The organism is Burkholderia sp. AU44665, from assembly GCF_030504405.1.
GTDB classification, from domain to species: Bacteria; Pseudomonadota; Gammaproteobacteria; order Burkholderiales; family Burkholderiaceae; genus Burkholderia; species Burkholderia semiarida.
On the sequence record NZ_JAUJRI010000007.1, the window covers coordinates 1 to 57671 of the forward strand.

At 66.5% G+C, this 57671-nt stretch carries 43 protein-coding genes and 1 tRNA gene (1 of these 44 running past the window's edge); 17 read left to right on the forward strand and 27 right to left on the reverse strand.

Annotation, left to right across the window (positions count from 1 at the left end):
* Positions 1 to 181: 181 nt before the first annotated feature.
* A complete protein-coding gene (locus QZM15_RS16420; RefSeq protein ID WP_302106784.1) occupies positions 182 to 2044 on the reverse strand; it encodes a methyl-accepting chemotaxis protein in 1863 nt (620 codons plus the stop codon).
* A 272-nt stretch (positions 2045 to 2316) separates the two neighbouring features.
* Positions 2317 to 2979, reverse strand: coding sequence for a glutathione S-transferase family protein (locus tag QZM15_RS16425; protein WP_059644738.1), 663 nt, complete (start codon positions 2977 to 2979; stop codon positions 2317 to 2319).
* A gap of 288 nt (positions 2980 to 3267) precedes the next feature.
* Between QZM15_RS16425 and QZM15_RS16430 the strand changes: the two genes are divergently transcribed.
* Positions 3268 to 4623, forward strand: coding sequence for a polyhydroxyalkanoate depolymerase (locus tag QZM15_RS16430; RefSeq protein WP_124860799.1), 1356 nt, complete (start codon positions 3268 to 3270; stop codon positions 4621 to 4623).
* Positions 4624 to 4729: 106 nt separating this feature from the next.
* Here QZM15_RS16430 and QZM15_RS16435 read toward each other — a convergent pair whose 3' ends face one another.
* The 7 genes from QZM15_RS16435 to QZM15_RS16465 form a co-directional block, all read right to left on the reverse strand.
* Positions 4730 to 5197, reverse strand: coding sequence for a DUF3761 domain-containing protein (locus QZM15_RS16435; protein ID WP_060311496.1), 468 nt, complete (start codon positions 5195 to 5197; stop codon positions 4730 to 4732).
* Positions 5198 to 5259: 62 nt separating this feature from the next.
* Positions 5260 to 5397 carry an HHHH-motif protein gene (locus QZM15_RS16440; protein WP_164728222.1) on the reverse strand — a complete coding sequence of 46 codons (138 nt, stop codon included), beginning with the start codon at positions 5395 to 5397 and terminating at the stop codon, positions 5260 to 5262.
* A 290-nt stretch (positions 5398 to 5687) separates the two neighbouring features.
* Positions 5688 to 6122, reverse strand: coding sequence for a cupin domain-containing protein (locus QZM15_RS16445; protein WP_027813051.1), 435 nt, complete (start codon positions 6120 to 6122; stop codon positions 5688 to 5690).
* 81 nt (positions 6123 to 6203) lie between these two features.
* Positions 6204 to 6971, reverse strand: coding sequence for an ABC transporter ATP-binding protein (locus QZM15_RS16450; RefSeq protein WP_302106785.1), 768 nt, complete (start codon positions 6969 to 6971; stop codon positions 6204 to 6206).
* A gap of 33 nt (positions 6972 to 7004) precedes the next feature.
* Positions 7005 to 7718, reverse strand: coding sequence for an ABC transporter permease (locus QZM15_RS16455; RefSeq protein WP_059575275.1), 714 nt, complete (start codon positions 7716 to 7718; stop codon positions 7005 to 7007).
* Positions 7715 to 8404, reverse strand: a complete 690-nt coding sequence (locus QZM15_RS16460; RefSeq protein WP_059575273.1) for an ABC transporter permease — start codon at positions 8402 to 8404, stop codon at positions 7715 to 7717. The genes QZM15_RS16455 and QZM15_RS16460 overlap by 4 nt, the downstream gene beginning before the upstream one ends.
* Positions 8405 to 8493: 89 nt before the next feature.
* Complete coding sequence (locus tag QZM15_RS16465) at positions 8494 to 8640, reverse strand: hypothetical protein (protein WP_302106786.1); 147 nt, start codon at positions 8638 to 8640, stop codon at positions 8494 to 8496.
* A gap of 659 nt (positions 8641 to 9299) precedes the next feature.
* Here QZM15_RS16465 and QZM15_RS16470 point away from each other — a divergent pair.
* From QZM15_RS16470 to hutC, 3 genes are all read left to right on the forward strand, one after another.
* Entirely contained in the window at positions 9300 to 9614 is a 315-nt protein-coding gene (locus QZM15_RS16470; RefSeq protein ID WP_124657275.1) for a hypothetical protein, read from the forward strand.
* Positions 9615 to 9746: 132 nt separating this feature from the next.
* Positions 9747 to 10874 carry a porin gene (locus QZM15_RS16475; RefSeq protein ID WP_302106787.1) on the forward strand — a complete coding sequence of 376 codons (1128 nt, stop codon included), beginning with the start codon at positions 9747 to 9749 and terminating at the stop codon, positions 10872 to 10874.
* 180 nt (positions 10875 to 11054) lie between these two features.
* Positions 11055 to 11750, forward strand: a complete 696-nt coding sequence (hutC, locus tag QZM15_RS16480) for a histidine utilization repressor (protein WP_059575266.1) — start codon at positions 11055 to 11057, stop codon at positions 11748 to 11750.
* 15 nt (positions 11751 to 11765) lie between these two features.
* Here the strand turns inward: hutC and QZM15_RS16485 are convergent, their stop codons facing one another.
* Complete coding sequence (locus QZM15_RS16485) at positions 11766 to 13007, reverse strand: glycosyltransferase (protein WP_302106788.1); 1242 nt, start codon at positions 13005 to 13007, stop codon at positions 11766 to 11768.
* Positions 13008 to 13109: 102 nt separating this feature from the next.
* Here QZM15_RS16485 and QZM15_RS16490 point away from each other — a divergent pair, with 102 nt between their 5' ends.
* Together QZM15_RS16490 and QZM15_RS16495 are read left to right on the forward strand one after the other, a co-directional pair.
* Positions 13110 to 13730 (forward strand): TetR/AcrR family transcriptional regulator, encoded by a 621-nt coding sequence (locus QZM15_RS16490; protein ID WP_059644715.1) that lies wholly within the window; start codon positions 13110 to 13112, stop codon positions 13728 to 13730.
* 207 nt (positions 13731 to 13937) lie between these two features.
* Positions 13938 to 14291: a hypothetical protein gene (locus QZM15_RS16495; RefSeq protein WP_060311510.1), complete on the forward strand. Its 354-nt coding sequence runs from the start codon at positions 13938 to 13940 to the stop codon at positions 14289 to 14291.
* 40 nt (positions 14292 to 14331) lie between these two features.
* On the opposite strand, the gene QZM15_RS16500 is transcribed toward QZM15_RS16495, so the two are convergent.
* From QZM15_RS16500 to QZM15_RS16515, 4 genes are all read right to left on the reverse strand, one after another.
* On the reverse strand, positions 14332 to 15174 hold the full coding sequence (locus tag QZM15_RS16500; RefSeq protein WP_302106789.1) for an alpha/beta fold hydrolase: 843 nt from the start codon (positions 15172 to 15174) through the stop codon (positions 14332 to 14334).
* 115 nt (positions 15175 to 15289) lie between these two features.
* The gene (locus QZM15_RS16505; protein ID WP_059237452.1) at positions 15290 to 16207 is read right to left on the reverse strand and encodes a LysR family transcriptional regulator; all 918 of its coding nucleotides are present in this window, start codon (positions 16205 to 16207) and stop codon (positions 15290 to 15292) included.
* A gap of 264 nt (positions 16208 to 16471) precedes the next feature.
* The gene (locus QZM15_RS16510; protein WP_059575255.1) at positions 16472 to 16717 is read right to left on the reverse strand and encodes a DUF3717 domain-containing protein; all 246 of its coding nucleotides are present in this window, start codon (positions 16715 to 16717) and stop codon (positions 16472 to 16474) included.
* A gap of 262 nt (positions 16718 to 16979) precedes the next feature.
* Entirely contained in the window at positions 16980 to 18515 is a 1536-nt protein-coding gene (locus tag QZM15_RS16515) for an amino acid permease (protein ID WP_060967849.1), read from the reverse strand.
* Positions 18516 to 19100: 585 nt separating this feature from the next.
* Between QZM15_RS16515 and QZM15_RS16520 the strand changes: the two genes are divergently transcribed.
* The 3 genes from QZM15_RS16520 (at position 19101) to argG (ending at position 23553) form a co-directional block, all read left to right on the forward strand.
* The gene (locus QZM15_RS16520) at positions 19101 to 20633 is read left to right on the forward strand and encodes a diguanylate cyclase (RefSeq protein ID WP_302106790.1); all 1533 of its coding nucleotides are present in this window, start codon (positions 19101 to 19103) and stop codon (positions 20631 to 20633) included.
* A gap of 182 nt (positions 20634 to 20815) precedes the next feature.
* Entirely contained in the window at positions 20816 to 21886 is a 1071-nt protein-coding gene (locus QZM15_RS16525; RefSeq protein ID WP_302106791.1) for an FUSC family protein, read from the forward strand.
* A gap of 329 nt (positions 21887 to 22215) precedes the next feature.
* Positions 22216 to 23553 (forward strand): argininosuccinate synthase, encoded by a 1338-nt coding sequence (gene argG, locus QZM15_RS16530; protein WP_050018060.1) that lies wholly within the window; start codon positions 22216 to 22218, stop codon positions 23551 to 23553.
* Between the two features lie 127 nt (positions 23554 to 23680).
* Here the strand turns inward: argG and QZM15_RS16535 are convergent, their stop codons facing one another.
* The 7 genes from QZM15_RS16535 to QZM15_RS16565 form a co-directional block, all read right to left on the reverse strand.
* Positions 23681 to 24493 (reverse strand): hypothetical protein, encoded by an 813-nt coding sequence (locus tag QZM15_RS16535; protein ID WP_302106792.1) that lies wholly within the window; start codon positions 24491 to 24493, stop codon positions 23681 to 23683.
* Positions 24494 to 24583: 90 nt separating this feature from the next.
* Positions 24584 to 25516 carry a hypothetical protein gene (locus tag QZM15_RS16540; protein ID WP_302106793.1) on the reverse strand — a complete coding sequence of 311 codons (933 nt, stop codon included), beginning with the start codon at positions 25514 to 25516 and terminating at the stop codon, positions 24584 to 24586.
* 502 nt (positions 25517 to 26018) lie between these two features.
* Positions 26019 to 27139, reverse strand: a protein-coding gene (locus tag QZM15_RS16545) for an IS3 family transposase (RefSeq protein WP_302106794.1) whose coding sequence is annotated in 2 segments (ribosomal slippage) — positions 26019 to 26881 and positions 26881 to 27139 — 1122 coding nt in all. Because the reading frame shifts where the segments join, the coding sequence is not laid out codon by codon here.
* A 511-nt stretch (positions 27140 to 27650) separates the two neighbouring features.
* Positions 27651 to 39497 carry a filamentous hemagglutinin N-terminal domain-containing protein gene (locus QZM15_RS16550; RefSeq protein WP_302106795.1) on the reverse strand — a complete coding sequence of 3949 codons (11847 nt, stop codon included), beginning with the start codon at positions 39495 to 39497 and terminating at the stop codon, positions 27651 to 27653.
* Positions 39498 to 39660: 163 nt separating this feature from the next.
* Positions 39661 to 40581, reverse strand: a complete 921-nt coding sequence (locus tag QZM15_RS16555; RefSeq protein WP_302106796.1) for a peptidyl-prolyl cis-trans isomerase — start codon at positions 40579 to 40581, stop codon at positions 39661 to 39663.
* A gap of 11 nt (positions 40582 to 40592) precedes the next feature.
* Positions 40593 to 42419, reverse strand: a complete 1827-nt coding sequence (locus QZM15_RS16560; RefSeq protein ID WP_302106797.1) for a ShlB/FhaC/HecB family hemolysin secretion/activation protein — start codon at positions 42417 to 42419, stop codon at positions 40593 to 40595.
* Complete coding sequence (locus QZM15_RS16565) at positions 42419 to 44557, reverse strand: filamentous hemagglutinin N-terminal domain-containing protein (RefSeq protein ID WP_302106798.1); 2139 nt, start codon at positions 44555 to 44557, stop codon at positions 42419 to 42421. The genes QZM15_RS16560 and QZM15_RS16565 overlap by 1 nt, the downstream gene beginning before the upstream one ends.
* Before the next feature lie 244 nt (positions 44558 to 44801).
* Here QZM15_RS16565 and QZM15_RS16570 point away from each other — a divergent pair, with 244 nt between their 5' ends.
* Positions 44802 to 45305: a shikimate kinase gene (locus QZM15_RS16570; protein ID WP_226288496.1), complete on the forward strand. Its 504-nt coding sequence runs from the start codon at positions 44802 to 44804 to the stop codon at positions 45303 to 45305.
* Here the strand turns inward: QZM15_RS16570 and QZM15_RS16575 are convergent.
* Complete coding sequence (locus tag QZM15_RS16575) at positions 45299 to 46609, reverse strand: MFS transporter (protein WP_302106799.1); 1311 nt, start codon at positions 46607 to 46609, stop codon at positions 45299 to 45301. The genes QZM15_RS16570 and QZM15_RS16575 overlap by 7 nt on opposite strands.
* A 176-nt stretch (positions 46610 to 46785) precedes the next feature.
* Positions 46786 to 47868 (reverse strand): tartrate dehydrogenase, encoded by a 1083-nt coding sequence (locus QZM15_RS16580; protein ID WP_124860833.1) that lies wholly within the window; start codon positions 47866 to 47868, stop codon positions 46786 to 46788.
* A gap of 108 nt (positions 47869 to 47976) precedes the next feature.
* Here QZM15_RS16580 and QZM15_RS16585 point away from each other — a divergent pair, with 108 nt between their 5' ends.
* The 3 genes from QZM15_RS16585 to QZM15_RS16595 all read left to right on the forward strand — a co-directional run bounded on the left by QZM15_RS16585 (position 47977) and on the right by QZM15_RS16595 (position 50938).
* Positions 47977 to 48897, forward strand: a complete 921-nt coding sequence (locus QZM15_RS16585; protein ID WP_104012975.1) for a LysR substrate-binding domain-containing protein — start codon at positions 47977 to 47979, stop codon at positions 48895 to 48897.
* A 257-nt stretch (positions 48898 to 49154) separates the two neighbouring features.
* Complete coding sequence (locus tag QZM15_RS16590) at positions 49155 to 49670, forward strand: helix-turn-helix domain-containing protein (RefSeq protein WP_124860835.1); 516 nt, start codon at positions 49155 to 49157, stop codon at positions 49668 to 49670.
* Complete coding sequence (locus tag QZM15_RS16595; RefSeq protein ID WP_226288494.1) at positions 49667 to 50938, forward strand: type II toxin-antitoxin system HipA family toxin; 1272 nt, start codon at positions 49667 to 49669, stop codon at positions 50936 to 50938. The genes QZM15_RS16590 and QZM15_RS16595 overlap by 4 nt, the downstream gene beginning before the upstream one ends.
* A gap of 24 nt (positions 50939 to 50962) precedes the next feature.
* Here QZM15_RS16595 and QZM15_RS16600 read toward each other — a convergent pair whose 3' ends face one another.
* The 3 genes from QZM15_RS16600 to QZM15_RS16610 all read right to left on the reverse strand — a co-directional run bounded on the left by QZM15_RS16600 (position 50963) and on the right by QZM15_RS16610 (position 53404).
* Positions 50963 to 51964 (reverse strand): LysR family transcriptional regulator, encoded by a 1002-nt coding sequence (locus QZM15_RS16600; RefSeq protein ID WP_302106800.1) that lies wholly within the window; start codon positions 51962 to 51964, stop codon positions 50963 to 50965.
* Between the two features lie 103 nt (positions 51965 to 52067).
* Positions 52068 to 52487 (reverse strand): ATP--cob(I)alamin adenosyltransferase, encoded by a 420-nt coding sequence (locus tag QZM15_RS16605; RefSeq protein ID WP_302106801.1) that lies wholly within the window; start codon positions 52485 to 52487, stop codon positions 52068 to 52070.
* Positions 52488 to 52603: 116 nt separating this feature from the next.
* Positions 52604 to 53404 carry a helix-turn-helix domain-containing protein gene (locus QZM15_RS16610; protein ID WP_302106802.1) on the reverse strand — a complete coding sequence of 267 codons (801 nt, stop codon included), beginning with the start codon at positions 53402 to 53404 and terminating at the stop codon, positions 52604 to 52606.
* 163 nt (positions 53405 to 53567) lie between these two features.
* On the opposite strand from QZM15_RS16610, the gene QZM15_RS16615 reads away from it, so the two are divergent.
* Both QZM15_RS16615 and QZM15_RS16620 read left to right on the forward strand, forming a co-directional pair.
* A complete protein-coding gene (locus QZM15_RS16615) occupies positions 53568 to 54194 on the forward strand; it encodes a LysE family translocator (protein ID WP_059580281.1) in 627 nt (208 codons plus the stop codon).
* Positions 54195 to 54207: 13 nt separating this feature from the next.
* The gene (locus tag QZM15_RS16620; protein ID WP_302106803.1) at positions 54208 to 54960 is read left to right on the forward strand and encodes a bifunctional 2-polyprenyl-6-hydroxyphenol methylase/3-demethylubiquinol 3-O-methyltransferase UbiG; all 753 of its coding nucleotides are present in this window, start codon (positions 54208 to 54210) and stop codon (positions 54958 to 54960) included.
* A 43-nt stretch (positions 54961 to 55003) separates the two neighbouring features.
* Here the strand turns inward: QZM15_RS16620 and rtcR are convergent, their stop codons facing one another.
* Positions 55004 to 56620, reverse strand: coding sequence for an RNA repair transcriptional activator RtcR (gene rtcR, locus QZM15_RS16625; RefSeq protein WP_302106804.1), 1617 nt, complete (start codon positions 56618 to 56620; stop codon positions 55004 to 55006).
* Between the two features lie 338 nt (positions 56621 to 56958).
* On the opposite strand from rtcR, the gene QZM15_RS16630 reads away from it, so the two are divergent.
* Positions 56959 to 57031: transfer RNA gene (locus QZM15_RS16630), tRNA-Phe, on the forward strand.
* A 259-nt stretch (positions 57032 to 57290) separates the two neighbouring features.
* On the forward strand, positions 57291 to 57671 hold the 5' end (the start) of the coding sequence (locus QZM15_RS16635; RefSeq protein ID WP_059644665.1) for a slipin family protein. The gene runs 759 nt beyond the window's last position; the window shows 381 of its 1140 coding nt (coding positions 1-381); the start codon lies at positions 57291 to 57293; its stop codon lies beyond the right edge, outside the window.

Here is a 57671-nt window from a genome sequence, read left to right on the forward strand (position 1 = left end):
TTTGAACACTACAATGAGCGCCACCCGCACAAAGCCCTGAAATACCGCTCGCCTCGCGAGTTCAGGCGTAATGCGGTGTCATCAACCTAACGGTGTCCGCGTGTCCTGAGTTACAGGGGCAACTCCAATCCCACGGCAGCCGTCCCTCAGAAATGCTCCATTCGACACCCCAAACCAGCCCTTACTCACCCACCTTAAAAGCCGAAACCAGCTTGGTCAATTCCGCCGCTTGCTGCTTCAAACTCTCCGCTGCCGCCGCGCTTTCCTCGACCAAAGCCGCATTCTGCTGCGTCATCTGATCGAGCGACTGCACCGCATCCCCGATCTGATCGATCCCGGCACTCTGCTCCAGGCTAGCCTCTGCAATCTCGCTCATCATCGCGCTAACGCCCTGAACCTGCGAGACAACATCGCTCATCACCTTCCCCGCCTCACTCACTAGCCGCGACCCGGCACCCACCGTCCCCGCGCTATGCTCGATCAGCGATTTGATCTCCTTCGCCGCCTGCGCACTACGCTGCGCCAGATTCCGCACCTCCGAAGCGACAACAGCAAACCCACGCCCCTGCTCCCCCGCCCGCGCCGCCTCCACCGCTGCATTCAACGCCAGAATATTCGTCTGAAACGAAATACTGTCGATCATCACGATGATCTCGGAAATTCGTTGCGAAGCGTTACTGATCTGCTCCATCGTCGTCACGACCTCGCCCACCACCTGCCCGCCACGCGCCGCCGTATCCGCCGCGCCGTTGATCATCTTCGCGGCCGTCGTCGCCGTCTCTGTGTTGTTGCGCACCACGGCCGTGATCTCTTCCATCGACGAAGCCGTCCGCTCCAGGTTGCTCGACTGCGCTTCGGTGCGCTCGCTGAGATCCGCATTCCCCGAAGCAATCTGCGCCGACCCGGTCGCAATCGACGCCGAAGCTGCACGAATCCGATGAACCAGCGTCGACAGCGACGACACGAACCGATTGAACGCATCCGACAACTGCCCGATCTCGTCCTCACTCTCCACCGCCATGCGGCGCGTCAAATCGCCCTGACCGCTGGCAATCTCCGACAGCAGCGTCGCCGCGCGGCGAATCGGCGCGGCGATCGCACGCCCCACCAGCCAGATCACGAGCAGCGCAACCCCAAGGCCCACCACTGCCGCGACCAGCGCCGCGCTGCGGATCGCACGCGTCACCGGCCCGAGCAGTTCGGCCTGCGGCACCTGGACGACCACATACGCATTCAGCTCCGGAATGAACGACGTCGCGATGAAGCGCGCGCCGCCATCGCCCTCGTAGCTCAGGTACGCATACGGCTTGCCTGCAAGCAACGTCGCCGACGCATCACCCGGCAGCCCCGGCTCATCCTTCAGAAAATGCTTGCCGTCGATCAGCGACGTAACGCGATGCATCATGATCGCGCCGTCGGGACGCACGAGATACGCAAACCCGGTCTCGCCGATCCGGTAAGCCGAGATACCCTTCGCGAGCGCATCGACGGACAGGCTCATGCTTGCCGCGCCAACCGGCACGCCGTCGAGTTCCACGCGGCTGTTGATGAACATCATGTATCCGCCGACGGTCACTTCGCGATCCATGTTCACGTCGAACGCCTTGCCGGACGACAGGAAGCTGGTGAGCCACTGATCCTTGTCGGTCACCTTCCGCTGCAGGCCGGCTTCGTTGTAGTAGTTGCCGCTCTTCACCGACACCCACTGCACGGACGCGGCTTTCTGCTCGTCCTTCACGTTCTTCGCGAACTGGATCCAGTTACGCGTGCCGGCATCGGGTTCGCCGTCGGCTTCCCATTGCAGCAGGAACGCATCGCGCGCGAGAATGCGCGACGCGGCGATCGGGCCGGCCATCTGGCGCTGCACGTCGGCGCGAATGCCGTTGACAGCGGTCGGCAGTTCTTCGCGGACGACGCGATCGCGCACCGCGTTGCCGATCAGACGAACGCTGAGCCCGCTCGAAATCGCGACGAACACGAGCAGGCAACTCGTCATGCTGAGAATCAGCTTGTTCTGAATGGAAAGCTTGCGCCAGAAATGCATGGGGAACCCTCGATAACCGCTCGGTCTGAGCCAGATTGGGTTATCGGCATGCGGGCGCAGAACCGCATCGCTGATTTCAGATAGCGATCATTCGAGATTCGTTATGTTGTTGTCGGGCTGGCATATGCGGCCGCCTATATAGGCAGAAACGGCGCAACCTGAACGCCAATCAATTCGCGACGGAAATCGTCACGCGCCGGTTTCGCGCTCTTGATGCCGCATCGTCCCCCGCGACGAGCATTGAAATGCCTGCCACGATCGCCCGCGTCAGGTCAGAACTCCATATCGAGTTCGTCGATGTCTTCGTGCTCGGCCTTCGCCGCGTCGATCCACTCGGCGACGAACGGGTGCGCGAGCACCTGCATGCAGTACTCGGCGACGTCCGGTTCGAGCTTCACGTCATAGGTCAAAAAGCGCGTGACGACCGGCGCATACATCGCGTCGGCGATGCCGATCTCGGCCCCGAACAACCACGGGCCGCCGTACTCGGCCAGGCACTCGCGCCAGATCGTCACGATCCGCTCGATGTCGTGCTGCGCGCGCGACCAGATCCGGAAGCCGGGGAAATGCCCCCGCAGGTTCATCGGCAGCGCGGATCGCAATGCGCTGAAGCCGGAATGCATCTCGCCGCAGATCGACCGGCAATGCGCGCGAGCATGGCGTTCGTCGGGAAGCAGCCGCGCCTGCGGCCTGATCTCGTTCAGGTATTCGGCGATCGCGAGCGTGTCCCACACCGCGTTGCCGTCGTGCGTCAGGCACGGCACGAGGATCGACGGCGACAGCAGCAGCAGCTCCGCGCGCGAAGCGGCATCGATCGGCACGCTGATCGTCTCGAACGCGAGCCCGCTCAGCTTCGCGAGCAACCAGCCGCGCATCGACCACGACGAGTAATTGCGGCTGCTGATGGTCAGCGTCGTCCGTGCGTTGGATTCCATGTCGCTCACCCTGCTGAATGTCGTTCGTGCCCCTGCACCGTAAACGGACGCGCCGCATGACCGCGCGCACCACGCCCGTGCAATCCGCTCGCCGAAGTGGCGCACCGTCACACGGCATCGCGACAGGTGTCGCGCGCCCGACCAGCAAGGCAATGCATCGCCTTCGCCCGCTCATCACCTACCGCGCGCGTCGCCGCGCTCCCGAACCGCTGCAACGCGCGTGCCAGCCGCATGCTGGCATACGGCTTGCCTCGTTCCCTGCAATGCGGCGTCACGAGCGGCGGTCTGATGAATCTGCTTGCCTATCCGTTTTATCAATGGTCTGCGGAATGCCTGCGCCCGGCGCGTGCATGGGCAGCCGCCACGCGCGCGACGATGTCGCTGTGGCCGCCGGCGACGTCGACACCGACGGGCCGCATGGTCGACGCGCTGTGCGAACTGCTCGAATGCTGCGCGTTCTCGCATCGGCGGCCGCCGTTCGGGATCGCGTCGGTCGTCGTCGACGGCGAAACGGTGCCGATCGTCGAGGAAGCGGCCGCGGCCACGCCGTTCGCGACGCTGCTGCATTTCCGCAAGGCGCGGCCGGTCGCGCGCCAGCCGCGCGTGCTGATCGTCGCGCCGATGTCCGGGCACTTCGCGACGCTGCTGCGCGGCACGGTGCGCACGATGCTGGCCGATCACGACGTGTACATCACCGACTGGCACAACCCGCGCGACATCCCGCTGGCGGCCGGGCGTTTCGGTTTCGACGAATACGTCACACACGTGATCGACTTCATCCGTCACATCGGCCCGGACGCCCACGTGCTCGCCATCTGCCAGCCGACCGTCGCGTCGCTCGCGGCGGTCTCGCTGATGGCGGCCGGCGGCGATCCGGCGCAGCCCGCGAGCCTCACGCTGATGGCCGGCCCGATCGACTGCCGCGTGAATCCGACGAAGGTCAACGCACTCGCGACGAGCCAGCCGATCGAATGGTTCGAGCGCAACCTGATCAGCGTGGTGCCGGCGGGTTTCGTCGGCGCCCAGCGGTGCGTGTATCCGGGCTTCGTGCAGGTCGGCGCGTTCATGTCGATGAACCCGGACCGGCATGCGTCGTCGTTCGCCGATCTGTACTACGAACGCGCGAAAGGCGACCCGGCGAAAGCCGACACGTTGCGGCATTTCTACGACGAATATTTCGCGACGGCCGACCTCACCGCGGAGTTCTATCTGGAAACGGTCGAGAAGGTGTTCCAGCAGTACGCGCTCGCACGCGGCGAGCTGACCGTCGACGGCACGCTCGTCGAACCGGCGGCGATTCATCGCACCGCGCTGTTGACGGTCGAAGGCGAGAAAGACGATATCTGCGCAGTGGGCCAGACGGTGGCCGCGCAGGAACTGTGTTCGGGGTTACCGTCGTACCTGAAGACGCACCATGTACAGACGGGTGTGGGGCACTACGGCGTGTTCAACGGCAGCCGGTGGGAAACGCAGATTTATCCGATCGTGCGGGCGACGATTCACGACAACGAGCCGTACGATCGCACCGCGGATGCGGAAGGCGACACAAGCGGCACCTATTACGTCACGCTGCGCGCGCTGCTCGATGCGCGCACGGCCCGGATCGATACGGCGATTGAAGCGCAATCGGATCACGCGCACTGAACGCGGGTAGTGACACAGTGAATCGCCCCACCGGAAAGGCGGGGCGATGTTTGCATCAGCATCCGGACGACGCGCGAGCGGACCACTCGCGCGCCGGGCCGGCTCGTTACGAGCAAGCCTTGCCGTGCGACGCGTGGTAGCCCTTCGCCTTCGCGTCGGCTTCCGACATGTAGCTGCCGTGCTTGGTCTTGCCGTAGTACTTGTCGGTCGAGCAGTGATAGACCTTCGAGGTATCGTTCGCCCACACCTTGCCCGCGCCGCCGCCCGGCGCTGCGGCCGCGGTCGTCGCGGCGGCGCTCTTCGCGGGTGCGGTGCCCGATGCCGGCGCGGCGGAAGCCGCCGTTGCCGGCGCGGCGGCCGGTGCGCTCGCCGCGGCAGCGGCCGATGCGCCGTACCACGTCTTCACGCCCTTGTGGCCTGCACATGCGCCCTTCTTCGACGCGCCCGAGTAGAACGAGCCGTCCTTGCACAGCCCGGTCGTGCCGGCCGGAGCGCTGGCCGGAACCTGCGCGAACGCACCGATCGACACACCCATGCCGGCGACCAGCGCGGCAATCAACATCGTTTTTTTCATGGTCCTCTCCTGATTTGCCTGAATGATGAAAGCGTCCGGGACCTCCCCGGGAACAGCCACGGTTACCGCACCCAGCGGCACACGCGGTGGTGGTGATGGTCGACGTGGCACACGCGGTGCGAATGCGCCTCGGCCAGTGCCGGCACGAGCACGGCGCAAGCCAGTGCGGTTGCCGTCAGGATCTTCGCGATGCGGTTCATGGTGAAACTCTCCCGGATAGGTCAGCCGGTGATCCGGCTGGTACCTCCTTAACGCCGGTCGTCGACCGGCCGTGCACCGCACCTGCATGCAATTGACGATCTTTGACATCGCGTCGCCAATCGACGGCCGAAGCTGACGAATGTCTTTCCCTTCTTTCCGACTCTTCAGCTTCGGGGCCGTTTGGAATTCGAATCAATAGGCCGAAGCGGAAGGTAAGTCGCGGATGCCGGCGGAGCAATAAAGAACCGCCCGAAGGCGGTTCGTCGAAAACGCACACCCAACCGGCACGCTACGCACCGGCCTCGCCCCACGGCGTCGGCTCCGGCACCGCGCACGGCCCGTCGACGTCGATCGATTTGAAGTCGGCGGGCCCGACGATCTCCAGGTACTCCATGTCCGGCGAGTAGTCGAACAGGTAGTGAACGATCCCCGGCGCCTGATGCACGCAGTCTCCGGCCGCCACCAGCGTTTCCTGTTCGCCGTACATGAAGCGCGCCCAGCCCTTCAGCATGATCACGATATGGAATTCGGCTTCGTGACGGTGCCAGCCGGTGCCCGCCTCCGGTGCATGATTGGCCCTGACGAGTTGCGCGACGACCTTGCCGTTCGTCGCGGCGGCGATACCGAGATCGCGGTACAGGAAGAAGTCGCGCAGGCCCTCGCCTTGAAAGGCGGTGTCCTGCGGCTTCACGTGGGAAAAAGCAGTGGTGGTCGGCGTGCTCATCGCGGTGCTCCTTCATCGAAAGGATCACGCGAGACAAGCATTTAGCGTTCCAGTTTGCGGCGGCGCGAAACGCGCGCGGGCTTACTTCAACCGTCCCGACAGAAACTGCCTGAGCCGCTCGCTCTTCGGATTCACGAGAATCTGCTGCGGATCGCCCTCTTCCTCGATCTTCCCCTGATGCAGGAAGATCACGTGGTTCGACACGTTGCGCGCGAAGCCCATCTCGTGCGTGACGACGACCATCGTGCGGCCTTCCTCGGCGAGCTGCTGCATCACCTTCAGCACCTCGCCCACCAGCTCCGGGTCGAGCGCGGATGTCGGCTCGTCGAACAGCATCACTTCCGGCTCCATCGCGAGGGCGCGCGCAATCGCGACGCGCTGCTGCTGGCCGCCCGACAGGTGCGACGGATACATGCCCTCGACGCGCGGCGCGAGCCCGACCTTCTCCAGATACGTGCGCGCCCGCGCGGTCGCCTCGTCCTTGCCGACGCCGAGCACGGCCATCGGCGCCTCGATCACGTTCTCCAGCACCGTCATGTGCGCCCACAGGTTGAAGTGCTGGAACACCATCGACAGCTTCGTGCGCATCCGCTGCAGTTGCTTCTGGTCGGCCACGCGCAGCGAGCCGTTGCGCTCGCGCGTGGTCTGGATCGGCTCGCTGCCGATCGTGATCTGTCCCGAGCACGGCTGTTCGAGGAAGTTGATGCAGCGCAGGAACGTGCTCTTGCCGGAGCCGCTCGAGCCGATGATGCTGATCACGTCGCCGGCCTTCGCCTTCATCGACACGCCCTTCAACACCTCGTTGTCGCCGAATTTCTTGTGCAGGTTCTCAACGGTAAGCTTGTACATGCTGGGTCCTTCGTTGCGGATCTTGCGAATGCGTTAATGGCTGCGCGGCGCGAGGTACGCGAGCCAGCGCGTCTCGAGCTTGCGAAACGCCCAGATGAGCGCGAACACGACGACGGCGTACAGCACGGCCGCGATGCCGTACGCCTGGAACGACATGTACGTCGCCGAATTGACGTCGCGCGTGACCTTCAGGATGTCGGGCACGGTCGCGGTGAACGCGAGCGTCGTCGCGTGCAGCATCAGGATCACTTCGTTGCTGTAGCTCGGCAGCGAGCGGCGCAGCGCGGACGGCAGGATGATGCGCGTATAGAGCTTGAAGCGCGACATCCCGTACGCCATCCCGGCCTCGATCTCGCCGGCCGACGTCGCCTTGATCGCGCCCGCGAAGATCTCCGTCGCATACGCGCATTCGTTCAGCACGAACGCGAGCAGCGTGCAGTTCATCGCGTTGCGAAAGAATGTGTCGAGGAGCACGTGGTCGTGCACGACCTGCAGGCTGTAGATGCCCGTGTAGCACATCAGCAGTTGCACGTAGAGCGGCGTGCCGCGGAACACGTACGTGTAGAGCCACACGGGGCCCGAGATCCAGCGGTTCGACGACGCGCGCGCGATCGCGAGCGGCACGGCAAGCGCGAAACCGAGCGCGATCGACACGACCAGCAGCCACAGCGTGATCGCGAGGCCGCTGAAGCGGTAGCCGTCGGTATAGAGAAAGTTTTGCCAGTACTGGCTGACGAGTTCGATCACAGTGCAAGCCTCCGGACGCCGACGGAATAACGCTTCTCGAGGTGATGCAACACGACGTTGGACACCGTCGTGATCGCGAGGTAGATCGCGCCCGCGGCCAGCGTGAAGAAAAAGAAATCGAGCGTGCTCTTGCCGGCGTCCTGCGACGCCTTCACGACATCGGCGAGGCCGATGATCGACACGAGCGCGGTGGCCTTCACGAGCACCTGCCAGTTGTTGCCGATGCCGGGCAACGCGAAGCGCATCATCTGCGGAAACAGGATGCGGCGAAACACGCGCCAGCCGCTCATGCCGTACGCGAAGCCGGCTTCGAGCTGGCCGCGCGGCACCGCGAGGAACGCGCCGCGGAACGTTTCGGTGAAGTACGCGCCGTAGATGAAGCCGAGCGTGATGACGCCGGCGACGAACGGATCGATGTCGATCTGGCGCCAGCCGAGCGCGTCGGTGACGTTGTTCAGCAGGATCTGCATCCCGTAGAACAGCAGCAGCATCAGGACGAGATCGGGCACCGCGCGGATCAGCGTCGTATAGAAGGTGCCGATCGACTTGAGCATGCGGTGGGTCGACAGTTTCGCGCTCGCACCGATGAGGCCCAGCACGAGCGACGCGGCGAGCGACAGCACCGCGAGCTTCACGGTCTCGACCGTGCCGGCCCACAGCAGCGGGCCAAATCCTTGGAAGATCATATGAAGAATCCGGAACGATGTGGCTGATCGTCAATAGCCATTAACCGCGCATCAAACGAGTTCTGCGCACTGACTGATGCACCTGCTCATCAGCCCGGGCGCAGCGCGCGGCGCGCGGGCCGATCAACCGCCGTAGACGTCGAATGCGAAGTACCGAAGCGGATCGTCGACCCATCGTTGGCATGGGCACCGATCGCGATGCAAGCGGGGGCAATACTGAGCGCGAGTTTCTTCATGGCGTTCCTGTCAGAGGCGAACTGGGCGGGCCCTGTCGGGCAGCCCGCGCCGGCGCCGCCGGCACCGCGCCCCCGCCGCGAACCCTGCCAACCCGGCGATCGCCCCTTCCGGCGACGCTCAAAGTTGTACATACAACTTTGCCTTTTCCGAGGAATGCCCGGCAATCCGGGTTTATCTCTAGTCGTCGGCGGATTCTTTCACCGATGAAATTTTTCCTTTGTTTTTCAACCAATTGCGCATCACATCAAGCTAAACACGGGACTTCTCCCAACGATCGACCCAGACTAGAGACGCGCCCTCACTTGTCTATACTTATCAAGCCATCGCCAGGTTTCCCGTTCGCCGAGCCGACCGTTCCCGGCCCGACCAGCGGGCGGGCGAATGGCGATTCCGCTGGTGGATGCCCGGGCCGAATCGGCCGCGATTGGCATGTGCGGCGCAAGTTCGCCGTGTACCCGCGCACGCCGCGCAAGCGAATGCCTTTACGAGAAGACCGAACTCGTCGGGGCGGAACCAGGCGGTATCGCGTTTTTACGGGTTCTTTTCGGGGTGGGCGCGAGTCTATACACCGCATCGTCACCGCGCTTCCTAGAATGGGCGCCATGTCCGATATGCGATCTCTGCAGTGCGGAGCACGATGCGAGCCGGGGATGAACACATGAAATCGACCAGAACCGAATGCGCTGCTTCACGCGGTCTGCCGCTCGCCCGTTCGCGGCGTCGTTGTGCCGCGGACCCGCTCGTGCTGCTGTCGATCCGCGTCGAATCGGACGACCTTGCGCTCGTGCGGCGCCAGTTGCATCAGGCCGTCGGCGCCGCGCTCAACTGCTACACGGCCTCGCTCGACAGCCGCACCGGGCGCGCGTGCATCGAGCTCGAAGTCGCGCGCTCGCAGGCGTCGCCCGCGATCCTGTCGATCCTGCGCGTGCTGCCGGCCGCCGAGTTCGGCACGATCCGCCTGTTGCAGCACTAGCCGGCATTCGCCGCCGCGCGTGACACGTGTCACGCGCTCCCGCTTTCATCGATTCGCACACGTGTGCCCGCGCGGGCACGCGTGACGGATCGCCGTTCCCGTCGAAACGGGCCTTTCCAGGAAATACATGCAATGAAAAAAGCAGTTGTCGGAACCCTCTCGCTTGCACTCTTCAGCGCCGCCGCGCACGCGCAAAGCAGCGTCACGCTCTACGGGATGCTGGATGCCGGTATCGCCTATACGAACAACCAGTCTGGCAAAAGCACGTGGCAGCAAGGCAGCGGGCTGCTGTCCAATACGATCTTCGGGCTGAGCGGCAACGAGGATCTCGGCGGCGGCCTGCACGCGCTGTTCCGCCTCGAAAGCGGCTTCAATCTGAACAACGGCACGCAGTCCTATCGAAATACGACGTTCGGCCGCCGCGCGTACGTCGGGCTGCAGAGCGACCGGTACGGCGCGCTGACGCTCGGCCGTCAATACGACGCCGTGGTCGACTATCTCGGCCCGCTCGCGATGGCGAACAACGGCGACGGCAACAACCTCGCGTCGCATCCGTTCGACAACGACAACATCGACGATTCGTTCTACATCGACAACGCGGTGAAATACACGAGCCCGACGCTCGCCGGCTGGCAGTTCGGCGGCCTGTACGGGTTCAGCAACGCGGCCGGCGGCTTCGCGAGCAACCGCGCATACAGCGCGGGCGTGTCGTATGCGAACGGGCCGGTCAGCCTCGGCGCCGCGTACCTGCAGCTCAATCGGGGCGGCCTGACGGCCGGCGGCGCACTGTCGACGAACGACGCGCCGAACTTCCCGGCCGTCCGGCAGCGCGTGATGGGCGCCGGCGGCAGCTATGCGTTCGATCGGCTGACGATCGGCGCGTTGTGGACGCACTCGATGTTCGACGAGACGGCCGCGTCGTCGCTGCCCGGCGCGCTGAACGCGCTGCGCTTCGACAACTACGAGGTCAACGCGCGCTACGCGTTGACGCCGGCGGTCTCGTTCGCGCTCGCCTATACGTTCACCGACGGCCGCTACGACGACGCAACCGGCAGCCACCGGCCGAAGTGGCACCAGGCGACGCTGATGGCCGACTACGCGCTGAGCAAGCGCACCGACGTGTACGCGGAAACCGTGTACCAGCACGCGTTCGGCGTGCCGTCGGGCGCGACGCTCGGGTTCGCGAACGTCACGGGGCTCGCGGCTTCGTCGACGCGCACGCAGGTGGTCGCAACGGTCGGCATCCGGCATCGGTTCTGATCGCGCGCGAGCCGCCGCGGGCCCGCGCTCTGTGCAATCCCGCATGGACGCGCGCGGGCCGAACAGGGATCATTCGGGGAATCCGGGCCGGCGCGCCCGCGAAACCGGTACACTCGGCGCCGGGCGCGCGCCGGATCGGCATTCGGCGGCGGCCCGCCGCCGACTCTGAATCGTGATCCCATGACCACACCGATCTATCAGGAAATCAAGGACTTCATCCTCGCGCGCATTCATGCCGGCGAATGGGCGGAAGGCGACCAGGTGCCGTCGGAGAACGAGCTCGCGCGCGAATTCAACGTCGCGCGGATGACCGTCAACCGCGCGCTGCGCGAACTGACCGCCGAACAGGTGCTCACGCGCACGCGCGGCTCGGGCACTTACGTGGCGTCGCCGAAATACGAGTCGACGCTCGTCGCGATCCGCAGCATCTCCGACGAAGTCGCCGCGCGCGGCCACGGCTATCGCGCGCAGGTGCTGCAGGTCGGCGCGGCCGTCGCCGACGCGAAGCTCGCCGACGAACTGCGGCTCGACGCCGGCAGCCCGATCTTCCATTCGCGCGTGCTGCATTTCGAGAACGACACGCCCGTACAACTCGAGGAACGCTGGGTCAATCCGGCCTGCGCGCCCGAATACGCGCTGCAGGACTTCACGACGACGACGCCGAACCAGTACCTGACGCGCGTCGCGCCGCTGCAGCGTGTCGAATACCGGATCGAGGCCGCGATGCCCGACGCCGAAACGCGCCACCACCTGACGATGGACGATCGCGAGCCGTGCCTGCTGCTGCACCGGCGCACGTGGTCGCAAGGGATGGTCGCGTCGGTCGCCAATCTGTGGCACCCGGGCAGCCGTTACCGGTTCACCGGGCATTTCTGATGCCGATGCGCGCGCTCACCTCGCGCGCGGTTGCGCGCATCGTTCGATCGCGCTGACGGCCAGCTTCAAGCCATCCTCCCGCGCGAGGCGCGCACCGAGCTCCGTCGCACGCGCCTTCGTGTCGCCGCGCTCGGCAAACGCGATCGCCCGCGCCAGCGCGGCAGCGTCCATGCGCCTGCCGGCGATCGGCGCATCGGCGACACCGAGCCGCTGCAGCCGGTTCGCCCAGAAGAACTGATCGCCCGCGAACGGCACGACCACCGACGGAATGCCGGCCCGCGCCGCCGAATGCGTGGTGCCCGACCCGCCGTGATGCACCGCCATCGCGACGCGCGGGAACAGCCAGTCGTGCGGCGTGTCGTCGATCACGCGGATGTGCGCGGGCAGCAGCGACGCATCGATGCCGCTCCAGCCCGGATAAAACAGCGCGCGCCGGCCGGCCAGCGCATGCGTCAGCGCGGCGGCCAGCGCCGCACGATCGAAGCCGGCCATGCTGCCGAACCCGATGTACACGGGCGGCTCGCCCGCGTCGAGAAACGCCGACAGGTCGGGCGGCGGCGCCCATGCATGCGCATCGATTCGCCACTGGCCGCATGCGTGCACGTTGGCCGGCCAGTCGGCCGGGCCGGACAACAGCGCCGGCGACACGCCATACAGCATCGGATGATCGGTCCACACGCGCTTGCGCGGCGGCAATCCGCATACGCCGGCGCGCGCGGCATTCGTCGACTTCCTGAACGCCTGCCACAGCAACGCGTTCACGAGCCGATGGCTCGCGCGATTCAGCCCGCGCGGCAACTTCCCCGGCGGCAGGAACGGAGACGCGAATTCGGCGGTCGGCGTGATCGGGATCATGCCCGTGCCGATCGCAGGTATGCCGCGATATTCGGCGACCGACAACCCGACGAACGATGCAAGCCCCGACACGAGAAGCGCGTCGCGCCCGGCCGACGCGTCCGCGACTTCGCGCATCCACGCGGCCGTGTTCGCATTCGCGATCGCGGCAAGCGCCTTCGACGTATCGTGGAAGCCGCCGCGCCCGCGCACCGCATCGGCCAACACGCCTTCCGGCGCAATCGCGCGACGGATGTCGCCGGACAGCGGCGCCGACGGCACGCCGAGTGCGTCGGCCGACCCGAGCGTCGCGGCATCGGCCAGCAGGCGGACGTCGTGGCCGGCGTCCATCAGCGCGCGGCCGAGCGCCGCGAGCGGACGCGTGTCGCCTTCGGTGCCGTAGGTGGCGATGACGAGTTTCATGCGGGGCGCCTCGTACACGGCGGAAAAGCCGAAAAGGTTGGATTCAAAAAACGTGCACGTCGTATACTAATGCAATCCGTACACTTTCAGTCAACCCCTGCCATGACGATTCCGACCGACGATCCGGGCCGCCGCGCGCGCAAACGCATTCAGATGCTCGCGCATCTTGCCGCCACCGCCGCGCGCCTGTTCGACGCGCACGGCTACGAAGCCGTCACGATGGAGCAGATCGCCGCCGAGGCCGATGTCGCGAAGCGCACGCTGTACAACCACTTTCCGACGAAGGAAGCCGTGCTCGCGCACTGGCTCGAAGGCGAACTCGCGCGCGATCTCGCGCATCTGCAGCACGACGTCGCGCGGCGCAAGACCTTTGCGTCGCGCATCGGCTGCGTGCTCGACGCGTCGGCCGCCTGGTGCGAGCAACATCCGGCGTACCTGCTCGCGTACCTCCGGCATCGCTTCCTCGGCATCGGCGCGGCCGAACCCGAGCGTGCGGGAGAGAACGGCGGCGATATCGCGCCGGTGTGGCTGCAACTGATCGCAGCCGGCCAGCAGGCCGGCGAACTGAACCGCACGCTGCGGGCCGACCAGCTCGCAACGTGGTTCCATCACCTGTATCTCGCGGCGATGCTGCGCTGGCTGACCGTGCCGGGACTGTCGCTGAAACGGGAGTTTCAGGCGGTCGCGAAGCTGTTCATCGAAGGCGCGGAAGCGAAACGGTGACGCAGCGCGACCGGCGGCGGGACGCGGCCAACGCGTCGCGCGGCGCATACACACTGTTACAACGAACACACGCATTGCATGCCAAATTCCGCGCGCGGCAGTATGCTGATGACGTACGGCTGCGCACTGCGCATCGGGCAACCCCCTGGTTCGCACGCAATCGCGCCGCCGTCGCGACCGCAATCATGCGTTGCAAGGAGGGTTGTGATGGCTACCACGCATCAGCACTTCCACCTCGAACTACGGCACGCCACCGCGCCGACCTACTTCATCAGTTACCTGTTCCCCGCGTTGCTGTTCGTGTACGAACTGCTGCGCGTCGGCCAGTGGATCCGCGATCACGGGATGCAATTCGTCGCGTTCAAGCAGATGGGCTACGAGTATCTGCTGATGCTGCTGTTCGTCGGGCTGCAGATCGTCGTCGAGGCGATCTTCCTGCTCGGCGCCGCGATGCGCAAGGATCATCGCGATTTCGAGCACCGGTTGCCGAACGTGGTTCTCGGCATCGGCCTGTCGATCGCGTTGCTGGCGATCGATCTCGCGATCCAGCTTTCGTTCTGACGGCCGGCGGGCGGACGCCCGCCGACGATGGCGAGCGCGCTCAGGCGCTCGCGTCGCGCAGCAACGTCGCGACGGCGGTCAGCACGTCGTCCGTTCGCTCGCGGTGCGGCATGTGCCCGCAGCGGGGGAGCAACAGAAACGACGACGGCCCCGCGACGCGCGCGGCGATCCGCTTCGGATGCACGTCGGACCCGTATTCGTCGTCCTCGCCGTGAATCGCGAGCGTCGCGCACTGCACGCGCGGCAAGTCGCCGTCGAGATTCCAGTCGCGGAACGCCGGCGACAGCCACGTGTCGACCCACGCGCGCAGCACCCATTCGGCCTTGTCGCCGTGATAGCGCGCGAGCCGGTCGAGCTGCCCCGGCTCGTCGAACTGCCGCCCCGCGTCGCGAATGCCGGCCAGCGTGCAATCCTCGACGAACGCCTGCGCGGCGACCGTCACGAGGGCGCGGCAACGCGCCGGATACGCGGCCGCACAGCCGACCGCCATCCCGCCGCCGACGCTGTGCCCGAACGCGACGAACGCATCGACGCCGAGCTGTTCCAGTACCGCGACGAACGCATGATCGGCCTCGTCGCGCACGAATGTCGTGCCGAGCTGGCCCGGATGACGATCCGAACGGCCGAAACCGAGGCGATCGTATGCGATCACGTCGCGTTGCGTGGCGCGTGCAAGCTGCGCGGGAAAGTCGCGCCACAGGTCGACGCAGCCGAGCGAATCGTGCAGCAGCACGATCGGCGCGGCCGGCTTAGGCGCGGCCGGCTCAGGCGCGGCCGGCCCAGGCGCGGCCGCGTGGTGCGCCGGCTCCGCACGCCAGCGTTTCGCAAAGAGACGCCCTTGCGGCGTCTCGACTGTCATCTCCTCGGTCACGATATCGGTCATGTGTCGGTCGTCCGCATGAAAGCGGCCGCCGGTCGGCGGCCGCATCGAATCGGCACATGGTGGCCTGCCGGCGCGCGCGGCGTCAAGCAAGCCCAAGCCTCTTTTGCCTACGCACTCATTCGGGCTGCGGCGGCAGATACTCCATCTGGGCTTCGTCGTACAGCCGGTAGATCAGCGCCTGCATCGCGCGGATGTCCTCCGATTCGTCGAGCATGCGCATGCTCATGATGATCGGCGATACGAGGTTCGGATCGTCGAGCGGCTTGTAGCTGATGTCGTCGCGCTTCAGCCCGTACACGCTATGCGGCACGACGGACACGCCCTCGCCCATCGCGACGAGGCCGAGCGCGATCTGCAATTCGCGCGTCTCGTAGATCCGGCGCGGTTGCAGCGCGCGATCGTGGAAGGCCGCGAGCACCTGGTCCGCGTAGCTCGGACGCGGCGCCTTCGGAAAGATGATCAGCGTGTCGTTCACGAGATCGTGCAGCGACAGCACGGGCTTCGCGCTGTCGAGCACGTGACCGACCGGCAGCGCGACGATCATCCGCTCCTCGCGCAGCACGACGCGCCGCACGCTCGGGTCCTCGTGGCGGATGCGGCCGAACCCGACGTCGATACGCCCTTCCTTCAGCGCCTTGATCTGATCCATCGTCGACATCTCGTGCAGGCTCAGCTCGACGGCCGGATATTCGCTGCGAAAGCGCCGGATGATCTTCGGCAGCATCCCGTACAGCGTCGAGCCGACGAAACCGACCGACATGCTGCGCTCGATCTTGCCGACCCGCTTCGTCATCGATTCGAGCTCGGTCGTCTGCGCGAGCAACTGCACCGCGTGCGAATAGAAGAAGCGCCCCGCGTCGGTCAGCTTCAGCGGCCGCGCGTTGCGCTCGAACAGCGGCACGCCGAGCGCTTCCTCGAGCTGCTGGATCTGCCGGCTCAGCGGCGGCTGCGCGATATGCAGCCGTTCCGCCGCCCGTGTGAAGTTCCGCTCTTCGGCCACCGCGACGAAGTAGCGGAGGTGTCTCAACTCCATGTTCGAATCCTCCCGGGACAGGCGCCGGACGCTCCTTCGGCACCGCACGGACAGCGCCCGCACCGGTCACCGTCGCCGGCCATCCGTACCGGCTTCCTCGATCGCCTGCTTCCCGATCCCGTCACGATACCTCAGCCGGCGCCGATCCTGGCGCAAGCAGCGTCGTGCCCGCGGCGACGTCCGGGGCCGCCCCAAGCAAAACGGGAAGCCCGCAAGCTTCCCGTCGCTTCATCGCCGCGGCGGCCGCGGCGGCGCGACCGCGCATCACACCTCGGTCGCGTACAGCGCGTCGCGCTGCTCGTGGCTCAACGAGTCGAGCGGCACGTCCGGCAACTGGTAGCAGATCATCTTGCCGTACAGCTCGGCGAGGCAGTTGCTGCCCGCGTCGAGCGCGTAGCCGTCTTCGCCGTTCGGCGCCGGCGGGTAGACTTCGCGCCACGCGTTGATCGCGGCTTCGATTCGCACGATGGAAACGGGTCCGGCCTTCCGCTCGGCGGGTGATGCGCTCATGGATTCCTCTAAGTTGCGCGCTCCGCGGGCCGTGCCGGCCCGGATGGAACGATGAAAACGCCGGGCCGCTCGCCGGCCGCCGCACGCGGCGCGCGCCGGATGCCGATCCGCGCCGCGCCTGTCGCGCCGGCCGGGCCGTGGCCCGGTAGGGTCGGGCAATATAACCGGCTTTGACCCCGTGCAGGCAAAAGCCGGGCAAAAAAAACGGGGAGCGCGCGGCTTCCCGTTTCGTCCCGTCGCGCGGCCGCCTGCCGTGCCGGCGTCAGCCCGCGGTTTCGCGGTTCGCCACCGGCGGCCGCTGCGCGCCGCGATTGGCGGCGACCCACGGCGCGATCTCCATGTCCTCGTAGCGCACGAACCGGCTCTTCTTCAGGAACCGGAAGCCGAGCCACACGACGAGGAACAGCGGAATGCCGACATAGGTGGCGGCCACACCGGCCCAGTCGATCCGGTTCGCGAGGAACGCCTGATAGTCCTGGCCGAGCGCGATCACGAGGCACAGCACGAACGCGAACAGCGGGCCGAACGGGAACCACTTCGACTGGTACGGCAGTTGATCGAGCGCGTAACCCTGCTTCACGTAACCCTTGCGGAACCGGTAGTGGCTGATGGCGATGCCGAGCCACGCGATGAAGCCCGTCATCCCCGACGTGTTCAGCAGCCACAGGTACACGGTCTTGTCGCCGTACAGCGACGTGAAGAAGCACAGCGCGCCGACGGCGGTGGTCGCGTACAGCGCGTTGCGCGGCACGCCGCCCGGCGACAGCTTCGCGAACACCTTCGGCGCGCGGCCCTCGGTGGCGAGGTTGTACAGCATCCGCGTGGATGCATACATGCCCGAATTGCCGGCCGACAGCACGGCCGTCAGGATCACCGCGTTCATCACGCCGGCCGCGAAGGCCAGGCCCGCGTGGCGGAACACGAGCGTGAACGGGCTCACGCCGATGTCGGTCACGTCCGTCTTCAGCAGGTTCGGGTCGGTATACGGAATCAGCACGCCGATCACGAAGATCGCGAACACGTAGAACAGCAGGATGCGCCAGAACACCTGGCGCACCGCACGCGGAATCGTCGTGCGCGGGTGCTCCGATTCGCCGGCCGCGACGCCGATCAGCTCGGTGCCCTGGAACGAGAACCCCGCGATCATCGCGACGCCCATCAGCGCCGGCAGGCCGCCCGCGAACGGTGCGTCGCCGATCGTCAGGTTGCCCCAGCCATTGGCCGGAGCGCCCTTCAGAATGCCGAAGATCATCAACAGGCCGACGCCGATGAACGCGACCACGGTGACGACCTTGATCAGCGCGAACCAGTATTCGGCTTCGCCGAAACCGCGCACGGTGAGCGCGTTGAGCAGGAACATCACGGCGAGGAACGCCGCGCTCCACCACACGCCCGGCACGTCCGGAAACCAGTAGTGCATCACGAGCTGCGCGGCGACGAGCTCCACCGCGATCGTCACCGCCCAGTTGTACCAGTAGTTCCAGCCGAGCGCGAAGCCGAAGCCTTCGTCGACGTATTTCGCGCCGTAGGTCGCGAACGAGCCCGACACCGGCATGAACGCGGCCATCTCGCCGAGGCTCGTCATCAGGAAGTAGACCATCAGGCCGATCAGCATGTACGCGACCATCGCGCCGCCGGGGCCGGCCTGCGAGATCGACGCGCCGGACGCGACGAACAGGCCCGTGCCGATCGAGCCGCCGATGGCGATCATCGTCAGGTGGCGCGCCTTCAGCGCGCGATGAAGCTTGGGTGGGTTCGCGGGCGAACCGGGTGGGTCGGAATTCGGAATTGCGGACATAAACGAGACGAACGTTGAGCGAGCCGGCATCCGTAGCCGGCGCATGCGGAATCGGAGCGCGGCGCGCGTCCTGCGATGCATTCGATGCGGCCCCGATACGCGTTGCGCGGCGGGCGCCTGCGGCGAAGCGCGGATTCTACCTGATTCGACAGGGGGACAGCCGAGGTCGGCGCGCCCGCTGCCGCGCCGGAGATTTCGCGGAATCAACGCGTTGGCCGCGTCGGCCGCCGCGATTTCCTCAAACGTTGCAAAAACCACGATTGCGACCGGGTCATTCGATTTTCATTTGTCGCGGTCGGCAGGTAATCCTGTCCCGATCCGCCAAATACCGCTGCAATAGGCAAAATCGACTGATGATTATGCGATTAATCAGACAAAAAGACCGACACTGTTAATTGATTCAAATCAAGTTGCCCGTACGCGATGCGGTAATGATGCGTAACCGTCGCGCGTCACGCTGTCTACATGCATGTTTTGCATGTACGCGCGAAATTCGGGAATTCGCGGGATAATGACGTTTAATTCGAAATAATCCGCGCGCGGAACCGCCAACGATGCGAACAGCCGCCGCCCCAGCGCCCGAGGATGAAGTCATTCCCGCTGCCCGCCACGCTGCGCCGCCAAACCGCGTCGATCGTGGCACGCATTCTGTCGCCCCGCGGCGTACTCGTGGCGGGCATCGTCCTGCTGATGTTCAGTTGGGGACTCTCCACGTCGCTATTAATCGAGGCGCGACGCGACGCGTATGACCATGCGGTCGAAAATGCGCGCAACCTGATGCTGCTGATCGAACGCGACATCGCGCGCAATATCGAACTCTACGATTTGTCGCTGCAAAACGTCGTCGACGGCGTGGCCGATCCGGAACTGATGACATTGCCGCCGCGCCAGCGCCACCGGCTGCTGTTCGACCGCGCGGCGACCGGCGCCTATCTCGGCTCGATTTTCGTGATGGATGCGCACGGCAATATCGTGATCGACTCCAGCGCGTCGCCCGCGCGGCAAGGCAATTTCGCCGACCGCGACTATTTCGCCGTGCACCGCGACCGGCTTGCCCCCGGCCTCTACATCAGCCGGCCGTACGCGTCGCGGCTGCGCGGCGGCGCGCTGACGATCGCGCTGAGCCGCCGGATCAACCGGCCCGACGGCACGTTCGGCGGGATCGTCGTCGGCACGCTCAGCATCGACTACTTCCGCGCGCTGCTCGACGGCATCGCGGTCGGCCGGCACGGCAGCGCGGCGATCGTCGAGGACAACGGCACGCTCGTGTCGCGCCTGCCGTACGACACGCGGGTGGTCGGCCTCGACCTGCACGACTCGCCGCTGTTCATCGACGCGCAGCGCGGACGCGCCGGCGAGCTGACGGGCGTCGGCGCCATCGACGGCGTGCGGCGCGTCTATGTTTACAAGCATCTCGCCGGGCTGCCGCTGATCGTCGACGTCGCGCCCGCCGAAATCGACATCTACGCGTCATGGCGCCACCGCGCGGTCTGGACCGTCGTGCTGATGAGCCTGTTCACGGCGTTCATCGCGTGGGGCTCGCTCGCGCTGTCGCGCGAGCTGAAGCGCCGGCAGGTCGCCGAATCCAAGCTGTACCGGCTCGCGCACACCGATTCGCTGACGGGCCTCGACAACCGCGGCACGTTCGATGCGGTGCTCGCGAAGGAGGCCCAGCGCGCGTCGCGCAGCGGGCGCCCGTTGTCCGTGCTGTTCGTCGACGTCGATCACTTCAAGGCGTTCAACGACTACTACGGCCACCCGGCCGGCGACGACGTGCTGCGGCAGGTCGCGCAATCGCTGTCGCGCTGCCTGCGCCGCGACAGCGATCACGTCGCGCGCTACGGCGGCGAGGAATTCGTCGTCACGCTCCCCGACACCGACGCGCAAGGCGCGGCGACCGTCGCCGAAAGCATCCGGCGCACGATCGCGGGGCTCGAGATCGAACACGTGAAGAGCCCGTACGGCCGCGTCACGGCCAGCATCGGCACGGCCACCGCCGCCGACGGCCGGATGAACGCCGCGACGCTGCTGCGGCGCGCCGACGAAGCGCTGTACCGCGCGAAGTCCGGCGGCCGCAACCGCGTGCTGGACGCGCAGTCGAGCGCGGCCGACGCTTGACGCGACGTGATGCGCCGTGATGCTGGCTGCCGCGTGACGTGACGCGGCCGCCTGCCGCCCGGTCCTGCGGCCACGCCGTGGACAGCCCGCGCGCGTTCGGCTAGCGTTACGTCTGCTGCGCATGCGGCGCGGCGCCGGCCCGCGCGGGCCGCCGTGCGCGTTCCGGCCACTCCTGCTCCGTCATGAACGCCCCGCTCCCGACTCGATTGCCGCCGCTCGTGCGCCACGCGCTTCGCCCGTTGCTCGACCCGTACCGCCGCTACCGCCACGCGAAGCTGATCCATGCGGCGCGCGTCGCGCTAGCGATTCTGGTGTCGATCGCGCTGTCCACGGGGCTGAACGTGCCGCACGGCGAATGGTCGACGATCACCGTGCTGATCGTCGTCGGCGGGCTGCAGCATCACGGCAACATCCGCAAGAAGGCGGCCGAGCGCGCGCTCGGCACGTCGATCGGCGCGCTCGCGGGCCTCGCGCTGATCCTTCTCTATTCCGCTTTGCATGCGCCGTTCGTCATCTACCTGCTGATGTCCGTCGGATGCGGCGTCTGCGCGTATCACGCGATCGGCAAGGCCGGCTACATCGCGCTGCTGTCGGCGATCACGATGGTGATCGTCGCCGGGCACGGCGACAACGAGATCGTCGACGGCCTGTGGCGCGCGGTGAACGTGCTGGTCGGCATCGCGATCGCGCTGGCGTTCTCGTTCGCGCTGCCGCTCTATGCGACCTACTCGTGGCGCTACAAGCTCGCCGACGCGCTGCGCGCGTGCGCGGCCGTGCATGCGCGGCTCGCGGGCGACCGCCCGGTCGGCGACGACGCGCACCTGAAGGAAATGGCCGCGCTGAGCACGCTGCTCGTGCAGTTGCGCTCGCTGATGCCGTCGGTGTCGAAGGAATGCGAGACGTCGATGACGCAGCTCGAGGCGATCCAGCGCAGCCTGCGCCTGTGCATCGGTTATCTGGAGATCCTGTCGAGCGCGCTGCCGGCCCGCGACGACGCGGCGGCCCGCGAATACATGCGCGTCGAGATGAAGCCGTTGAACCGGCGCATCCGCGACACGCTGGTCGGCGCGAGCCGCGCGCTCAAGTTCGGCACGCCGAGCCGGCTCGCCCCGCGCCGCCGGCCGGTCGAGCCGCTGCACGACGCGCCGCCGCCGCAGTTGTCCGGCTACGTGTCGATCACCGCCAAGCTCGCCGGCGAAGTGGACCAGCTGCGCGAGCGGCTGCTCGATACCGCGCGGTCGTGGAATATCTGACGTTCCGGGAATCCGGGGTTCACGCGTCAGTCTTTCATTTGCCTTTCTGTGTGGCGCGACGACACGCCGGCGACGATGATCGGGGGCTCTCGCCCGATCCGGCCCCGGAAATCCGGCCGCCGCCCCGGCGCGGGCGTGCGTGTTTCGGCGGCGATGCAACGCCGTCCGGCACGGCGTTCTCCACCCGGTTAACCGCCCGTCAGGCCCGCCGCGACAGGCTCGACGCCGGTTCCGCACCAAAATCAACCCTTGCTCCAACTTCCCGGACAGCCGATACTCGCATATTCCGCGAAATACGATCCCACCGGCTTCAATCCACGGTAATTCCTATGAGCACGATTCTCGAAAGCCTCCCGACCGGCCAGAAGGTCGGTATCGCCTTCTCCGGCGGCCTGGACACCAGCGCCGCGCTGCACTGGATGAAACTGAAGGGCGCCGTCCCGTACGCATACACGGCGAACCTCGGCCAGCCCGACGAAGACGATTACGACGCGATCCCGAAACGCGCGATCGAATACGGCGCAGCCGGCGCCCGCCTGATCGACTGCCGCGCGCAGCTCGTCGCCGAAGGCATCGCGGCGCTGCAAAGCGGCGCGTTCCACATCACGACGGCCGGCGTCACGTACTTCAACACGACGCCGATCGGCCGCGCCGTGACGGGCACGATGCTCGTCGCCGCGATGAAGGAAGACGGCGTCAACATCTGGGGCGACGGCAGCACGTACAAGGGCAACGACATCGAGCGCTTCTACCGCTACGGCCTGCTCGTGAACCCGGATCTGAAGATCTACAAGCCGTGGCTCGACCAGACGTTCATCGACGAGCTCGGCGGCCGCGCCGAAATGTCCGAATTCATGAACCAGGCCGGCTTCGCGTACAAGATGTCGGCCGAGAAGGCGTATTCGACCGACTCGAACCTGCTCGGCGCGACGCACGAAGCGAAGGATCTGGAAAGCCTCGAAAGCGGCATCAAGATCGTGAACCCGATCATGGGCGTCGCGTTCTGGCGCGACGACGTGAAGATCGCCGCCGAGGAAGTGACGGTGCGCTTCGAAGCCGGCCAGCCGGTCGCGCTGAACGGCGTCGAGTTCAAGGATCAGGTCGAGCTGCTGCTGGAGGCGAACCGCATCGGCGGCCGCCACGGCCTCGGCATGAGCGACCAGATCGAGAACCGCATCATCGAGGCGAAGAGCCGCGGCATCTACGAAGCCCCGGGCCTCGCGCTGCTGTACATCGCGTACGAGCGTCTCGTCACCGGCATCCACAACGAAGACACGATCGAGCAGTACCGCGAGAACGGCCGCCGCCTCGGCCGCCTGCTGTACCAGGGCCGCTGGTTCGACCCGCAGGCGATCATGCTGCGCGAAACCGCCCAGCGCTGGGTCGCGCGCGCGATCACCGGCGAAGTGAAGATCGAACTGCGCCGCGGCAACGACTACTCGATCCTGAGCACCAAGTCGCCGAACCTCACGTATCAGCCGGAACGCCTGTCGATGGAGAAGGTGGCGTCGACGTTCTCGCCGCGCGACCGGATCGGCCAACTGACGATGCGCAACCTCGACATCACCGATACGCGCGACAAGCTGCGCGTGTATTCGCAAGTCGGGCTGCTGACGCCGGGTGAAGCGTCGGCGCTGCCGCAGATCAAGGGCGACAGCGACAAGTAAGTCAGTCGCTTTCGCGAGCGGCCGGGCGGTGTGACAACCGCCCGGCTGCGTACAGTACTTCCCTTCCCGCTTTTTCTTCAAGCACTGCCGGATTCGGAACGCGTATCGCGACGATCCTGCAGGCGCGTCAGAGTTTTTTCGACACCGTGGCCGTCGCAGTGGCTGCAGGCCTCGTCATCGTCGTGGAAGCGGTGGCATTGGCCGGCGCCGACGCCGGCGTGCGCGCCAGATCCTGACCGATCATGTCCGCGACCGACTTCTCGCACGACTTGATCCCTTCCACCGACTTGTCGAAATTCTTCTCGAGGTCGCTGAAGCTGCCGTACGTGTACGCGAAATCGCTGTCGATGTGGACGCTGTTCGCCTTGACGTCGTAGCCGCACGCGAACGTCTTGTAATAGAGGTCCTGCTTCGTCTTCGCATCGAGAATGCGCGCGCGGATGACGACCCACGGGATGTAGTCGAGCTGCTGAGGCGGCGAGATATAGCCGAACGACGTGAACCACACGTTCATGATCGCATCCGCGTCGGTCTGGATCGCCGAGTAGTCGTCCGACTTGCCGTCATCGGAAAGCTTCACCTTCTGCCCGTCCAGCTTCACGACCTGATAGCCGTTGCCGGTGAGGCGGCCCGCCACGCCGTCCGCGATGTCCGGTGCGAAGAGGATCTTGCCGGCGGCCACGTGGTCCGTGTAGGTGCTCGTATGGCTTGCGTTGACGGCGCCTTGCGCGAGCGCGCCGATCAACCCGAACCCGGCCGCCGCGCCGCCGAAATTGACGACCGCGACACGCTTCGGCTCGATGACGTCGAGCATCGCGATCGAATGCAGCTTCTGACGCGCCTCGGGCGTCATGTCCGTGTTCGGCACCGTGGTGCAGCCGGACAGCAGCGTCACGAGCAGGCCGCAACCGACCAGGGTGGCTTTGGATGAGTTCTTCATTGGATCAGTGGCTTTCGTTGTTGACGGAACGTGTTCATCGGGCCGCCGCACGCGGCGCGTCGACGCGCCGTGTGCGGTGCGACCGTGCGTTTATTGTTTGATCACCTGACCGTACGCGATGAAGCTGTAATCAGCCGCGCGCAGCACGTAGAGGATCGAGCGCTTGAAGCCGTTGGTTCCCGTGATCGGCACGAACATGATCGCGGCGCTGCCCGACAGCGGAACGCCGGCCGGCAGCTTGCAGCCCGTCGATGCGGAGGCCGTCACCGTCATGTCGTACATGTTCTGGCTCGAGCCGGGCGTGGAAAGCAGCAACGTGCCGCTCAGGTTGCAACCGCTCAGCGTGCCGGTCAGCGTACCGCCCGATGCAATCGCGAACGATGCGTTGGTCGTCGCCCACGTGCCCACCACGCTGTCCTGCGTGACGGCAAGTGCGTTCGCGGCGTTGTAGGTCCACGTGAAATTCGACGCCGTACCGTTGCGGGTGATCGTGCCGGACAACGTCTGCTTCGGGCTGTATGCGCCCGAGCCCGAATCGATCTTCGTGACGATGCCGCTCGTTCCTGCGAAGTTGATACCCGGGGCAAGCGACCACGTCGAACCGTTGACGGTCAGATTCGTGAAATCGTCGGACATCACGAACGATCCGAGCAGATTGAGCGTGCTCAGGTTGTTGTGCGGATCGACCAGGGCGATGGTCGAGTAGCCGAGGTTGCCGGATGCCGACCAGATCCCGACCGGGCCGGTGGCCGTTGCGGCCGTCGAACCGGCTTGCGGGGTCGTCAGGCTGGGCAGTGCCTCGCCGACCGTCACCGGCTGCGACGATGCGACGGGGGCGCTTGCGGGGGGAGCCGCGAGCGGCGTGGACGCGACGGACGGTGCGCTGGCTGCGTTGTTGGCGCCGCCGGTGTTGGCGGGCGTGCCGCTGCTTGCGTTCGACGAGCCGTCGCCGCCGCCGCAACCAGCGACGACGAATACCGAGATTGCGGCTGCGGCCAGTAGACAAAGGGAATGCTTGTTCAATTCAATCCTCGATTTTTTTGATGCGTTTTTTTTAGTGGTTCAGATTCGAATCGGGTTACTTTTCGGGTGTGGTGTGTGGGCCTCCTCGAGTGACGTTGGGTGCGTGGTGTGATGTGTTGGGGAAGGACGATGCGGGGGGCGTCGGTTGCCGGATATTCGGCACGACGGATACGAGCGTGGAGGTGTGGTCGTGCGGGAACGCGCACGCAGCGGTGAGAACCGCATGCAGCAGCAGGCATGTCGCGGCAAGGCAAAGGCACAAAGCGCGCCAGCCCCCGGTGCCTGCGCGCCCCATCGAATCGGTGCATTCCATCTTCTGATACTGCGCACGGCTTCGACGGCCGGGCGCCCCCTCGGTTATCTGGTCGTGTGGTTCGGTTTTACGGCTCTGGTAATACTTTTTTGAGCTACCGAAGAAGGGTAACGGCGGTGGTGGCGATTTCTTTAGGGGGTTTTGACCTGCCCCCTTCAATAGGGCCAATGGGCTTCTAGCAAAGTCCCTTTAAACCAACTCCTGGAAAGCGGCAGGAGCATCCGCGGTTGCCCGATGTTTCGCCGCAAACTCTGACGGCGCAAGGTAGTTCAGTGCGCTGTGCGGCCTTTGCTCGTTGTAGTCCTGACGCCATGCCGCGATGACAGCCCGAGCGTGCGCGAGCGTCGTGAACCAGTGCTCGTTAACGCATTCGTCGCGGAATTTGCCGTTGAACGATTCGATGTACGCATTCTGCGTCGGCTTGCCCGCCTGAATCAACTTCAGAGTGACGCCGTTCGCATACGCCCACTGGTCAAGCGCCCGGCTCGTAAATTCGGGGCCCTGGTCTGTTCGCACCGCCTTGGGATAGCCACGGAAGCGAGCTGCACGGTCCAATGCCCGAGCGACATACAAACCTGAGATGCCATGGTCGACGACGATGTCGACAGCCTCTTTCGTGAAGTCGTCGACGACGGTCAGGCACTTCACGCGCCGGCCGTTGGAAAGCGCATCCATCACGAAATCGATTGACCACACCTCGTTGGGCGCGCTCGGCAATGCCAGTTGCTCGCGCTCGATCATTACGCCGTGGCGCTTGCGACGGCGCCGCACAGCCAGCCCTGCCTCACGGTACAGGCGATAGATGCGCTCGTGATTGGCGTGCGTGCCTTCGCATTCCACCAAGGCGTGCAGCCGGCGGTATCCGAATCGACGACGTTCGTGCGCCAACTCCACTAGACGCGCCGCTAGCATCTCATTCTCGTGGTCCGGCTTCGCGTCGTAATGCAGCACGCTGCGAGAAAGCCCAACAAGCCGGCAGGCGCGGCGCTCGGAGATGTTGACCTTCTCCCGAATCGCCGACGCTGCTTCGCGTTTGGCTTGCGGGCTCAGGGCTTTCCCTTGACCACGACCTTCAACGCTTCCATATCGAGCATTGCTTCGGCCAACAGTTTCTTCAGCCGGGCATTCTCCACCTCAAGGTCCTTAAGCCGGCGGGCTTCCGAGACTTCCATGCCGCCGAACTTTGCGCGCCAGGTGTAGAACGACGCGTCACTGAACCCGTGCTTCCTGCACAGTTCCTTGACCGGCATACCGGCTTCGGCTTCCTTCCGAAACCCGATGATTTGCTGTTCCGTAAAGCGCTTCTTCATGTTCGTCTTCTTCTCCGAAAACGAACTTTACTAGACTCCGGCTGGCCCTGTTTGCAGGGGGCAGGCACCTGATGCGTCCCCCGTTCGCAACTCCCAGCAATCGATCGCTATTCAAACTCGATAGCGAACGCTTGGCAGCCGTCGTATCTCGACCGAAACCTCGTCAACACCGATTCCACGAGCCTCGACGTCAGCATGACCGCGAAAGCCGAATCCAACCCATCGAGGTAAATTGAAAAAGTGCATCTGCCTTGAACATTCTCCCACGCAACAAACACGTCTTCGCTCGCGGTTCTCCAGAATTGGACGTTACGAAGAGACCCTGAGAGCACTTCCGAAAGCACTTTCGCTGCAGCGATCTCTACTTGGTCACCACCATCGGTCCACGTAGTTATCTTTGCGCTTCCTGGATTCGTTAGCGTCAGACCAAGCGCCTCCAGCAAGGCAACGACAAAAAGGAATGCTTGCTCCAACGTTTCCGGAATTAATACACGACACACTGGCCTCGCCATCATTTGCTCCCGGGAAAAATCTTGACATTACCTGCGCCAAGTATTCTAGTCGCAAGGTTGATCGCCGACTGAGGCGTACCTTCGGCGAAGTAAGCCTGTGCAGACACCCCGCGTTGATCAGCGATCGTTTGGTAGATACGAAGCTCTTGCCCCAACTTCCCAAGATTATTAGCTTTCGCCGGCCCCCCCACAGCGATTAAGTTGCCATTCGCCGCAACAACGTCGATATCTGTGGAACCGAGCCCAGGTACAGCGACCTTCTCGCCGGATATTGAGCCATTGACGATGTTGGCCACTGACGTCTCGCGACTTTGCCCCACGAACCGCGCGGCATCGCCCGACGTGTTTGTGGCACCTTGACCGCTCGTGCCGCTGCCTGAACCGCTGTCGCTGTTTCCGCTCGACAGGGTGGCATTGCTCGGCGAACCAGTCGCACCCGGAGAAGCAATTGGAGGCGTAACCACGCATCCCGCACCTGGCACACAGGCCACCACCAGCGGCGTCACCACTGCTCCACCTGCCGCCGGCGGATTGCCGTTGTTCGCCTGCACTAACGGATTCGGATCGGACGGTGGTGTCTGTCCATTGTTGGCCTGCACCATCCCCAAGAACTGGTTTCCCCAGTTCTTGAAGGAGCCAATCGGATCGCCATAGGTATTCTGCAACCACGTCCCGAACGCGTTCAGCATGCCACCGTTTTTCGCGGCATCGGCCGCGTGATCACCGGTGTTATTCAGTGCCTCGTTCTGCGCCGCCGTCATCGCACCGTTCACGTTCACGCCAGCCAGACCGGCGAGCCCACCACCGGCCAGCGTCGCAAACGCAGCCAGTGCTGCCTGTTGACCTGGATCAAGCGCTGCGCCCGTCGGGTCAATCGCCTTCACGAAGTCCGGCGAAAACGCCGCACTCGCCCCGCCACCAATGGCTCCGCCCCCACACCCTTGCCCGTTAGCGGCACCCGCGAGACAACCAAGTGCCGCATGCGACGCTACATAACTCAATTCTCCTTGAAGCCCGTCGCCAAAGACCTTGGCTCCATTTGCATTCCCTATCGCATACGCCGCTGCTGCTGCCGCATCCCTGACGAAGCTGTCTCGCAAGCTATCGAGGAAACTTCCCCCGCCAATCAGCGTCTGCGTGCCGGCCTGAATCGCCGCATTGGCAGACATCGCCAACGCTGCGGTCGGCAGCGATCCAGCCGCCGCACCCGCCTGCGGCACCAACGCGTTACCCGTCGTCTGCACACCGGCCAGCGCCGAAAGAGACGGCGCACTTCCCTCGAATGCAGCATTCGCGCTGAACCCGAATGAGCCCGAACCGCTGTCAAACGTGATGCCGTTCGTCAGCCCGGCAGTCACCGCCCCGATCAGGCCATTCTTCAGGCTCGCGCCGAAATCGATCTTCCCGGTAGCTACCACCTGGCCGAGCGCGCTCGAGGCAAACGAACTCAACCCGACTGCAATCATCGTGTTGGCCAACCCACCAACGGCCAGCGAACCGCCTGCCGCACTTGCGGCCGCGGTAATGGCAGCGCCTGTCAGCCCCTGCTGCGCCGCCATGAATGCCGCGGTGGTTGCCGCTTCGGCAGCGCCCGACATCGACGCAATCGCAGCCGAGATTTCCGGCTGCATCATGATCGCGGCAGCAACAGCGACGACCATCGAGAAGATCTGCGTCATCCCGAACGAGCCACCTTCCTTCACGAAATCCTGATGAAGGTTGTCGCTCAGTGCCGTCTGCGTGAAGTTGCCGCCCAGTTGCTGTTGAAGCGCCGCAAGCGCTTGCTGGGTCCCACTCTGATCGATCGTTCCGTCGGCCGCCAGCTTCTGCAGCGCCCCACCGATCTGATTGAGCGCCTGAACATTCAACTCCATGTTCGCCGCGCTCATGAACCCGCCCGGCTGCACCACCGTCCCCGTCGTCTTCAGATACCCGCCATCGACCTTCTGCCAGATCTCGCCGACGTTGACCTGATTCGCCTGGTTCGTCAGCGTGTGCGTGTCGACGCTCAGCGTCCCCGACGCCGTGATGCTCCCCGTATTGAGAATGCTGCCGTTACCGTCCTGATTGAACTTCAGCGTGACGTCGTGTCCGGAGATGTTGCCGCCCGCCGACATCGCCTGCGTGTCCTGCGGCAAATACACCTGCGGCATCAGCGCCGTAATCGTCGGGCACGACGCCGTGCCCGTCGCGTGACACGTCGGGTCCGGCACCGTCTGCTCGACGTACCACAGCATCGGCTTGTCGAGCGTGTTGATCTGCTCCTGCGTCAGCGCGGCGCCGAGTTGCAGGTCGTGCGCCTTCGAGTAATCGACCGCGTTCTGGTACAGGTACATCTTTTCCTGTGCCGTCACCGACAGGTTTTTCTTGTTGTCGTACGTCAGGCCATCGACGAAGCTCGACTTGCCGGTCTGCTTCAGCGCCGCCTGCTGCAACAGCAGGTCCTCTTCCTGCGGGTTGTAATAGAACAGCGTCGACGATGGCTGCAGCGCCGACGGCAAGTTGTTCAGCAAGTCCTGCGGCCCGAGCGAGCCGAGCACGGAACCGCCGAGCGACGCGTCGACGTAAGACGCAGCGCCCGCGACCGGTGTCGGCAGCTTGCCGGTGCCGACTGCACGAGGCACCGACAGGTTCAGCCCCGGCAAGTCCACCGGGCTCAGCGAAATGACTTGCGACGGTGCATTGACACGCGGCGTGTAGGTGTTGGCGGTCGTGATCCCGTTGATCAGCTTCTGGCCCGTCAGCGACACGTACGTGCCGATCACGTTGCCGACGTTCTGGATCTGTCCGTTCGACGAGATCGACAGGTTCGGCGCCTGAATGGTCGCCGCGATGTTGCCGACCGGCGTAGGCGGATCGATGGTGCCGCCCGTGCTCGTGTATGCGCTCCCGTACAACGCCTTGCACTGCTCCGGCGTGCCACACGCCCAGATGTCGTGACGCTTGTCGCTACTGAACATGCCGGTTTCCTGCACCCAATGCGAGTGCCAGTAGGCGTTCAGCACCTGCGCCTCGTTCACGACGGGGCCTGCGACGGCGATCGTCGCGTTGTTACCCGCGGCGATCAGGCTGCCGATGTTCGTCAGGCTGCCCGCGTTGATCTGCAGGTTGTTGCCCGCGCTGATCACCGACGAGCTGCCCGACTGCTGGTCGACATAACCCTCGCAGTAGCTTTCCTTGTAGCCGCCGGCTGTCATGCAGCCCGAGTATTGCTCGTGCTTGCCGTAGTTCTCGTGTACCGGCACGGGCGGCGGCAGATTGTTGGTGATCGCACCCGATACGTTGAGCTTGATGTCGTTGCCCGCGACAATGTTGCCGGACGTGTTGTTCAGGCTCTGTGCGGGCGTGGTCGAGCTTGCTGTCGTGCCGACACCGCCGATGACGATGTCGTGGCCCGCGAGCAGGTTGCCGTACGTATTGTTGATCTGGCCAGCCGCGATCACGAGATCGTGGCCGGCATAGATCGTCGCGTCGTTCTGGCTGTAGCCGAACGTCGTCGTGGTCGGGTTGTTGCCGCGCGGTTGGCCTGCGTTGCCGCAGGCGGAGTTCGGCACGCCGGAGGCGCAGCCGACCTGGCTTGAGTAGTTCTGTTGGTTGCCGCCCTGGTTGGTCAGCGTGCCGGACGTAATGCCAACGTTGTTGCCGGCATACAGCAGCCCCCCGTTCGTCAGATTTCCGCCGCCGATCGTCAGGTTGTTGCCCGCCGCGATCATGCCCGTCGGCGTAGTAAACGTAAGCGAACCCGTTGCGGTGGGGGCGGCGGCGCTCTTGTTGATTTGAAATGCGGTCGGCAGGTAAGGATCGCCAACTTGGCAGTAATTGCCCGAATCGCAATTGAATGCGCCGGTCGGATTTCCTGTACCTTGCACGCCAATCACACCGAGCGAAGCAAGCTGCCCCAGAAAGGCTGTGTATTGAGCCTGGTCGACGTACGTTGAATTGGCGACCGTCGTGGTCGGCGCAACCGCTCCATTGCTCAACGACTGAACATTCAGCGAGATATTACCTTGCGCCGCGATCTGCCCGCCCCGATTCGACAGGGTGCCAGCAGCCAAAGTGATCGAACCGCCCGCCGAAATGACGCCCGAGGTTCCTGCCTGTTGATTCGTCGTCGTCTGATAGACAGTAGGCAGCGTGAACGTCGCCGACTTGAGCGCACCGGCATCCGGAGCCGTTCCGATAAACCAGTAGTTCGAATACTGCGAAACGCCGTGGTCGTTGATACCGGTCAGGATGCGATACTGATTGAACGTCACCGTGCCGGATGTCGCGACCGGATCGGAAGCCGATAACCCACTGGTGTTCGTGGTCGAGCCAGTCGGCGCCAACAGGCCGCCGAGCGTCGCAGGCAGGTCTTTGTACGCAGCCCGAACGTATCCATGGTCTCCATTTTTGACATCTTCGTAGCCGACCGTCACCCAGCCGACCGACCCTGACATCAGGAGCGCCGGGTCGTTGATCTGCGTGGTCGTCGTGACGGCCCCTTGCGGAGCAGTCTGATCGTTGATCACCTGCGCAGCGGAAATGCCGATGTTCCGCCCGGCGAATATCGAGCCCCCCGTATTGAGCAGCGAACCGCCGAGATTGAAATTCGCATCGCCCTTCGACTGCGTCGTCGCGCCCTGGTTGTCGTAGTTGCCACCATTGACGTTGAGAACGTTCCCTGCCTCAACCGTCCCGCGGTTCGTCGTATCGCCATTCAGCGTCAACGCGTTATCCGCATGCACCACCGCCCCGGCCGCATTATTCAGCGTGCCGTTGAACGTCACATCCGACCCGGTGACCTGTCCGTGATTCTCGAAGCTGCCGCCGGCCGTCAGCGTCAACGGCGACGTCCCGGTGATCGTGCCGTCGTTCGTGATCCCGTTCAGCCCCGTCAGCGAAACGCCCTGCCCGCCGTAATTCCACGTGCCGCCGACACTCACGTACCCGGCCGTGATGGACAGATTGCCGCCCTGGCTGATCGTCCCCTGCGACGGATCGAACGCCATGTTGGCCGCGCTGATCCCCATGTTCCGTTGCGCGAGCAACTGTCCGCCCGCGTTGTAGAACGCGCCATTGCCGCCATTGATCGTCAGCGACACGTCGCCGGTCGCACCGGTCGCGGCCTTCGGGTTGCCGGCAAAAACGATCCCGTTCTGGTTGTTCAGCGTACCGGTATTGACGTTGAGCGCGTTCACCGCCATCAGCGAGCCGCCCACGTTCGTCAGCGCGCCCCCGACGGTGACGTTCGTCGTCGTCCCGTTCACCAGTCCGGCGTTCGCGAAGCTCGATGCATTGATCGTCGTCGTGCCGATCGACGCGAGCGACGCACCGGCCGCGTTCGTCAGGCTCGGCGCCGACACGTTGAGCGATCCGGCCAGCACGTTCGCGGCGTTGTACAGCCCGTTCTGCGAAGTCAGCGTCGCGTTGCCGACGACGTTCACCGCCTTGCCGCCCGCCAGCGTGAGCTGGTTCGACGCCTGCGCGGTGAGCGCGCCGCCGACCGTCGCGTTGCCGAGCGTCACGTTCGAGCCGTTCACCTGCAGGTTCTGCGATGCGACGAGCGATGCATTGCCGGCATCGACCGTTCCCTGCGCGGAAACGGTCACGTTCTTCGATCCGACGGCCGAACCGCTCAGCGTGACGTTGCCGCCCGACACACCCAGTTGCCCGGCCACGATGCTGTTGCCGGTCAGCGCGACGGTTTGCCCCGCATGCAGCGTCGCGTCGCCGTTCGCCGACACGCCCGCGACCGACACGTTGCCGCCGATGCCGTTGATGTCGACCGTGCCCATCGAACCCACGCCGCCCGCGAGCGACACGTTGTTCGCGGCCTGTACCACGACGTTGCCGCCCGACTGCAACAACCCGCCGAAGGACACGCTGCCGGCGGTCGACTTTGCCGACACGTCGCCGACCGCGGTGGTCGCACCGAGCGACATATCGCCGCCGGACACCGCCGTCAACTTGCCGGCGCCCTGAATCGCGCCGAGCGTGATGCTGTTTCTGGCATTGACGGTGATGTCCTTGCCGTACGTCAGTGCCGCGCCGCCGCCGAGCGCACCGCCCGCGTCGATAGTCGCGGCCCCGAGACCGAACAGCGCGCCGCCGAGCGTCATCGCGCCGCCCGACGTCAACGCCGTATCGCCGTTCACGAGCCCGCCGGAAAGCAGCGCGAGGCCGCCGCCCGCATTGGCCCGGAGATTGCCGGTCGACACGACCGCGCCGCCGACGCCGAGATTGCCCGCCGTCGCGGTCAGCGTCGCGTCGCCGGTCGAATTGATCCCGCCCGCGACACCGAGGGTGCGCCCGGCCGTCACGTTCAGCGCACCGCCGCTGGATGCCGCACCGATACCCGCATCGCGCGCGGCCGTAATCGTCGTCGCGGTGCCCGACGTCACCGCGCCGTTCACCATCACGTCGCCGGCGCCGTTGCGGCCCTGCGCCTGCAATCCGATTGCGCCGCCCGCCTGGACCGAGCCGACCGACAAGTCGTTGCCGGCGGTCATCGCGAGATCGCCGTTGGTCGCGACGTTGCCCGTTACCGCAATATTGCCGCCCGCGTTGACGTTCGCCTGGTGCGCGAACGCGATCGCGCCGGCATTCACCGAGCCGCCCGCCGTCAACGTGCCGCTTTGCTGCGCGCCAACGCCTGCGAGCGTCATGTCGCGGCCCGCGTTCAGCGAAGCATTGCCGCCCGCGACACTCTGCCCGGTCACCGCGATGTCCTGTGCCGCAACGACGTTCAGGTTGCCCTGCGTCGTCAGGCTCGTCGCGCTCGCGTTGCCGCCCGAAGCGGTTACGGCGAGATCGCCGGCCGAATTGACGGCCGAAAGCGCGACACTGCGCGCCGCATTGATCGTCGTCGTGCCGCCGGTGTTGATTGCACCCGCAACGGAAGCGTCCCGTGCGGCTTGCAACTGCATCGCGCCGAACGCGGTGGCCGCTCCGCCGATCGTCACATCGCCGCCGCCGGCACCGCCCTTGGCCGTGACGTCGAGATTGCCGCTGACGGCCTGGATCGTGCCGAGTCCTGCATTGTTGCCGCCCGTCACGTTGATGGCCGCCGCTTGCAGCGCGCCCGTCAGCGCGACGTCGTGCGCGGCATCGAGCGTCGTCGCCTGGGCGAATGCCGCGGAGCCTGCACCGTTGATGTCGTGCCCCGCGCTCAGCGTGCCGTCGCGTTGACCCGCGAGTGCCCCCGTCAACGCGATATCGCGACCGGCCTGCACGTTCGACGACTTCGCCACCGCGATCTGGCCGCCGAGCTGCGTATCGAGCCCGGAGGTGGCGTTGAACGCGCCCGCGGTCGTGGTCGCCCCCGTGAGCACGACGCTGCCGTTCGCGGCGGTTGCCGTCAGATCGCCGTTCGACTCCACGCCGCCGCCAACCGCCACGTTGCGTTGCGCGCTCAATGCAAGCGCTCCGCCGCTGCCGAGCGTGCCGCTGATCGACACATCCCGCGTGCCCGTCACGTTCGCCGCTCCCTGCGCGGACGCCGCCCCTGTGACGCCCGCATCGCCTTCGCCGGCGTTGCCGTTCGCCGTCAGCGTCAACGTGGTCGACGACGACGCATCGTGCAACGTCGCGTTGTTCCCGCCCGTCACCGTGATCGCCGCCGCCTGCATGCCGCCGGTCAGCGCGACGTCATGCTGCGCCGCATAGTTCGCGGTCGCGGCAAACGCCTGCTTGCCGCCGCCGTTGATGTCGCGCGCGGCCGTCACCGTGCCGTTGGCCTGTCCGACCATCGTGCCGTTCAGCGTGGCATCGCGGCCGGCCGTCAGCGTCGAGTCGCCGATCGCGCTGGTGCTCGCGCCGAGCGACAGGTCGAGGCCGGTCGCAATATCGAGCTTGCCGCCGCTGTTGATGCCGCCGGTCGCGTTGAGGCTGCCTTGCCGCGCGGCCAGCGCCGTATCGCCGACCGACTCGATCGCGCCGCTCACGGCGATGTCCCGCTGCGCGGTCACGCCGACCGTCGAACCGCTCGCGGCCTTGCCGCCGATCGCGACATCGTTCTGCGCGAACGCCGTGATCGCGCCCGCGGCGGCGACCGAACCGTCGATGCGCAGATCGCCTGCGCCCGTTGCGGTGTTCGTACCGTTCGCGCGCAGCGCGATCGTGCCGGTCGACTCGACGTTGTTCACGGCCGCATTGCCGGCCGCAGTCACGCTGACCGACTGTCCCTGGATCAGCCCGCGCTGCGCGACGTCGCGCCCGGCGTCGAGCGTGGCCTGCTGACCGAACGTCAACGTGCCTGCGCCGACGATGTCGCGCGCCGCATTGACGATGCCTTGTCCCTGCCCGGCCAGCGACCCGCTGACGTTGACGTCGCGTCCGGCCGCGAGCGTCGTGTCGCGCGACACGGTCGTCTTGCCGCCGAGGCTGATGTCACTGCCTGCCTGCGCGTCGAACGCGCCATTGCTCGCGATCGCCCCCGTCGATCCGATGCTGCCGCCGGTCGCCAGCAGCGACGTGTTGCCGGCCGACTGCAACGACCCGCCGATGTCGATATTGCGCGCCGCGGCCAGCGCCACGTCCGCGCCGCCCGTCACCGCACCGGTCACGCTCAGGTCGTTCGCCGCATCGAGCGCGAGCGTCGACGCCGCCTGCACGTCGTGCAGCGTGGCCGAACCGCCCGCCGTCGTCCGCACGTTGCCGCCGCGCAGCGAACCGGTGAGAGTCGTATCGCCGCCGGAACCGAGGTTCGCCGCGAGCCCGAACGCAATGGCGGCCGCGCCGCCTATCGCGCCGCCGGCGTTCAGCGTGCCGTTGCCCTGCGCGACGACGGAGCCGTTCATCGTCAGGTCACGGCCCGCGTCCACGGTCAGGTTGCCGAGCGACGACGTCGATTGCGCACCCAGATCCACGGACTGCGCGGCCGTCACCGACAGGTTGCCGCCCGACTGGATATTGCCGGTGCTGGTCAGCGAGCCAGCGGCATTCGTCAGCGCGACGTCGCCGTTCGACTGGACCGTGCCGCCGATCGACGTATTGCGGCCGCCGCCGATGACCAGGCCGCTCGCCGTGCGCAGCGTGCCGTTGACGATCACGTCGCGCGCCGCGTCGATCGCCCCGTTCGTCAGCGAGTTCACGTTGCCGCCGATCGAAACGTCGCCCGTGCGGGTCGCGAGCTGAAGCCCCGCGTTGGCCTGCACGTCGTTCAGCGCGATCGAACCGGCTGCCGTCATCGAGACGGCGCGCCCCTGGAACGCACCGGTCACGCCGATATCGCGCCCGGCGCTCAACGTCGCGTCCTGCGCGAAGCCGCTGGTGCCGCCGGCCATGATGTCGCGCGCTGCCGTGAGCGTCGCGACGCCCTGCCCCGCCAACGCGCCGCCGATCGTGAGATCCCGGCCGGCCGTCGCGGTCACGTCGCCGGTTACGGTGGTCGCGCCGGTCAGCGAGACATCCTGCGCGCCCTGCACCGTCAACGCGCCTGCGCCGTTCAACGTGCCGGCCGACGCGACGCTGCCGCTGGTCGCCGTCATCGCCAGATCGCCGACGGCCTGCACGGTGCCGCTGCCGCCGACGATCACGTTGCGCTGCGCGGCAAGCGCGACCTGCGCGCCGCCGGCGAGCGTGCCGTTCACGACGACGTCGCGCGACGCGTGCACGTCGGCGGCGCCGAGCGCGGCCGCGTTGCCGTTGAATACGACGTCGCCGCCGCTAGCGCCACCGCTTGCCGTCACGCCGAATGCGCCGCCCGCCTGGACCGTCGCGAGGCTCGCGCTGTTGCCCGCGTCGACCTGCAGGCCATTGGCGAGCAGCTTGCCGGTCAGCGCGACGTCATGTGCGGCATTCAGCGCGCCGGTCTGACCGAACGCGATCGAGCCGCTTCCCGTGATGTCGTTGCGTGCGCTCAGTGATCCATTGCGCTGGACGATCACGACACCGGACGTATCGACGTTGCGCCCTGCATCCACGCGCGCGTCGGTCCCGACCATCAGCGAGCCGCCGACCGACGCGTCGCGCGCGATATCGGCGGCAAACGTCGTTCCGCTCGCGAGTGAACCGCTTACGCTCAGGTCGCGCCCCGCCTGCACGCTGACGGCGTTCTGCGCGGTCGCCTGCGACGCGACGACGGTGTCCTGTCCGGACGTCAGCGCCAGATCGCCACCGCTCTTCACCGTCGCATGCGTGGCGACGTTGCCCTGCGTCGCCGTCAACGCCAGCGCACCGGACGTCTGCAGCGCCGCGTTGACCGTCGCATCACGTCGCGCGGTCGCGCGCAGCGTGCCGCTGTTCGTCTGCCCGTTCACGTTGACGTCGCGGGCCGCCAGCACGGTCGTTGCGCCGGTCACGACCGACGTGCCGTTCAGGTTCACGTCGCCCGTGCCGTCGGTGCCGCGTGCGGTAACGGCCAACGCACCGCCGCCCTGTACGTCGCCGAGCGTGACGTTCGTGCCGCCGGCGACCGTCATGTCGCCGTGCGCCTGTGCATTCGCGACGTTCACGTTGCCGCCTGCCGCCACCGCCAGCTTGCCGCCGGACTGGATCGATCCGGTCGACGTCACGTCGCCGTTCGCATCGATCGCGTAACCGCCGACCCCGATGTGCGCACCGGTCATCGACACGTTGCCGGCGCTATGAACCGTCGCCTGCTGCTGCGCGGCCGAACCCGCGACCGACACGTCGCCGTTCGCCGATAGCAGCAAGTCGCCCGCATTCGCGGCGAGCTGCGCGTCGGCCCTTACGCCCATCCCCGCCGCGGTGCTGACGACCTGGATCTGCCCCGCCGTCATCGCGCCGAACGCGGTCGCGTCGATGGCGAGCGAACGATTCGCGCCGCCGTTCGCGGCATTGATCGCCGCGGCGGAGTTGTCCGAGCCGTTCGACGCCGTGCCGTACGTGGTGCCGTACGCATCGACGGCGGCCGGCGTCACGAACTGACGCCCGGCGATCACGTTGATGCGCGTGCCCGCATAGAGCGGCGCGTTGATACCGATCGTCTCGCCGATCAGGTCGATCGTGCCCACGGTCCCCTCGATCCCCGCGCCGGGCCCGTTGACGCCGGCATTGCCTTCGATCTGCAGGTGACCGCCGGTCACGTTGTAGCCGAGCGCCTTCGCGTTCGCGAAGTCGGTCGCGCTGCCGCCGACGCCACTGAGGAACTGCGGCGCGCCGGTCGACAACGTCACGCCGATCGTGTTGGTAAAGCCGGTGCCGCGCGTCGTGATTCCGTTCGGGTTCGCGATCACGACGGCCGCGGGTGCACCGAACACTTCGAGCGGACCGTTCAGCAAGCTCGCGTAGGCATTGCCGGTCGACGTGACCTGGTTGACGATCACGCTCGCCGTGCGGCCGTTCAGGTTCGGGTTGGCCTGTACGTTGCCGCCCGTCAGCGACGTGCCCGACATCAGGCTGTTGTTCAGGATCAGCCCGACCGGATCGATGTTGAATTGCTGATACTGGTTCAGCGAAATGCCGGCCGCGTTCGGCGCGGTGATATTGACGACGGGCACGCCGCCGCCCGCGCCGGTCGACTGCGTGATGGCCGGCTGAAACGAGATCGGCGCCGTGGGGTCCGTGATCGGCGCGGCAGCCGCGAGCTGCATCGAGAATCGCACGCGCAGCGACGCGAGATCGAGCAACCGCTGCCATGCGTCGTCGTCGACACGGCGATTGCCCGCGCCGAGCACGCCGGCCGCATCGCGGCACTGCTCGACGGTGACCGTGATCGGCCCGATGAACATCGTCAGTGCGACGAGCGCGCTCGTCGCACGCTGCCACCAGCGGTACGATCGCGCGGCCGGCTCGACCGCGAAGCATCGCGGCGCACCTGCCGCCGACCGCGCACGTGCGCCGATTCGCGCCGCGCCGGCGGCGGCAAGCTGCTGCAAGGTCTTACGCTTGGACGTGTTCATCTTCTGTTGTTCGCTTCGTTCGATGGCCCCGCGACGACGCCGTCAGCCGATCTCCGACCGTGGCGCCGCGCGATGCCGGGTTTCCCCGCCCGGCATCGCTTGCGTGTTCGCCGGGTGGCTGCCCGACGCTGCTACGTGCTGCTTGCTACCTGCTGCTTGCCGCCTACTGCTGGATCCGCGCGTTGCGGATCAGATCCGCAACGACCTGCGCGGTCGCCTTCTCCATCGCGACCTGCTCGAGTTGCTGGCGCAGCGTGTCCTTCGCCTGGTCGAACGGCGGCACCTGCGTCGGCCGCTTGTCGTCGGCCCGCACGATCCAGTACGCATCGCCGACCTGCACGGGCTCGCGCGTCATGCCGCCCTGCGGCAGTTTCACGAGCGCTTCGGCAAGCGGCTGCGGCCAGTTCTGCGTGTGGCCTGCCTCGATCGGCGTCTTGAACGAGATCCAGTTCAGCGCGCCACCCTGCGCCGCGGCCGGCCCCTTGCTGAACTGCCGCGCGAGGCCGCCGAAGTCCTCGCCTTTCTTGAGCCGCGCGAGGATCTGCCTGGCGGTGTCCGCGTCGTTGACGGCAATCACGCTCGGCTTGTATTCGTTCTCGCCGAGCGTCGCGACGACCGCGTCGTAGCGCGCCTTGACGTCCGCGTCCGTGACGGGTGCCGGCTTGATCTGATCGCGCAGGTACGCCTGCGTCATCGCGAGCGCCTTCGCCTGCTCGACGGCGGCCACGACCCGCGGCTTCGTGTCGTAGTGCTGCTTGAGCGCCGCCTGTCGAAACAACTCGCGCGCGATCAGCTGGTTCTTCAGCGCCGCGCGCAGCGCCGGCGTATCGGGCGCCTTCGACGCGCGCACGGCTTCGTCGACCTGCGCTTGCGGAATCGGCACGCCGTTCACGCTCGCGATCGCATCGGCCGGCATCGCGGCGGCTGCATCGGCGGGTTTCTTCGCCGCCTTGGGAACCGCATACGCGTGCGAAGCGACAGCGGCGCACAGCGTCGCCGCGACGAGCGTGACGCCGATCTTGCGAATACGCGCCGACAGGTTGGGTTGCATCGCGATCTCGCGACCGTTCGACAGGCGATTCATGAAGTTCTCCATCAGTCCGTCCAGTTGAGTGTGGCCAGCAACACGCTGGCCTTCTTGCCGAGTGCGGCCGGTTGCGCGAGCGCCTGCCCGACCAGCACTTCGGCCGACAGGGTTCCGCCTTTCAAACGCCATTGCGCGCGCGTGCCGACACCTGTGCCGACGAGCGACGGCCAGCCGCCCTGTGCGTTCAGGTGCGTCTTGCCGCCGTCCAGAAACACGTAGGGTTCGATGCGCGCGTCGTGCCACGCCGGCACGTTCTGCCAGGCCAGCTCGTTGCGCACGAATGCGCCGCTGTCGCCCGCGATCCCGCCTTCGGTAAACCCGCGGACCGAGCCCATGCCGCCTAGAAAGATCTGCTCGTTGCCGAACAGCGCGACGCGGCTGTACTGCGCGCGCAGCGTGCCGCGATACGCCCACAGGGAACCGGCAACAGTACCGAGCGTGAACTGCAGCGTGCCGGTGGCATCGAGCTTCGTGAACTGGCTGTGCGCGTCGTCGATGCCGATGTCCGACGCATCGTGATTGGCCGCCAGCCAGGGCAACCCCTGCGACACGCCGACATCCCAGGTCGCGGCCGCGCCCTGATCGCGCATGACGAAGCGGGACAGCCCGTTCAGCGCGACCCGCAGCACCGTCAGGTTCTGCGGCGACAACGGAATGCCGTTGAGGTCGCGCTCGGTGCGCAGCTTGTTGAGCGTGACGTCGACGCTCATGCGCCCGCGCGGCGACCGCACCAGCACGTCGTTCCAGCCGAGCATCTGGCTGAACGTGCGCCCGGCGAGCAGCGCGACGTCGCCGATCGCCTGCTGGTACTCGGACATCGACGCCGTGTAGCTGAAAGTTTGATACCCGTACGGCACCGCCGCCGACAACACGACCGCGTTCGTGTCGGTCGTCCCGACGTAGCTGAACGACAGCGATTCCTGCAGTCCGATCACGTTGTCGGCTTCGACACCGGCGCGATAGCGCGTCCTGCCGGTCTGCGAGCTGCCGTAGTTGTCGATGCCGAAATCGTAATGAAGACGATCGCCATAGCGGTTCGAGATCGCGACGATCGAATCGCCCGGCGCTTCGCCGGGGAGAATCCGGATTTCGGCCTGATTGCGCCGCAACCGGTTGATCTGGTCGACGCCCTGCTCCAGGTCGGGCAGGCGCAGCACGTCGCCCGGCGTGCTCGCGAACGCCCATGCGGTGCCGGCTTCGGTCAGCAGCCCGCCGCCGCGCACTTCGTACCACTTCTCGTCGGGATCGCGCGGCCTCAGCGGCTTGCCGTTCAACGTCAACGCGGCCACGCGACCGGGGACGAGGTTGATCTTCAGCGTGCCGGACGCGAGATTCTGCGGCCCGAGGTACGCACGCGTCGTGATGTAGCCGCGCGAAATGAACGCTTCGGTCAGCCGGCGCAGCAGCAGATTGATCCGGTTGCGCCCGAGTTGCTTGCCGATGAACGGCGCCGCGATACGGTCCAGTTCGGGCTGCCCGAGGATCGCGTCGCCGGTGAATTCGATCCGCTCGATCGGGAACGTCGGCGCGACGTCCGGCAGCGTGTCGACGTCGGCGCCCGGCGGCAGGTCGGGCATCGCCGGCTGCTCGGGCACCGCGATCTGCGCCGGCGGTTGCGCGAGCTCGTCGCGGCGCTGCCGGTCGCGCTGCTCCTGCAGCAGACGCTGCGCGGGATCCTGCTCCGCACGCGGCACCGCGAACCCGGCCGGAAGCGCGCCGAGGCCCGGCGGCGCGCCGGCCGGCGGTGCGCCCGCGAGCTGTGCGTGCGCGCACGGCGACATCGCGCCGAGCGTCAACGCGAGCGCGGCGGCGATGCGGTGGTCCGTCTGCGACATCACAGGCCGAACCACGACACGAGGCCCATGTGATTGCGGTTGCCGATCGTCACGAGATCGCGATGGGGCGGCCGGATCGTCACGATGCCGCGCGCCGCGAGCACACCTTCGGGCGCGCTGTACGCGCCGCCGTCGATGTCGGCCTCGCCGGTCAGGCGCACCTTGCCGGTTCCTCCGGTGAACACGCCGCCCGTGTCGGCTGCATAGATTGCCGCCCAGCGATTGCCGAACCACGCTTTCAGGTCGTGGTCGCGGTTGACCACCGTGTAGCCCGGTACGCCTTGCGCGAGCGTTTTCGGTGCGTCGAGCGTCAATGCGCCGAGCGCGAGCACGGTTCCGCCCGTGTTCGTGATCTGCGTACCGGCTTTCAGCTGGATGTCGGCCTTGGCCTCGATCACGCCGCCGAACGCCTGCACGTTCGACGATGCGCTCGCGCGGCAGAACACGAAGCACGAGCGCCGATACGCTGCCTGCCCGGTGAAAACGGCTTGCGTGAGAATGTTTTCGCGCGCGGCGATATCGATCGCGCCGCCATTCGACAGGATCGATCCGCCGATATTCGTCACGTTCGCGGCGCGCACGGTCACGTTGCCCGCATCGGCCGTGATGTACGCGAGTTTCGATGCGTCGGCCAGCGCGCCATAGTCGACGGTGAAGCCGTCGCTACGATGCTTGAAGAACAGGAAGCGGCCGCCCTGCTCGGAGAAGCCGACCACCGCGCCGTTCTGCACGCCGGTGCTGTGGTCGACGATGTTCTGCAGGTCTCCGCCCGCGGCGATCGAAATGCTCTGGTTCGACAGGATCCGCGCATTCCGGTTGACGACATCGGCGCCCGCGGTCAGCGACACGTCGCCCTGAACGCCGAACAGGATGCCGAGCCGCGTCTGCGGCAACGACTCGTTCCGGATGCGGCCCGCCGCGTTCAGCGTCACCGCGCCCATCGAATCCGGGTCAGCGTCGATCGCGGTCTGCCCTTGCACGAGCGACCCGACATTGACGATGTCCGCCGCGCTCTTGAGCACCACGCCGCTTTGCGACGATGCCACGGTCGCGCCCTTCATCGCATCGTCGGGATTCAGCGCGATGCCCGCGCCGTTCAGCTTCACGCTGCCCGACGCCATCAGGCTGCTGCCCGTCAATGCGATCGCATCGGCTGCCGACACGTTCGCGTGGCCGCCCTTCGCCTTCATGTCGGTGCCGGTCAGCGTGATGCCGCCCTGCACGGTCACGTCGAGATCTCGCGCGACGTCGACCTTCGCATGGGACATCTCGACGTTGCCGTTCGACGCCAGCGTGAAATCCCCGAGCGACGCATTCATCGCGCCGGCGCTGCGCACGCCGGGGCCGCGGTCCGTGACGATCAACTGCACGCGCCCGCTCGTCACGCTGCCCGCGGCAGTGATGTCGATCGCATAGGACGACGCGGTGTCAGGGTGAGTCGTCGCGGTACGCGAGAGCCAGTCGTTCGCGTTGTCGTTCGGCGACAGCCCCGTGTTCAGCTCGACACGGCTGCGTCCGGCCAGCAGGCGCACGCCGGCCGTCGCCGACGAAAACGTGTTGTCGATCGCGCCGTCGACGACGATGTTCTTCGCGATCAGATCGAGCCCGATCAGCGCGCCGGCGAGGCCGCCCGGACCGACGACGATCGTGCCGGTCGACGTATCGAGCACGATGTTGCGCTGGATCACGCCGGGGGCGATCTGCAGGTCGTTGAAGCTCACGTTGCCGGTGGACAGCGCGACGTGCCCCGTATTGACGAACGATCCGCCGTTGACCGTGATGCCGTTCGGGTTCGCGAGCACGACGTTCGCGCGCGGCCCCGCCACGGCGATCTCGCCTTCGATCAGGCTGCGGTTGGTGCTCGTCACCTGGTTGACGATCGTGCGCGCGTTGATGCCGGCGTTGTTCAGCGTCGCGCCGGCGGTCGTCACGTTGAACGACGAATACGTGTTGCTCGATACGCCGGCGACCGCCGGCGCAAGATTGACGAGCTGCCGGCCGTTCGGCCCAACCGACACGCTCGTGGGCGTGCCGCCGTCCGGGACGATCCCCGCGGCGGCGGCGCAATGCGGCAGCAGTCCGGTTACGGCAAGGCAAAGGCACAGCGCGCGCCAGCCCCCGCTGCCTGCGCGCGCCATTGAATCGGTGCATCCCATTCTGATCCCGCGCACGGCTTCGCCGGCCGTGCGCCCTCGGTTTTTTGGTCGTGTGGTCGTACTGCTTTCGTCATACTTTTTTGAGATACCGAGGAAGAGTAACGGCGGGGCCACGACTTTCTTTAGGGCGCTTTATCGAATAATTTTTCTAATTCGTTCTGACCGGATATTACAAATTCATTTCGCATCGAGGCACAATGAAAGCATTCAGTCAATCTCGCGCCTCATGCCCTCTACATCGACGAACACGCCGCTCACCGTCATCCATCTGAACGGCCCGATCAACAGCGGCAAGACGACGATCGGTCGCGCACTTGCACGCGTGCTGCCCGATGCGCGCTTCATCGACGGCGACGATCACGACGCGCCCGAATCCGCGCCGTTCGACGTGCAATGGGCCATCGCGTTGGAGCGGCTCGTCGCGCAGATCGCGCAAGCGCGCGAACGCCACCTCGTGATCGCCTATCCGATCGGCGAAGCGGAATTCGAGCGGCTGCGCACGGCGTGCGCTGCGCGCGATGCGCGATTGTTCGTCGTCACGCTCGCGCCGCCCGAAGCGGTCGCGGCATCGAATCGCGGCACGCGTGCCCTCACGGACTGGGAGCGGCAACGGATCGCCGAGATGTATCGGGAAGGGTATGCGTCGCGCAGGTTCAGCGATTGCGTGATCGATACGTCGAACGCATCGCCCGACGTGTGCGCGACGGAGATCGCTCGCCGCGCTCAGTGATGCCGCCGGATGCCCGACACGACCTGCTCGCGCGCCCCCTTCCGGCTCAGCATCAGCGTAACGACCGCCGATACCGCGAGCGTCCCCGCAACCACATACAACCCCGCCGCATACCCGCCCGTCGCATGCTTGAGCCAGCCGATCGCGAACGGCCCGACGAAGCCACCGAGATTGCCGATCGAGTTGATCATCGCGATGCCCGCCGCCGCACCGGCCCCCGACAGGAACGCGCTCGGCATCGCCCACAGCGGCGCCTTCGCGGCGCTGATCCCGACGTTGACGACGACCAGCGCGAGCACGGTCAGCAGCGCGGTGCTCGCCTGCCCCGCGAACACGAAGCCGATGCACGCGAGCACGCACGGAATCACGACGTGCCATGTGCGCTCGCCGACGCGATCCGAATGCCGCGCCCACACGATCATCGCAACCACGGCGGCAACGCTCGGAATGCCGGTGAGCAGGCCCGTTTGCACCGCGCTGAAGCCGAACTGCCTGATCATCAGCGGCGCCCACAACCCGAGCGTGTACAGTCCTGCCGACGTGCCGAAGTAGATCAGCGCGAGCGCCAGCACGCGCGGATCGCGCAGCGCCTGCCACGCGCCGGCCGTATGCCCGGCGTGCGTGTGGCGCGCGTCCGCCTCCGCCTTCAGCTTCGCGATCAGCCAGTCGCGCTCGTCGGACCGCAGCCACGCGGCCTGCGACGGCGCATCGGTCAGGTACTTCAGCACGACGAAGCCGAGCGCGACCGCCGGCAGCGCTTCGACGATGTACAGCATCTGCCAGTCGGCAAGCCCGAACATCGGCGGCATCTGCATGATCGCGCCCGACAGCGGCGAACCGATCGCGGTCGAGATCGGCGCGGCCGCCATGAACCACGCGGCGGCCACCGCGCGCTGCTTCGCGGGAAACCACAGGCTCAGGTACAGGATGATGCCGGGGAAAAAGCCGGCTTCGGCCATGCCCAGCAGAAAGCGCAGCACGTAGAAGCTCGTCGGGCCGGTCACGAACGCGGATACGGCCGACACGATCCCCCACGTGATCATCACGCGCGCGATCCAGATGCGCGCGCCGACGCGATGGAGAATCAGGTTGCTTGGCACTTCGAACAGAAAATAGCCGATGAAGAACAGGCCGCCGCCGAATCCGAACGCGGTGGGCGACAGGCCGATCGCCTTGTTCATCGTCATCGCGGCAAAGCCCACGTTGACGCGATCGAGAAAGCTGACGAAGTAAAGCAGCATCACGAACGGAATGATGCGCCACATCAGCTTCCGCGCGACGCGGGTTTCCAGATCTGCTTGCATGTGTCTCCTCCTTCGAGGTCGGGCCGTGCGCCGTCGGTCGGTGGACCGCGGCGCCGGCCGGCGCCCGGCTCGCGTCGGATGCGCGAGTCGCGGGCAGAAAATGCCTGAGTGAAGCGAACGCGCGACGCTCGGCTGCGCGCAGGCGCGGCCGTCAGCGCCACACCGCCTCGCCGCCGTCAGGCCGCGGCGGCCGCGTGCGCGACGCGCTCGCAGACGGCCAACGTCACCTGCGCGGTCGTCGCGCTGCCGCCGAGGTCGCGCGTATGCAGCGACGGGTTGGCCGTCACGGCCTCGATCGCGTGCATCACGCGCGCGGCGGCTGCCGTCTCGCCGAGATGCTCGAGCAGCATTACGACCGACCAGAACGTGCCGACCGGATTCGCGAGCCCCTTGCCCATGATGTCGAACGCGGAGCCGTGGATCGGCTCGAACATCGACGGATAGCGGCGCTCCGGATCGATGTTGCCGGTCGGCGCGATGCCGAGGCTGCCCGCGAGCGCGGCGGCGAGATCGCTGAGGATGTCCGCGTGCAGATTGGTCGCGACGATCGTGTCGAGCGACGCCGGGCGGTTGACCATGCGCGCGGTCGCCGCATCGACGAGTTCCTTGTCCCACGCCACGTCGGGAAATTCCTGCGCAATCTGTTTCGCAATCTCGTCCCACATCACCATCGCGTGCCGCTGCGCGTTGCTCTTCGTGATCACGGTCAGCAGCTTGCGCGGCCGCGACTGCGCGAGCCGGAACGCGAAGCGCATGATGCGTTCGACGCCGGCGCGCGTGAGGATCGACACGTCGGTCGCGGCCTCGATCGGATGGCCCTGGTGCACGCGACCGCCGACGCCCGCGTATTCGCCTTCCGAGTTCTCGCGCACGATCACCCAGTTCAGGTCGTCCGGCCCGCAGCGCTTCAGCGGTGCATCGATGCCCGGCAGGATGCGCGTCGGGCGCACGTTCGCGTACTGGTCGAAGCCCTGGCAGATCTTCAGGCGCAGGCCCCACAGCGTCACGTGATCGGGCACGTCCGGGTCGCCCGCGGAACCGAACAGGATCGCGTCCTTGCCGCGCAGCGCGTCGAGGCCGTCGGCCGGCATCATCGCGCCGTGCCGACGGTAGTAATCGGCGCCCCAGTCGAAATCCTCGAACTCGAACGCAAAGCGGTCGCTGCCGCGGGCCAGCGCTTCCAGTACCTGCTTGGCCGCGGGCACCACCTCCTTGCCGATGCCGTCGCCGGGAATCGTTGCGATACGGTAGGTCTTCATGCGGACATCCTCGATTGGTCGTGAGCGTGAACGCACTTTACCGAACCGGCAGTGCAGAAACCGTGGCTATACTCAATGCATCTTTAACTTCAATTCACGAATCTCGTCATGGCGGATACCGTTCAGCCGGCCGATCTCGGCTTCTTCTCGACGCTGGCCGCGTCGGGCAGCCTGAGCGCGGCCGCGCGCGAGCTCGGGCTGACCGCGGCGGCCGTCAGCAAGCGGCTCACGCAGATGGAGCGGCGCGCGGGCGTGACGCTCGTCAATCGCACGACGCGGCGGATGATGCTGACGCCCGAAGGCGACGTGTATCTCGAGTACGCACGGCGAATCCTCGACCAGATGGACGAACTCGGCGAACTGCTCGGCAGCGCGAAGCAGCGGCCGAAAGGCCTGCTGCGCGTGAACGCGACGCTCGGGTTCGGGCGCAGCCACGTCGGCCCGGCGATCTCGCGCTTCGTCGCGCGCTATCCGGAGGTGTCGGTGCAGTTGCAGTTGTCGGTGATGCCGCCGCCGCTCACCGACGACACGTTCGACGTATGCATCCGCTTCGGCGAGCCGCCCGACACGCGCGTCGTCGCGCGGCGGCTCGCACCGAACCGTCGGCTGCTCTGCGCGGCGCCCGCCTATCTGGCGCGGCATGGGACACCCGGCACGCCGCACGACCTGACGAGACACAACTGCATCGGCATCCGGCAGGGCGACGAAGGTTACGGCGTGTGGCGCCTGACGACCGGGCGCGGCGCGGCCCGCCACACGGAGGCCGTGCGGATCAACGGCAACCTGACGACGAACGACGGCGAGATCGCGGTGAAGTGGGCGCTCGACGGGCACGGGATCCTGATGCGCGCGGAATGGGACCTGCGCGACTATCTCGCCGACGGGCGGCTGGTCGTCGTGCTGCCCGACCATGAAACGCCGGGTGCCGACATCTACGCGGTGTATGCGCAGCGTCACCAGATGTCCACGCGGATTCGCGCGTTCGTCGATTTCCTGGCGGAAGAATTGGGGCGGCCGAAGGCGACGTAGGGCGTCGGTTACGCCCGCTGCGGGCCAGGCATCGGTAAGCGATGCCGGGGCGAGTACACGGCTTTTCGGCTCACGACACGCGTCCGAGCGTATGGCCGCCAAGCGACGGAGTCAATATTCTGGCAAATCTCGCATCGTAGAGCCAAAATATTTACACAAACCAGCGCAGCGCCTCGACGAAAGTCACTGACACGCTGCGCTAAAGTGCTATTATTTTAGCTCTATTGCACCGAAAAAAGTGAAATATTAGCGCCATCATGGCAAAGAAAACCGCCCCTCTCTTGCCCGCATCCAGTCGGTTGCTCGTCGAATTCGGCGAGCGGCTCAAGCTCGCCCGTCTGCGCCGGAAGCTGACGGCCAAGCAGGTCGCTGAACGCGCGGGAATGTCGCCGATGACACTCCGCTCGCTGGAGGGAGGCGGTTCGGGGGTCACAATGGGCGCCTATCTTGCCGTCATGCAAGTACTGGGCCTCCAGGGCGATCTGGAAAAACTGGCCGCTGCGGACTCATTCGGCCGCCAGCTTCAAGACGCTCGCCTCGTCAAACCGCGATCCGTGAAACGAGTTGCCCTGCGGTCGTCCGCCGAGTCGCCACGCATACCTGATCGGCGCGATCGTGCCACCACGACCACGCCCCCGGCCCCCGCCAGGAAAGCACCGGGATCGGCGTCCAGCATCCCGGCGCCCGACCACCATCGCGGTACGACGGCCGCGGAACTGGCCGCGCTGTTGAAGCCAGCGAGCAAACACCTGGGGAAATCTCGCGAGAAATGACGACCATCTCTGTTTACGCAGACTGGAGCAGCCTGCCCGCTCCCCGGAAACTCGGCCTTCTGCACAGCCGACAGACGCGGGCAAGCGAACGTTTCGAATTCCAGTACGACGCAACCGCCTTGAGCGCTCCCGAACTCGCCCGGGTTCAGCTCGATCCCGGCATCGGCCTCTTCGAAGGACCGCAATATCCACCTCCGCCGCGAGACTCGTTCGGTGCGTTCGCCGATTCCAGCCCCGATCGGTGGGGGCGCATGCTGATGGACCGTCGGCTGGAGCGAGACATTCGTGCAGGCCTTCGACCGAAGGGCACTCGGCTCCGTGAATCGGATTACCTGCTGGGCGTCCACGATCTCTATCGCGTCGGCGCACTGCGTTACAAGCTCGACGACGAAGGAGAGTTTCTCGACGACCGCGTTGATCTCGCCGCGCCGCCATTCGCGGAAATCCGTGAACTGGAACGCGTCAGTCGGGCGCTGGAAGAGGATGTCGACAACATCGCCCCGGACGGCCGCGACTGGCTCTCGATGCTCATCGCACCTGGCGGCTCGCTCGGCGGTGCACGACCGAAAGCAAGCGTGGCCGACGATCAGGGGCGTCTGTATATCGCGAAGTTCCCCAGCGCAAGAGACGATTACGACGTAGGCGGTTGGGAAATGGTCGTCAATGCGCTCGCGGTCGGCTGCGGCCTGAATGTCGCCCAAGCCGAGGCACGAAAGTTCGCCAGCGACCATCATTGCTTCCTGGTCCGTCGCTTCGACCGGACGGCCGATGGACGGCGCCTGCATTTTGCCTCGGCGATGACCATGACCGGTCACGTCGACGGCGACGATGCCTCCACCGGCGTCAGCTATCTCGAACTGGCGGAAGTCCTCATACAACATGGTGCGCAACCGAATGTCGACCTGCGAGAACTTTGGGCGCGGATCGTCTTCAATCTTCTCGTATCGAATACCGACGACCATCTTCGCAATCACGGATTCATTCTGGCACCGGGTAAGGGCTGGCGGCTCTCCGCGGCTTATGACATGAATCCGGTCGCGATCGCCGACGGCCTCAAGCTCAATATCACGGAAGCCGACAACGCGCTGAACCTCGAGCTTGCCCGTGAAGTCTGCGAATTCTTTCGGCTCGGTCTGAGCGATGCCGACGAGATCATCGACGACTTCCGTGGTGTCGTCAGTCAATGGAGAACGCTCGCGACGCGACTCGCGCTGCCGGCTCGGGAACAGGATCGGATGGCCAGCGCGTTCCGTCTCGCAACCGCGTGAGGATTTTCCGTCCGCATCCCGCCGTCACGCCACCGCCACCAGCCCGCCGTAGCGATCGGGGGTAACGACTGCACCCGGCGCCGGCCGCCACCCCACCGCCCCCGCCGCCGCCAGCCCTGCCTGCTCGTGCCCGGCCTGCACGAAACGCTCGGCGATCCAGTCGACGAACGCGCGCACGCCGGGCGACACATGCGGGCGCTTCACATAGACGACCGACACGGCCAGCGCATCGGGCTGCCAGCGCGCCAGCACTTCCCGCAACCGCCCCGCGTCGATCAGCGCCTGCGCGGCGACGCGCGTCGGCTGGATCAGCCCGAGGCCGTGCACGCCGCAGGCGAGATACGCCTGCTCGTCATCCACGCCGACGATACCGTCGAGCCGCACCTTGCGCACCGCGTCGTCCACCGCGAACTCGAGCTCGGCCGGACGCTGGCCGAAGACGTGCGACTCGCCTACCGCGCGATGCCCGCCCAGATCGTCGGGCGTGCGCGGCACGCCGAAGCGGTCGAGATACGCGGGGCTCGCGCACGTCACGCGCTCGAGCGAGCCGAGCCGGCGCGCGACGAGCGACGAATCGGGCAGCGCACCGAGCCGGATACTGCAGTCGATCGCGTCGCCGACGCGATCGCCCGCGCGCCCGGCCACGGCGAGCATCAGTTCGAGATCGGGATGCCGCACATGGAATTCGCCGAGCGCCGGCAGCACGATCGCGCCCGCCACCGACGCCGGCAATTCCACGCGCAGCGGCCCGCTCGGATGCACCGCGGCGCCGCGAATGCTGGCTTCGAGCTCGTCGACGTCCGCGGTGATGCTGACGCAGCGCCGGTAATACGCGTCGCCTTCGGGCGTGGCCCGCAACGCGCGCGTCGTGCGCACCAGCAGCGGCATGCCGAGCGCCGCTTCGAGCTCCTGCACGGTGCGCGTCGCGGTGGCGCGCGAGATGCCGAGCGCCTGCGCGGCACGGGTAAAGCTGTTCATTTCGACGATGCGCGTGAAGATGCGCATCGCGCGGATCGGATTGTCCACCGGACACCTCTACGGGGTTGCGACAGGCCGCGGCGCGGGCGTTCGCGCACCGCGCGTGCGTGTCGATGTCGACGCAAGCCGCGCGACCGGCGCGGCCGCCGGGTCAGGCGTTTGCCGCTGCGACGCCGGGCGCCGGTTCGGCGAGCAGCCGTTGCGCGAGCGCCAGCGCGTCGTCGCGGGTCGCCGCCGCGTTCAGCGGATAACCCCAGACCTTCTCGAAGGCGCCCGAAAAGGCATTGAGCGCCACGCGCCGCGCCGCATCGGGCTCGATCGCGATCATCCCGGGGATCCGTTCGCGCGACAGCGCACGGTTGGCCTTGCTCCACTTCGCGAGCTGCTTGCGCATCTCGTGATCGTTATTGGCGCGATCGTCGCCGGACGGCGCATCGTCGGTCAGAAGAACGAAGCGTTCGCGGCGCGCGAGCAGTGCGTCGAGTTCGGCAATCAAGCGGGCGGGATCGGTGTGGGTCGAGCCGCTGTAACGCAGCCAGACAAACGGGAATTCAGTCGTGACGATTTGCATGTCGACCTCAAGATGAGAACGATTCTCATTCTATGGATCGAGACCGCGTGCGTCATTTCTCGTCCCGGCCAACTGCTTTTTCAATCCGGCCAAACGGGCGCGTGCGGCCCGGCGGTTCAGCGCTGCCGATCGGTGAGGAATTGCGTCGGCGGCTTGCCGGTCGCCTTGCGGAACATCGTGACGAAGCTGCTTGCGCTCTCGTAGCCGAGATCGATCGCGATCTGGTGCACGCGACGGCCGGTCGTCAGCATCCGCAGCGACAGCGCGACGTGCAGCCGACGGCGCCAGTCGCCGAGGCTCATCCCGAGCTCCTTCGTCGCGAGGCGCGTCAGGCTGCGCTCGCTGATGCCCGCACGCCGCGCGAGCTCGGGCAGCGGCGACTTGTCGGCCGGATCGTCGAGCAGATGGTCGATCAGCTTGCGCAGCCGGCGGTCGGCCGGCATCGGCAGGTACAAGTCCTCGACCGGCGCCGCGACGAGCTCGTCGAGCAGCGTCGCGACCAGCCGCCCTTGCGGCCCGTCGACGTCGTACAGGTTCGGGAAACTGGCCGCCTTCAGCAGCAGCTCGCGCAACAGCGGCGACATGCCCAGCGTGCAGCAGCGCTTGGGCAAGTCGAGCGCCGCGTCGGGTTCGACCAGCACCGCGTAGAAGGTCGCGCCGGCCGAGCCGCGCGCCGCATGCGCGACATCGCCGGGAATCCAGACCGTGCATTGCGGCGGCGCGGTCCACACGCCGCCGTCGATCTCGCAATAGACGACGCCGGTCAGCGTGTAGAGCAGTTGCGCCTGTCGATGGCTGTGCCGCTCCAGCCGCCATTCGGGCTCGACGACGGAGCCGCCGAACACGATGAGCGGACGCGGCACGTGATAGACGTCTGCGTCCGCGGCGGGATCGGTGATCGGTGGAAGGTCGCGCATGGAACGGCGGGCTGTGGACAAGGCCGGACGCCGGCGCGTCCTGTCGTGCTTATACCAGAAAGGCGCCGGCGCAGCCGCGCCGTTCGGGGGCGTCGCGGCCGCGCGCCGAACCGAATACAATGCGCCGATCCCCTTGCCGCCGCGCCAACCCGCCGGAGCCGCCATGTTCGACCTGACCACGCTGACCACCTTCACGGCCGTCGTTCTGGGCCTGTTCCTGATCCCCGGCCCCGCCGTGCTGCTCGTGCTGAGCCGCACCGTGCAGGGCGGGCGCACGACCGGCATCCTGACCGGCCTCGGCGTCGCGAGCGGCGACTTCGTGCATACGCTGTTCGCGGCCGTCGGGCTGTCCGCGCTGCTGATGACGTCAGCGCTCGCGTTCAACATCGTGAAGCTGATCGGCGCCGCGTACCTGATCTATCTCGGCGTGCGCGCGCTGCTGGAGAAGCCGTCCGATCCGTCGCTGCCGCGGGTGGCGGCCGTCACGCCGCTCAACGCGTACTTGCAGGCGATTCCCGCCGAAGTGCTGAATCCGAAAACCGCGCTGTTCTTTCTCGCGTTCATGCCGCAGTTCGTGCATCCGGAACGTGGCTCGACGTTCGTGCAGTTCGCGGTGCTCGGGCTGATCTTCGTCGTGCTCAGCTCGCTCTACACGACGCTGATCGCGTGCTCGATCCGCCCGCTCGGCCGCATCGTGAAGCGGCTCACGTGGCTCACGCGCTGGCAGGGCAGGATCATCGGCTCGATCTTCATTGCGCTCGGGCTGCGCGTGGCCGTGCAGCAGCGCTGATGGGCGCGACCGCATGACGCGCGCCGACGCGGATCTGCTCTACACCGACCCGCGCCTCGTCGCGGTGTACGACCTGTTCAACGCGGGCGATCGGGACTTCGTGTTCTATGCCGCGGCGATCGGCGCCGCCCGGCAACGCATTCTCGATCTCGGCTGCGGCACCGGCACGTTCGCGCGACGGCTCGCGTCGGCCGGGCATGACGTCGTCGCGATCGATCCCGCGCCGGCGATGATCGATTACGCGCGACGCCAGCCGGGCGCCGGCGCCGTCCGCTGGTTCGCGTGCGCGCTCGACGGCCTGCCGCCCGGTGTGCGATTCGATGCGGTCGTGATGACCGGGCACGCGTTTCAGTGCCTGCTGACCGACGACGACATCGATGCGACGCTGCGCGGCGTGCGACGCGTGCTCGCCGACGGCGGCCGCTTCCTGTTCGAGAGCCGCAACCCGCGCACCGAACCGTGGCGAGCATGGACGCCCGTGCAGTCGGCACGCAGCGTCGAATCGCACGCATTCGGCATCGTCGATCTCCATCACGCGGTGCGTGCGATCGACGACGCGATCGTGACGTTCGACACGCACTACCGCTTCCGCCGCGACGACACGGTGCTGACGAATACGAGCCGGCTGCGTTTCATTTCGCAACCTGAACTGCAGGCGCACGTGACGGCGGCCGGTTTCGCGTCGGCCGACTGGTGCGGCGACTGGGACCACGCACCGTTCGACGCAGCGACCAGCGCGGAAATCATCGCGATCTGCCGCGCGTAACGGGCGCGGCGCAGACATCATGCGCCTCGTTCGCCACGCGTCATCACGCGCGATCGAGCGCACGCCGCACACCGTCCCAATCGAGCCCGAACCGCGCGAGATACTTGCGCAGCCGGTCGGCATCGTTCGGCTGCTTCTTGCTCTGGCGCGACACCGCGAACAGCGTGCGCCCGGCTTCCGACAGGCTCGCCGACGTCCGGCACACGTCGAGCACGCGTTCGAGCTGCGCCCGGTCGAACAGGTCGAGTTCCGCCGCACGCGCACCGAACACCGCATCGACGCATGCATCGGCCGCCCCCGCGCCGCCCGGCGACGACCACGTGCGCGTCAGCCGTTCGACTTCCTGCTCGGCAAGCGCCTCGGTAATCCGCCCGGCATCGGCCAGCGTCGCCATCCGCGTGACCGAGGCGGACAATTCGCGGAAATTGCCGGCCCACGCCGCCCGCGGCGATGTCGCGAACGCGAGATAGCGCCGCTTCGCCTCCACGTTGAACCGCACCTGCTCGCCCTGCTCGCGGCCGAAACGGTCGAGCTCGAATTCGAGGTTCGGCTCGATGTCCTCGCGGCGCTCGGCGAGCCCCGGCAGTTCGTAGGTCCACAGGTTGATCCGTGCATAGAGATCCTCGCGGAACGTCCCGGCCGCCACCATCTGCCGCAGGTCGCGATGGGTGCCCGCGATCAGCTCGAAATCGCTGGTCGCCTCGACGTCCGCGCCCACCGGCAGGAAGCGCTTCTCCTCGATCGCCTTCAGCAGCATCGCCTGCTCGTCGAGCCCGAGTTCGCCGATCTCGTCGAGAAACAGCAGGCCGCCGTCCGCGGCGCGCAGCAGCCCCGCGCGCGCCGACTGCGCGCCGGTGAACGCGCCCTTCACGTGACCGAACAGCGTCGACATCGCCGCGTCGCCGCGCAGCGTCGCGCAGTTGATCTCGATGAACGGCCCCGCGAGCCGATGCCGGCCGCGCTTCAGCTCGTACACGCGCTTCGCGAGAAACGACTTGCCGGCCCCCGTGGGCCCGACCAGCAGCATCGGCGCGCGCGAACGCACGGCCACGCGCTCGAGTTGCTCGATCAGCGCATTGAAGCGCGCGTTGCGCGTCGCGATGCCGGCCTTCAGGAACGACACCGTTTCGTCGCGCTCGCGCGTGAAGCGCTGCGCGATCCGGTTGTAGCGGGACAGGTCGAGATCGATCACCGAGATCGTGCCCGGCCCGCTCGGCCCTTCGTCGGTCCGCTGCGGCGGCCCCGTCTGCACGAGGCGCGCGGGCAGGTAGCGCGCTTCCGCCAGCAGGAACCAGCAGATCTGCGCGACGTGCGTGCCGGTCGTGATGTGGATCAGGTAATCCTCGTGTTCGAGGTCGAACGGATATGCGCGTGCGTAGTCGTGCAGCGTCGCATAGACCTCCTCGAAATCCCACGGATCGCGGATCGTGACCGGCGTGAGCCGCACGTCGGTGTGCGGCGACACGCGCGCGAGATCGTCCCGCACCTGGTTGGCGAGACGCGTGTAGTCCGGCGAATGCAGCAGTTCCAACCGATCGATCGGCAACTCCGGCTGCTCGCACAACGAAATCGTCGGCCGCCATTTGCGGTAACGGCGCGGCGCGCGGCCACCCTGGTCGAGCACCGTGCCGAGAAACCCGATGGCGACAGTCTTTCGCATATTTATCTTGCAGGATAAGAGGCGATCCGATTATATCGGATTATCGTGATGACCCTTTGGGCACGACGTCGATCCCCAGCCACGCACAATAGATAAATTCCTTTTATTTTCAATTGCTTGGGAAATTCCCAAAGCCCCGGCACGCCCGCTGGCACGCTCCTCGCTAAATAGAAGACGCCGGATGTCCCGCTGGCCCACGAGCCAGGGTTCAACAAGCCCTGCTGGTGCGCCGCCGCCGAACCTCGTTCGTCGCCGCAGCGCATGCCGCCATGGACAGACGAAGGCAAACGGGCGCGCGTCAGGATGCTTCGTCCGGGTTCGAATCCCGGAGCGCCCATTGTTCGGAAGCTCAGCCAGGTGGAGCAGCCGGCGAAAGCCGGCCGGTGGCGGGTTCAAATCCCGCTCGAACGCTGTCCGCAAGGACGGTCTCGTATGAAAAGCAGTACCCGCCGGTGCGGGCCGCAAGGCCCGCCGCGCGTCGGACCGGTTGCAGTTCCGCGCGATCGGCCGGGCGGCCACACGGCCAGCGCACGAAGGCGCACGACGACGCAATGCCACACGCGTCGCCCTGTGCTTCGACGCCGGCCAGCGCGCCGCCCGCCCGATTGCGTCGCACCGCGATCCGCACGATGCGCGCCACCCGGCGGCCATTGAAGAAAAGGACAAGAATATGTGGATGCGACATGTAGTGAAAAAGAACGAGCGCGCGCTGCTGATGAATGAGGGCGATTTCGTGAAGGTGCTGGAACCGGGCGTGTTCAAGGCCTTCGATCCGTTCAAGCGTTTGTCGGTGCAGACCGCGCGTCTCGACGCGCCGCTCGCCGACGAAGCGTTGGCCGACTATCTGCGTCACGACGCACAGGATGTGCTTGCGCAGTATTTCGTCGCGATGGATCTCGCCGACGATGAAGCGGGCCTGCGCTATGAAGACGACGTGCTCGTCGAGATCCTCGCGCCGGGCACGCGCCGGCTGTACTGGCGCGGCCTGACCGCGCATCGGCTGGAACGTGTCGATCTCGCGCGGCACAGCATGCTGCCCGACGCGCTCGTG

Excerpts from the sequence above, each read along its gene's own strand:
- QZM15_RS16420 (WP_302106784.1), bottom strand. The coding sequence starts at position 2,044 with ATGCATTTCTGGCGCAAGCTTTCCATTCAGAACAAGCTGATTCTCAGC.
- QZM15_RS16425 (WP_059644738.1), bottom strand. The coding sequence starts at position 2,979 with ATGGAATCCAACGCACGGACGACGCTGACCATCAGCAGCCGCAATTAC.
- QZM15_RS16430 (WP_124860799.1), top strand. The coding sequence starts at position 3,268 with ATGAATCTGCTTGCCTATCCGTTTTATCAATGGTCTGCGGAATGCCTG.
- QZM15_RS16435 (WP_060311496.1), bottom strand. The coding sequence starts at position 5,197 with ATGAAAAAAACGATGTTGATTGCCGCGCTGGTCGCCGGCATGGGTGTG.
- QZM15_RS16440 (WP_164728222.1), bottom strand. The coding sequence starts at position 5,397 with ATGAACCGCATCGCGAAGATCCTGACGGCAACCGCACTGGCTTGCGCC.
- QZM15_RS16445 (WP_027813051.1), bottom strand. The coding sequence starts at position 6,122 with ATGAGCACGCCGACCACCACTGCTTTTTCCCACGTGAAGCCGCAGGAC.
- QZM15_RS16450 (WP_302106785.1), bottom strand. The coding sequence starts at position 6,971 with ATGTACAAGCTTACCGTTGAGAACCTGCACAAGAAATTCGGCGACAAC.
- QZM15_RS16460 (WP_059575273.1), bottom strand. The coding sequence starts at position 8,404 with ATGATCTTCCAAGGATTTGGCCCGCTGCTGTGGGCCGGCACGGTCGAG.
- QZM15_RS16465 (WP_302106786.1), bottom strand. The coding sequence starts at position 8,640 with ATGAAGAAACTCGCGCTCAGTATTGCCCCCGCTTGCATCGCGATCGGT.
- QZM15_RS16470 (WP_124657275.1), top strand. The coding sequence starts at position 9,300 with ATGAAATCGACCAGAACCGAATGCGCTGCTTCACGCGGTCTGCCGCTC.
- QZM15_RS16475 (WP_302106787.1), top strand. The coding sequence starts at position 9,747 with ATGAAAAAAGCAGTTGTCGGAACCCTCTCGCTTGCACTCTTCAGCGCC.
- hutC (WP_059575266.1), top strand. The coding sequence starts at position 11,055 with ATGACCACACCGATCTATCAGGAAATCAAGGACTTCATCCTCGCGCGC.
- QZM15_RS16485 (WP_302106788.1), bottom strand. The coding sequence starts at position 13,007 with ATGAAACTCGTCATCGCCACCTACGGCACCGAAGGCGACACGCGTCCG.
- QZM15_RS16490 (WP_059644715.1), top strand. The coding sequence starts at position 13,110 with ATGACGATTCCGACCGACGATCCGGGCCGCCGCGCGCGCAAACGCATT.
- QZM15_RS16495 (WP_060311510.1), top strand. The coding sequence starts at position 13,938 with ATGGCTACCACGCATCAGCACTTCCACCTCGAACTACGGCACGCCACC.
- QZM15_RS16500 (WP_302106789.1), bottom strand. The coding sequence starts at position 15,174 with ATGACCGATATCGTGACCGAGGAGATGACAGTCGAGACGCCGCAAGGG.
- QZM15_RS16505 (WP_059237452.1), bottom strand. The coding sequence starts at position 16,207 with ATGGAGTTGAGACACCTCCGCTACTTCGTCGCGGTGGCCGAAGAGCGG.
- QZM15_RS16510 (WP_059575255.1), bottom strand. The coding sequence starts at position 16,717 with ATGAGCGCATCACCCGCCGAGCGGAAGGCCGGACCCGTTTCCATCGTG.
- QZM15_RS16515 (WP_060967849.1), bottom strand. The coding sequence starts at position 18,515 with ATGTCCGCAATTCCGAATTCCGACCCACCCGGTTCGCCCGCGAACCCA.
- QZM15_RS16520 (WP_302106790.1), top strand. The coding sequence starts at position 19,101 with ATGAAGTCATTCCCGCTGCCCGCCACGCTGCGCCGCCAAACCGCGTCG.
- QZM15_RS16525 (WP_302106791.1), top strand. The coding sequence starts at position 20,816 with ATGAACGCCCCGCTCCCGACTCGATTGCCGCCGCTCGTGCGCCACGCG.
- argG (WP_050018060.1), top strand. The coding sequence starts at position 22,216 with ATGAGCACGATTCTCGAAAGCCTCCCGACCGGCCAGAAGGTCGGTATC.
- QZM15_RS16535 (WP_302106792.1), bottom strand. The coding sequence starts at position 24,493 with ATGAAGAACTCATCCAAAGCCACCCTGGTCGGTTGCGGCCTGCTCGTG.
- QZM15_RS16550 (WP_302106795.1), bottom strand. The coding sequence starts at position 39,497 with ATGAACACGTCCAAGCGTAAGACCTTGCAGCAGCTTGCCGCCGCCGGC.
- QZM15_RS16555 (WP_302106796.1), bottom strand. The coding sequence starts at position 40,581 with ATGAATCGCCTGTCGAACGGTCGCGAGATCGCGATGCAACCCAACCTG.
- QZM15_RS16560 (WP_302106797.1), bottom strand. The coding sequence starts at position 42,419 with ATGTCGCAGACGGACCACCGCATCGCCGCCGCGCTCGCGTTGACGCTC.
- QZM15_RS16565 (WP_302106798.1), bottom strand. The coding sequence starts at position 44,557 with ATGGCGCGCGCAGGCAGCGGGGGCTGGCGCGCGCTGTGCCTTTGCCTT.
- QZM15_RS16570 (WP_226288496.1), top strand. The coding sequence starts at position 44,802 with ATGCCCTCTACATCGACGAACACGCCGCTCACCGTCATCCATCTGAAC.
- QZM15_RS16575 (WP_302106799.1), bottom strand. The coding sequence starts at position 46,609 with ATGCAAGCAGATCTGGAAACCCGCGTCGCGCGGAAGCTGATGTGGCGC.
- QZM15_RS16580 (WP_124860833.1), bottom strand. The coding sequence starts at position 47,868 with ATGAAGACCTACCGTATCGCAACGATTCCCGGCGACGGCATCGGCAAG.
- QZM15_RS16585 (WP_104012975.1), top strand. The coding sequence starts at position 47,977 with ATGGCGGATACCGTTCAGCCGGCCGATCTCGGCTTCTTCTCGACGCTG.
- QZM15_RS16590 (WP_124860835.1), top strand. The coding sequence starts at position 49,155 with ATGGCAAAGAAAACCGCCCCTCTCTTGCCCGCATCCAGTCGGTTGCTC.
- QZM15_RS16595 (WP_226288494.1), top strand. The coding sequence starts at position 49,667 with ATGACGACCATCTCTGTTTACGCAGACTGGAGCAGCCTGCCCGCTCCC.
- QZM15_RS16605 (WP_302106801.1), bottom strand. The coding sequence starts at position 52,487 with ATGCAAATCGTCACGACTGAATTCCCGTTTGTCTGGCTGCGTTACAGC.
- QZM15_RS16610 (WP_302106802.1), bottom strand. The coding sequence starts at position 53,404 with ATGCGCGACCTTCCACCGATCACCGATCCCGCCGCGGACGCAGACGTC.
- QZM15_RS16615 (WP_059580281.1), top strand. The coding sequence starts at position 53,568 with ATGTTCGACCTGACCACGCTGACCACCTTCACGGCCGTCGTTCTGGGC.
- QZM15_RS16620 (WP_302106803.1), top strand. The coding sequence starts at position 54,208 with ATGACGCGCGCCGACGCGGATCTGCTCTACACCGACCCGCGCCTCGTC.
- rtcR (WP_302106804.1), bottom strand. The coding sequence starts at position 56,620 with ATGCGAAAGACTGTCGCCATCGGGTTTCTCGGCACGGTGCTCGACCAG.